This is a genomic window from Nostoc parmelioides FACHB-3921, assembly GCF_014696625.1.
GTDB lineage: Bacteria > Cyanobacteriota > Cyanobacteriia > Cyanobacteriales > Nostocaceae > Trichormus > Trichormus parmelioides.
The window spans coordinates 57,672-115,342 of the sequence record NZ_JACJQL010000015.1 but is presented as its reverse complement, the minus strand read 5'-3'; the positions used below and the strand labels follow the sequence as shown (position 1 = coordinate 115,342).

54 protein-coding genes, 1 tRNA gene and 1 pseudogene (1 of these 56 only partly in view) are annotated in these 57,671 nt (G+C 41.9%); 26 read left to right on the top strand and 30 right to left on the bottom strand.

Annotated features, from left to right (window positions below; translation table 11 throughout):
• Nucleotides 1-151 precede the first annotated feature (151 nt).
• The 8 genes from petC to H6G14_RS12945 all read left to right on the top strand — a co-directional run bounded on the left by petC (nt 152) and on the right by H6G14_RS12945 (nt 6,671).
• Entirely contained in the window at nt 152-688 is a 537-nt protein-coding gene (gene petC / locus H6G14_RS12980) for a cytochrome b6-f complex iron-sulfur subunit (protein WP_190567801.1), read from the top strand.
• Between the two features lie 44 nt (nt 689-732).
• Nucleotides 733-1,251: a rhodanese-like domain-containing protein gene (locus H6G14_RS12975; protein ID WP_190567800.1), complete on the top strand. Its 519-nt coding sequence runs from the start codon at nt 733-735 to the stop codon at nt 1,249-1,251.
• Between the two features lie 111 nt (nt 1,252-1,362).
• Entirely contained in the window at nt 1,363-1,989 is a 627-nt protein-coding gene (locus H6G14_RS12970) for a Uma2 family endonuclease (RefSeq protein ID WP_190567799.1), read from the top strand.
• 112 nt (nt 1,990-2,101) lie between these two features.
• Entirely contained in the window at nt 2,102-3,085 is a 984-nt protein-coding gene (locus H6G14_RS12965; RefSeq protein ID WP_011318312.1) for an alpha-ketoacid dehydrogenase subunit beta, read from the top strand.
• Between the two features lie 166 nt (nt 3,086-3,251).
• Nucleotides 3,252-4,676, top strand: coding sequence for a protein translocase subunit SecD (secD, locus tag H6G14_RS12960; protein WP_190567822.1), 1,425 nt, complete (start codon nt 3,252-3,254; stop codon nt 4,674-4,676).
• Entirely contained in the window at nt 4,673-5,650 is a 978-nt protein-coding gene (gene secF, locus H6G14_RS12955; protein ID WP_190567798.1) for a protein translocase subunit SecF, read from the top strand. The genes secD and secF overlap by 4 nt, the downstream gene beginning before the upstream one ends.
• Nucleotides 5,651-5,681: 31 nt before the next feature.
• Entirely contained in the window at nt 5,682-6,095 is a 414-nt protein-coding gene (locus tag H6G14_RS12950) for a hypothetical protein (RefSeq protein WP_190567797.1), read from the top strand.
• A gap of 105 nt (nt 6,096-6,200) precedes the next feature.
• A complete protein-coding gene (locus tag H6G14_RS12945) occupies nt 6,201-6,671 on the top strand; it encodes a GNAT family N-acetyltransferase (protein ID WP_190567796.1) in 471 nt (156 codons plus the stop codon).
• On the opposite strand, the gene H6G14_RS12940 is transcribed toward H6G14_RS12945, so the two are convergent.
• The 6 genes from H6G14_RS12940 to H6G14_RS12915 all read right to left on the bottom strand — a co-directional run bounded on the left by H6G14_RS12940 (nt 6,634) and on the right by H6G14_RS12915 (nt 11,899).
• Complete coding sequence (locus H6G14_RS12940; protein ID WP_190567795.1) at nt 6,634-7,551, bottom strand: sensor histidine kinase; 918 nt, start codon at nt 7,549-7,551, stop codon at nt 6,634-6,636. The genes H6G14_RS12945 and H6G14_RS12940 overlap by 38 nt on opposite strands.
• A gap of 268 nt (nt 7,552-7,819) precedes the next feature.
• Complete coding sequence (locus H6G14_RS12935; protein WP_190567794.1) at nt 7,820-8,404, bottom strand: L-threonylcarbamoyladenylate synthase; 585 nt, start codon at nt 8,402-8,404, stop codon at nt 7,820-7,822.
• Nucleotides 8,405-8,764: 360 nt separating this feature from the next.
• A complete protein-coding gene (gene prmC, locus H6G14_RS12930) occupies nt 8,765-9,712 on the bottom strand; it encodes a peptide chain release factor N(5)-glutamine methyltransferase (RefSeq protein ID WP_190567793.1) in 948 nt (315 codons plus the stop codon).
• 2 nt (nt 9,713-9,714) lie between these two features.
• A complete protein-coding gene (gene tic22 / locus H6G14_RS12925) occupies nt 9,715-10,545 on the bottom strand; it encodes an outer membrane biogenesis protein Tic22 (RefSeq protein ID WP_190567792.1) in 831 nt (276 codons plus the stop codon).
• Between the two features lie 650 nt (nt 10,546-11,195).
• Nucleotides 11,196-11,269 (bottom strand) — tRNA-Pro (locus H6G14_RS12920).
• Nucleotides 11,270-11,347: 78 nt separating this feature from the next.
• The gene (locus tag H6G14_RS12915; protein ID WP_010994290.1) at nt 11,348-11,899 is read right to left on the bottom strand and encodes a GNAT family N-acetyltransferase; all 552 of its coding nucleotides are present in this window, start codon (nt 11,897-11,899) and stop codon (nt 11,348-11,350) included.
• A gap of 389 nt (nt 11,900-12,288) precedes the next feature.
• On the opposite strand from H6G14_RS12915, the gene H6G14_RS12910 reads away from it, so the two are divergent.
• Nucleotides 12,289-13,008: a hypothetical protein gene (locus H6G14_RS12910; RefSeq protein ID WP_010994289.1), complete on the top strand. Its 720-nt coding sequence runs from the start codon at nt 12,289-12,291 to the stop codon at nt 13,006-13,008.
• 151 nt (nt 13,009-13,159) lie between these two features.
• Nucleotides 13,160-14,071 carry an alpha/beta fold hydrolase gene (locus tag H6G14_RS12905; RefSeq protein ID WP_190567791.1) on the top strand — a complete coding sequence of 304 codons (912 nt, stop codon included), beginning with the start codon at nt 13,160-13,162 and terminating at the stop codon, nt 14,069-14,071.
• 54 nt (nt 14,072-14,125) lie between these two features.
• On the opposite strand, the gene tsaD is transcribed toward H6G14_RS12905, so the two are convergent.
• A complete protein-coding gene (tsaD, locus tag H6G14_RS12900; protein WP_190567790.1) occupies nt 14,126-15,166 on the bottom strand; it encodes a tRNA (adenosine(37)-N6)-threonylcarbamoyltransferase complex transferase subunit TsaD in 1,041 nt (346 codons plus the stop codon).
• A 283-nt stretch (nt 15,167-15,449) separates the two neighbouring features.
• Here tsaD and H6G14_RS12895 point away from each other — a divergent pair, with 283 nt between their 5' ends.
• The 3 genes from H6G14_RS12895 to H6G14_RS12885 all read left to right on the top strand — a co-directional run bounded on the left by H6G14_RS12895 (nt 15,450) and on the right by H6G14_RS12885 (nt 16,920).
• Nucleotides 15,450-15,944, top strand: a complete 495-nt coding sequence (locus H6G14_RS12895; RefSeq protein ID WP_011318300.1) for a photosystem I reaction center subunit III — start codon at nt 15,450-15,452, stop codon at nt 15,942-15,944.
• A 37-nt stretch (nt 15,945-15,981) separates the two neighbouring features.
• Nucleotides 15,982-16,131 carry a photosystem I reaction center subunit IX gene (psaJ, locus tag H6G14_RS12890; RefSeq protein WP_010994285.1) on the top strand — a complete coding sequence of 50 codons (150 nt, stop codon included), beginning with the start codon at nt 15,982-15,984 and terminating at the stop codon, nt 16,129-16,131.
• 270 nt (nt 16,132-16,401) lie between these two features.
• Complete coding sequence (locus H6G14_RS12885) at nt 16,402-16,920, top strand: photosystem I reaction center protein subunit XI (RefSeq protein ID WP_190567789.1); 519 nt, start codon at nt 16,402-16,404, stop codon at nt 16,918-16,920.
• Between the two features lie 193 nt (nt 16,921-17,113).
• Here the strand turns inward: H6G14_RS12885 and gmk are convergent, their stop codons facing one another.
• The 5 genes from gmk to hetZ all read right to left on the bottom strand — a co-directional run bounded on the left by gmk (nt 17,114) and on the right by hetZ (nt 23,374).
• A complete protein-coding gene (gene gmk, locus H6G14_RS12880) occupies nt 17,114-17,713 on the bottom strand; it encodes a guanylate kinase (RefSeq protein WP_190567788.1) in 600 nt (199 codons plus the stop codon).
• A 186-nt stretch (nt 17,714-17,899) separates the two neighbouring features.
• Nucleotides 17,900-18,166: an extracellular matrix/biofilm regulator RemA gene (gene remA / locus H6G14_RS12875; RefSeq protein ID WP_010994282.1), complete on the bottom strand. Its 267-nt coding sequence runs from the start codon at nt 18,164-18,166 to the stop codon at nt 17,900-17,902.
• 372 nt (nt 18,167-18,538) lie between these two features.
• Complete coding sequence (locus tag H6G14_RS12870; RefSeq protein WP_190567787.1) at nt 18,539-20,878, bottom strand: transglutaminase TgpA family protein; 2,340 nt, start codon at nt 20,876-20,878, stop codon at nt 18,539-18,541.
• 326 nt (nt 20,879-21,204) lie between these two features.
• Nucleotides 21,205-21,981, bottom strand: a complete 777-nt coding sequence (patU3, locus tag H6G14_RS12865) for a heterocyst pattern formation protein PatU3 (RefSeq protein WP_190567786.1) — start codon at nt 21,979-21,981, stop codon at nt 21,205-21,207.
• A 187-nt stretch (nt 21,982-22,168) separates the two neighbouring features.
• Nucleotides 22,169-23,374: a heterocyst differentiation protein HetZ gene (gene hetZ / locus H6G14_RS12860; protein ID WP_011318294.1), complete on the bottom strand. Its 1,206-nt coding sequence runs from the start codon at nt 23,372-23,374 to the stop codon at nt 22,169-22,171.
• A 207-nt stretch (nt 23,375-23,581) separates the two neighbouring features.
• On the opposite strand from hetZ, the gene H6G14_RS12855 reads away from it, so the two are divergent.
• Complete coding sequence (locus H6G14_RS12855) at nt 23,582-24,055, top strand: hypothetical protein (protein ID WP_190567785.1); 474 nt, start codon at nt 23,582-23,584, stop codon at nt 24,053-24,055.
• 95 nt (nt 24,056-24,150) lie between these two features.
• Here H6G14_RS12855 and sds read toward each other — a convergent pair whose 3' ends face one another.
• Nucleotides 24,151-25,122, bottom strand: a complete 972-nt coding sequence (gene sds / locus H6G14_RS12850; RefSeq protein ID WP_190567784.1) for a solanesyl diphosphate synthase — start codon at nt 25,120-25,122, stop codon at nt 24,151-24,153.
• A 1,027-nt stretch (nt 25,123-26,149) separates the two neighbouring features.
• Here sds and H6G14_RS34330 point away from each other — a divergent pair.
• Entirely contained in the window at nt 26,150-26,347 is a 198-nt protein-coding gene (locus H6G14_RS34330) for a hypothetical protein (protein ID WP_242053423.1), read from the top strand.
• Between the two features lie 226 nt (nt 26,348-26,573).
• On the opposite strand, the gene murI is transcribed toward H6G14_RS34330, so the two are convergent.
• The 4 genes from murI to H6G14_RS12830 all read right to left on the bottom strand — a co-directional run bounded on the left by murI (nt 26,574) and on the right by H6G14_RS12830 (nt 33,742).
• Entirely contained in the window at nt 26,574-27,452 is an 879-nt protein-coding gene (murI, locus tag H6G14_RS12845) for a glutamate racemase (RefSeq protein WP_190567783.1), read from the bottom strand.
• A 150-nt stretch (nt 27,453-27,602) separates the two neighbouring features.
• The gene (locus H6G14_RS12840; RefSeq protein ID WP_190567782.1) at nt 27,603-29,486 is read right to left on the bottom strand and encodes an N-acetylmuramoyl-L-alanine amidase; all 1,884 of its coding nucleotides are present in this window, start codon (nt 29,484-29,486) and stop codon (nt 27,603-27,605) included.
• A 298-nt stretch (nt 29,487-29,784) separates the two neighbouring features.
• Nucleotides 29,785-31,668 carry an N-acetylmuramoyl-L-alanine amidase gene (locus H6G14_RS12835; RefSeq protein WP_190567781.1) on the bottom strand — a complete coding sequence of 628 codons (1,884 nt, stop codon included), beginning with the start codon at nt 31,666-31,668 and terminating at the stop codon, nt 29,785-29,787.
• 616 nt (nt 31,669-32,284) lie between these two features.
• On the bottom strand, nt 32,285-33,742 hold the full coding sequence (locus H6G14_RS12830) for a cation:proton antiporter (protein WP_190567780.1): 1,458 nt from the start codon (nt 33,740-33,742) through the stop codon (nt 32,285-32,287).
• Between the two features lie 563 nt (nt 33,743-34,305).
• Between H6G14_RS12830 and H6G14_RS12825 the strand changes: the two genes are divergently transcribed.
• Nucleotides 34,306-35,052 (top strand): SIMPL domain-containing protein, encoded by a 747-nt coding sequence (locus tag H6G14_RS12825; protein ID WP_190567779.1) that lies wholly within the window; start codon nt 34,306-34,308, stop codon nt 35,050-35,052.
• Nucleotides 35,053-35,144: 92 nt separating this feature from the next.
• Here H6G14_RS12825 and H6G14_RS12820 read toward each other — a convergent pair whose 3' ends face one another.
• Nucleotides 35,145-35,507, bottom strand: coding sequence for a single-stranded DNA-binding protein (locus H6G14_RS12820; protein ID WP_190567778.1), 363 nt, complete (start codon nt 35,505-35,507; stop codon nt 35,145-35,147).
• A gap of 370 nt (nt 35,508-35,877) precedes the next feature.
• Here H6G14_RS12820 and H6G14_RS12815 point away from each other — a divergent pair, with 370 nt between their 5' ends.
• The 4 genes from H6G14_RS12815 to ribD all read left to right on the top strand — a co-directional run bounded on the left by H6G14_RS12815 (nt 35,878) and on the right by ribD (nt 39,921).
• A complete protein-coding gene (locus H6G14_RS12815; RefSeq protein ID WP_190567777.1) occupies nt 35,878-36,891 on the top strand; it encodes a rod shape-determining protein in 1,014 nt (337 codons plus the stop codon).
• A gap of 95 nt (nt 36,892-36,986) precedes the next feature.
• Nucleotides 36,987-37,808 carry a rod shape-determining protein MreC gene (gene mreC / locus H6G14_RS12810; RefSeq protein WP_190567776.1) on the top strand — a complete coding sequence of 274 codons (822 nt, stop codon included), beginning with the start codon at nt 36,987-36,989 and terminating at the stop codon, nt 37,806-37,808.
• A 24-nt stretch (nt 37,809-37,832) separates the two neighbouring features.
• The gene (gene mreD / locus H6G14_RS12805; RefSeq protein ID WP_190567775.1) at nt 37,833-38,435 is read left to right on the top strand and encodes a rod shape-determining protein MreD; all 603 of its coding nucleotides are present in this window, start codon (nt 37,833-37,835) and stop codon (nt 38,433-38,435) included.
• Between the two features lie 295 nt (nt 38,436-38,730).
• Nucleotides 38,731-39,921: a bifunctional diaminohydroxyphosphoribosylaminopyrimidine deaminase/5-amino-6-(5-phosphoribosylamino)uracil reductase RibD gene (gene ribD, locus H6G14_RS12800; protein WP_190567774.1), complete on the top strand. Its 1,191-nt coding sequence runs from the start codon at nt 38,731-38,733 to the stop codon at nt 39,919-39,921.
• A gap of 63 nt (nt 39,922-39,984) precedes the next feature.
• On the opposite strand, the gene H6G14_RS12795 is transcribed toward ribD, so the two are convergent.
• From H6G14_RS12795 to hpsE, 8 genes are all read right to left on the bottom strand, one after another.
• Complete coding sequence (locus H6G14_RS12795) at nt 39,985-40,203, bottom strand: hypothetical protein (RefSeq protein WP_010994258.1); 219 nt, start codon at nt 40,201-40,203, stop codon at nt 39,985-39,987.
• Nucleotides 40,204-40,637: 434 nt separating this feature from the next.
• Nucleotides 40,638-41,024: a 6-pyruvoyl trahydropterin synthase family protein gene (locus tag H6G14_RS12790; RefSeq protein ID WP_190567773.1), complete on the bottom strand. Its 387-nt coding sequence runs from the start codon at nt 41,022-41,024 to the stop codon at nt 40,638-40,640.
• 207 nt (nt 41,025-41,231) lie between these two features.
• Complete coding sequence (locus H6G14_RS12785; RefSeq protein WP_190567821.1) at nt 41,232-42,443, bottom strand: alpha/beta hydrolase; 1,212 nt, start codon at nt 42,441-42,443, stop codon at nt 41,232-41,234.
• 128 nt (nt 42,444-42,571) lie between these two features.
• Nucleotides 42,572-43,132 carry a DUF6174 domain-containing protein gene (locus H6G14_RS12780; protein WP_190567772.1) on the bottom strand — a complete coding sequence of 187 codons (561 nt, stop codon included), beginning with the start codon at nt 43,130-43,132 and terminating at the stop codon, nt 42,572-42,574.
• A 72-nt stretch (nt 43,133-43,204) separates the two neighbouring features.
• Nucleotides 43,205-44,098 (bottom strand): ABC transporter ATP-binding protein, encoded by an 894-nt coding sequence (locus H6G14_RS12775; RefSeq protein ID WP_190567771.1) that lies wholly within the window; start codon nt 44,096-44,098, stop codon nt 43,205-43,207.
• A gap of 11 nt (nt 44,099-44,109) precedes the next feature.
• Nucleotides 44,110-44,883 (bottom strand): ABC transporter permease, encoded by a 774-nt coding sequence (locus tag H6G14_RS12770; protein ID WP_190567770.1) that lies wholly within the window; start codon nt 44,881-44,883, stop codon nt 44,110-44,112.
• A 133-nt stretch (nt 44,884-45,016) separates the two neighbouring features.
• Nucleotides 45,017-46,492 (bottom strand): BamA/TamA family outer membrane protein, encoded by a 1,476-nt coding sequence (locus H6G14_RS12765; protein WP_190567769.1) that lies wholly within the window; start codon nt 46,490-46,492, stop codon nt 45,017-45,019.
• Nucleotides 46,493-46,643: 151 nt separating this feature from the next.
• On the bottom strand, nt 46,644-47,660 hold the full coding sequence (gene hpsE / locus H6G14_RS12760; protein ID WP_190567768.1) for a hormogonium polysaccharide biosynthesis glycosyltransferase HpsE: 1,017 nt from the start codon (nt 47,658-47,660) through the stop codon (nt 46,644-46,646).
• 742 nt (nt 47,661-48,402) lie between these two features.
• Here hpsE and H6G14_RS12755 point away from each other — a divergent pair.
• The gene (locus H6G14_RS12755) at nt 48,403-49,086 is read left to right on the top strand and encodes a uracil-DNA glycosylase (protein ID WP_190567767.1); all 684 of its coding nucleotides are present in this window, start codon (nt 48,403-48,405) and stop codon (nt 49,084-49,086) included.
• A gap of 321 nt (nt 49,087-49,407) precedes the next feature.
• Here H6G14_RS12755 and H6G14_RS33570 read toward each other — a convergent pair.
• Nucleotides 49,408-50,297: pseudogene (locus H6G14_RS33570) on the bottom strand (DUF2382 domain-containing protein); the annotation flags it as partial.
• Between the two features lie 376 nt (nt 50,298-50,673).
• Here H6G14_RS33570 and H6G14_RS12740 point away from each other — a divergent pair.
• The 5 genes from H6G14_RS12740 (at nt 50,674) to H6G14_RS12720 (ending at nt 55,925) form a co-directional block, all read left to right on the top strand.
• Complete coding sequence (locus H6G14_RS12740; RefSeq protein ID WP_190567766.1) at nt 50,674-51,963, top strand: DUF389 domain-containing protein; 1,290 nt, start codon at nt 50,674-50,676, stop codon at nt 51,961-51,963.
• Between the two features lie 68 nt (nt 51,964-52,031).
• The gene (locus tag H6G14_RS12735) at nt 52,032-52,838 is read left to right on the top strand and encodes an ion transporter (RefSeq protein WP_190567765.1); all 807 of its coding nucleotides are present in this window, start codon (nt 52,032-52,034) and stop codon (nt 52,836-52,838) included.
• Between the two features lie 102 nt (nt 52,839-52,940).
• The gene (locus H6G14_RS12730; RefSeq protein WP_190567764.1) at nt 52,941-53,933 is read left to right on the top strand and encodes a mechanosensitive ion channel family protein; all 993 of its coding nucleotides are present in this window, start codon (nt 52,941-52,943) and stop codon (nt 53,931-53,933) included.
• A gap of 11 nt (nt 53,934-53,944) precedes the next feature.
• Nucleotides 53,945-55,294, top strand: a complete 1,350-nt coding sequence (locus H6G14_RS12725) for a DUF2254 domain-containing protein (protein ID WP_190567763.1) — start codon at nt 53,945-53,947, stop codon at nt 55,292-55,294.
• A gap of 22 nt (nt 55,295-55,316) precedes the next feature.
• Complete coding sequence (locus tag H6G14_RS12720; RefSeq protein ID WP_190567762.1) at nt 55,317-55,925, top strand: DUF2238 domain-containing protein; 609 nt, start codon at nt 55,317-55,319, stop codon at nt 55,923-55,925.
• Nucleotides 55,926-56,221: 296 nt separating this feature from the next.
• Here the strand turns inward: H6G14_RS12720 and H6G14_RS12715 are convergent, their stop codons facing one another.
• The 3 genes from H6G14_RS12715 to H6G14_RS12705 all read right to left on the bottom strand — a co-directional run.
• Nucleotides 56,222-56,671, bottom strand: coding sequence for a hypothetical protein (locus H6G14_RS12715; protein ID WP_190567761.1), 450 nt, complete (start codon nt 56,669-56,671; stop codon nt 56,222-56,224).
• A gap of 135 nt (nt 56,672-56,806) precedes the next feature.
• Nucleotides 56,807-57,301 carry an ureidoglycolate lyase gene (locus H6G14_RS12710; protein ID WP_190567760.1) on the bottom strand — a complete coding sequence of 165 codons (495 nt, stop codon included), beginning with the start codon at nt 57,299-57,301 and terminating at the stop codon, nt 56,807-56,809.
• Between the two features lie 130 nt (nt 57,302-57,431).
• Nucleotides 57,432-57,671, bottom strand: partial view of a GNAT family N-acetyltransferase gene (locus H6G14_RS12705; protein WP_190567759.1) — the 3' portion only. Its footprint extends 255 nt past the window's final position; 240 of the gene's 495 nt are visible here — the last part of the coding sequence; its start codon lies off the right edge, out of view; it ends in the stop codon at nt 57,432-57,434.

The window sequence follows — 57,671 nt, the reverse complement described above, 5'->3', positions numbered from 1 at the left end:
CAACAAAGTCTTGAGAATGTTGGGTTCCGTTCCTCCACCCAACCTACACTAGTCTAAGTTGTTGCCTTAACTGAACTGTATTGAGACATAACAGTCAGACCAACGAACAAGTTTAAAGAGATTCACTCATCGCCTCTTAAGGAGTTTAATTATGGACACCAGTCTTCCACTCGAAAGTCCATCCTTGTCACGGCGGCAATTTCTCAACTTTCTGACAGGAGCAACCGTTGCGGTTACTGCTGGTGCTGCGCTTTATCCTGCTGGCAAATTCTTCGTTGCTCCAGCAGAAAAAACGGGAGAGGGAGGTGCTATTCTCGCTAAAGATATTCTGGGGAATCAAATCCCTGCCTCGCAAATCCTGGCTGAAGCACCGGGAACCCGTGCCTTGGTCGCAGGTCTGGCAGGAGAACCCACTTACCTAATTGTTAAAGAAGATAACACCCTAGATCATATTGGGCTTGTCGATAACTGCACTCATCTCGGTTGTACCTTCCCCTGGAACCCTCTGGATCAGCAGTTTCAATGTCCTTGTCATGGTTCTCGCTATGCTCCAGATGGGTCTGTGGTAAGAGGCCCTGCTCCTCTACCGCTCAAAATTGTTCAAGTTGCAATGTTTAATAACAGTATTTTAATCTCGCCTTGGACGGAAACTGATCCCCGTACTGGAGAAAATCCCTGGTGGGTCTGAGCATTAACTGATTGATGTTGAAAAATCCATTTCCGGAAAAATCCATGATATTTAAGAAACCAATTCAGATGATATTGTTGGGATTTGCTATCTGGTTTTGCTTATTGGTTGGTGTTGGGCAAAACCAGACCATAGCAGCAACTCTCACAAATGCTGAATCGATATCTCAACAAAGAATACAAACTCTACCTGAACCACCCAATCTAGAATCGGGAGTCGATCGCTTTCTCACATCGATTCCAGCAGGCTACTACACGATCGCTAATGTCGAAAAGTTGAAAAGTGTATTAAAAAACCCTCAAACCCTGTTGGTGGATGTGCGGGAGCCTTCCGAGTATCAATCGGGACATATACCTAACGCAATTAATATTCCACTCCGAACCCTCGCTCATAATCTGGAACAAATTCCCCATGATCGTCCTGTGGTATTGTACTGTTCTTCAGGTTATCGCTCGGCGATGGGGGTAATGACCTTGCACCTCTTGGACTATGAGAATGTGCAGGGTTTTCCACCTAGTTTCGCTGGTTGGCAAGCCGCAGGAGAGGCGATCGCATTCAGGTAATATGCGATCAAAAAGCGAAAAATGCAGATGACCGACTTTTTGCATAAGTCGGGCATCTTCTCATGAATAATTTACGATCGCTATAGCCCCTAATTTCCAGATGCTCACACTATGACTCAAACTTTACGTAAAGTAATCACATTTGATGAGTTTGCGGCTTGGTATCCAGACAACCCAAGACGACGCTATGAATTACATGACGGAGTAATTATTGAAATGGCACCACCTACAGGCGACCATGAAGAAATTGTTGGTTTTTTAGCGACAAAACTCACATTAGAATACAGTCACTTAAATTTTCCCTATTTCATACCCAAGACAGCCTTTGTCAAACCCGTGGAGAGTGAATCAGCGTATTCTCCAGACATACTGATATTAAATCGCCCCAACTTAGTCAACAAACCACGTTGGAAAAAAGAATCAACAGTGAGTCAAGCAGCCTCAATTCCATTGGTAATTGAAGTAGTCAGTACAAACTGGCGTGATGATTATCACAAGAAATATGCTGACTATGAAATGATGGGAATCCCTGAATACTGGATTGTAGATTATGCTGCTTTAGGTGGGAGAGAGTTTATTGGCAAGCCGAAACAACCTACTATATTAGTTTGCTGTTTAGATGATGGCGAATATCAGATTCATAAATTTCGGGGAAATGACCGTATTCATTCCGCAACATTCCCAGAGTTGAATTTGACTGTAGAGCAGATTTTTCAAGCCGGAAATCCATCTACGTAAGTATAAACTCACGGAACTTATAAATGAACTTTCAACTAGTGCGATCGCTCACCATATTAGCTACGATGGCACGATAAGATTCTAAAATAATAGTCGTAATAAAAAAGTCTAAATGGCAGAAACATTATTCTTCAACGCTCTGCGGGAAGCCATTGATGAAGAAATGGCGCGTGATTCCAGTGTCTTCGTTCTGGGTGAAGACGTAGGACACTATGGCGGCTCTTACAAAGTCACCAAGGATTTATATAAAAAATACGGTGAACTCAGAATTTTAGATACTCCCATCGCCGAAAACAGTTTTACTGGTATGGCGGTAGGTGCTGCAATGACCGGATTGCGGCCGATAATTGAAGGTATGAACATGGGCTTTCTGCTCCTCGCCTTCAACCAAATCTCCAACAATGCGGGGATGCTACGCTATACATCCGGCGGTAACTTTAAAATTCCCTTGGTCATTCGTGGCCCTGGTGGTGTAGGTAGACAGTTGGGTGCAGAACACTCCCAACGCCTGGAAACCTACTTCCAAGCAGTTCCAGGGTTAAAAATCGTTACCTGCTCCACACCTTACAACGCTAAAGGATTGCTAAAATCAGCCATCCGCGACGATAACCCCGTTCTATTCTTTGAACACGTCCTGCTTTATAACTTGAAAGAGGACTTACCGGAAAAAGAATACTACCTACCTTTAGATAAGGCAGAAATCGTCCGTTCTGGTAAAGACGTGACAATCTTGACTTACTCGCGGATGCGTCATCACGTCACCCAAGCGGTAAAAGCTTTAGAAAAACAAGGTTACGACCCAGAAGTCATTGATTTAATATCCCTCAAACCACTAGATTTAGAAACAATTGGTGCATCAATTCGCAAAACCCACAAAGTCATCATTGTGGAAGAAGCGATGCGAACCGGGGGTATTGCAGCAGAACTAATCGCTTCCATTAACGATCGCTTTTTTGATGAATTAGATGCGCCAGTTCTCAGGCTATCATCTCAAGATATTCCTACACCATACAACGGTACTCTGGAGCGCCTAACCATCGTCCAACCAGAGCAAATCGTCGAAGCCGTGCAGAAAATGATTGCACTGCGCGTATAGAGACTAGGGACTAGGGACTGGGGACTGGGAAGGAAAAACTACTACCTCATACCCAATACCCAATACCCGATCCCTAATCACCAATCCCCAATCCCCAATCCCTAAAACCAACTCATAACTGATTCAAAGAGCGTTATTATAGCGTTTGTCAGTTGCGAGATATGGTATGCAGAAACAGCGATCGCTATTAGCGTTGATTGTAGTTTTATTAATCGCCGCCATTACGGTGATTTTCACAATTCCCATACCCTTGGGACTAGATTTGCGGGGAGGCTCACAGATCACAATTCTGGTGAAACCAACAGCCGAAATTAAGCAAATCACCGAACGTGAATTGAATGGGGTCAAAAGTGTCGTCGAAGGCCGAGTTAATGGTCTTGGTGTTTCTGAACCCGTGATTCAAACTGTGGGAACAGATAAGATCCTTGTACAGTTACCAGGGGTGAATGACCCAGAACAAGCGGAACGAGTGCTGGGAGGTACAGCACAACTAGAATTCCGTAAACAAAAACAAGGTACTGAAACCCAACTATTAGCATTTCAAGCATCAAGATTAGAACTGCAAGCAAAACAAGCAGAATTAAAAAAAAGTAACGATAAAGCCGCAGTTAATAAAAATTTAGAAGATTTACAAAAAAATAATCAAGCGATCGCCGAGTTATTTGAAAGCACCAATCCACCCCTTGATGGTCAACACTTGGAAGATGCCTATGGTGAACCAACTCAAGGTAGTAGCAATTGGAATGTTGCTATTCGTTTTGACCAAAAAGGCGGCGAACTATTTGCCGAACTAACAAAAAATCTTGCCGGTACTGGACGCAGCATTGGGATCTTCTTAGATAACGAACTCATAAGCGCGCCCAATGTAGGGATAGAATTTGCCTCTACCGGCATTACTGGCGGTTCGGCTGTGATTACAGGTAGATTTACAGCACAACAAGCCAATGACTTAGGTGTGCAGTTACGTGGTGGTGCTTTACCTGTACCAGTAGAAATTGCTGAAATTCGTACTGTTGGCGCAACCTTAGGTAAAGACAGTATCAACAGCAGTATCTACGCTGGACTTGGTGGTTTGATTTTAGTACTCATATTTATGGTGGTGTACTACAGGCTACCAGGATTAATTGCGGATATTTCCCTAATTATCTACGCTATCTTGACCTGGGCTAGCTTCGCTTTGTTAGGTATAACCTTGACCTTACCAGGCATCGCAGGTTTTATTCTCAGTATCGGCATGGCAGTAGATGCCAACGTGCTAATTTTTGAGCGCACACGAGAAGAACTACAAGCAGGTAAATCCTTATATCGTTCTGTAGAATCTGGCTTTTACCGCGCCTTCTCCAGCATCTTAGATGGTAACTTGACCACAGTGATTGCTTGTGCAGCCCTATTCTGGTTAGGGGCTGGTTTAGTCAAAGGTTTTGCTTTAACCTTGGCATTGGGTGTAGCCGTGAGTATGTTTAGCGCCATTACCTGTAGCCGCACCTTCATGTTTTTGGCAATTAGTATTCCTAGCTTGCGTAAACCAGAACTCTTCTGTCCCAACCTAGCAGGAACAAGTGCATCGAATAAGACTGAGGTGGCTCAATGAAACTAAGTATAAATAAATCGCGATCGCTTTGGTGGATTCTTTCCAGTGGCTTCATTCTGGTTGGTCTGATCTCAATGATCATCTCTTGGCAAAACCCCAATATTCGCGCCCCCTTACGCCCTAGTTTGGACTTTATTGGTGGTACAAGATTACAGTTTGAAAGGGACTGCACCAAACCAGGAAACTGCGACCAACCAATTGATATTAACGTTGTGCGGGAAGTAGCCAAAGCCCAAGGTTTAGGTGACAGCAGTATTCAAATTGTTACTGATAGAGAAACAGGAGCAGAAAACGGCATCTCCATCCGTACCAAAACCTTAGAGCGTGAGGAACGGACTAATTTACAAAATGCCTTAAGCGAAAAAATTGGGTCTTTTGACGAACAGAAAAATCAGTTTGATACAGTCGGGCCTACCTTAGGCAGAGAATTGTTTACCTCAGGGATGATCGCTCTGATTGTATCCTTCGCCGGCATCGTCGTTTACTTAAACTTCCGCTTCCAGTTAGACTATGCCGTATTTGCCATCATTGCTCTATTTCATGATGTCTTAATCACAGCAGGCATATTCTCAATTTTTGGTTTAGTTTTCGGTACTGAAGTTGATAGCTTATTTATCGTAGCTCTACTGACAATTACAGGTTTCTCTGTCAACGATACAGTAGTAATATACGATCGCATCCGAGAAACCCTAAAACTAGACCCCAATCGCCCCATCGCTGATATTGTCGATGATGCAGTAAACCAAACCCTGGGAAGGTCAATTAACACAACCTTGACTACCATGTTGCCACTGTTCGCAATCTATTTATTTGGTGGCGAAACCCTCAAAAACTTTGCTCTAGCTCTAATTTTTGGCTTCTTAGCAGGAGCTTATTCCAGTATCTTCATCGCCAGCACCCTACTGACACTGTGGCGTGAACGTACTAGTTCATCTACAGTATTACCAAACACAGAGGTAGCTGATACACAATAGTCATTACCCAATCCCCAATCCCCCGTAGCCTATGGATGAACCAGAACAACCACCAAGCTCTAGCAATGATACAGAAGGTAACGAGTCATCTTTAGTTGAACAAGTGCAGAGACTACACCAGTTGACCGTGTACGGTAGATGGTGTTTTGTTGGCTGTTTATGGCTAACCGTTGCACCTGTTTCTCTGTGGAGTCTACGGGCAGAAATTGCTTTGTGGCAACAATATTTTACTTGGGTAGCAGTACGCTATGGACTGTTCTACCATCCACTGTCTACCTTGGGTTTAGGTTTGTGTATAGGGATGACGGCTGCTATTTTAGTTTGGCAGAGTCGGAACATTTTGCTGGGTCTACCACAAGAGGAAAAGCAGCGCCTCGAAAAGCAAGTGTTTCATATCCGGCAGCAAGGGCCAACACACCCTTTATGGAAGTGGATTTTCCATTAAATACTCAACTGGGAAATAGTTGCATATACATACACATTTACGATAATTTCTTGCAAAATAGGACTAAAAGACAGTAAAAATACTGCCCTATCGGAGCAACTATACATGAGCTATCCTCAGATCCAGTTTCGTAATCGCCAGTCTGAAGTAGACCTTTATCAACTCCAACAGCTATTTAATGTTTCTGCTTTTTGGGCGAAAGGACGCAGTATTGAGGATTTAGGTATAGCTATTACCAACAGTGACCCAGTAATTTCTGTTTGGGATGCAGAGCGTCTAATAGGTTTTGCTAGAGCAACCTCCGATGGGATATATCGCGCCACAATTTGGGATGTTGTCATCCATCCAGACTACCAAGGTAATGGCTTAGGAAGCAAATTAGTCGAAACTGTCTTAGCTCATCCCCGCATAAGGTGGGTGGAGCGTGTATATTTAATGACTACCAATCGACAGGAATTTTACGAAAAAATCGGCTTCCAAGCTAATAACAGCACTACTATGGTGCTACATAATCAATCCCGAATTAGTTCTTTAGCTGCTACAGAAGTTCAGCTTCAGGAATCGTTAGGGGGATAGACAATTCTAGTCTAGTTAACTGTTCTGCTGCATAAAATTCAGGAGAGGGGAGGATTTCTAATTTTCCCCCCATCACCATTAGCAGTTTTTGATTAAGTAATAGCTTCATGCTGGGAGAAAGACGAGTGTTCTGTTTATCCGTCGGCGAAGATTCGTCAGTCCTTTGGAGTAAATCAATCGATTCACTTTTAACTACAGTATGACTAGGTAAATCTAACCAAATAGAAACATCTTTACTTTCAGGTGCAAGCTTTGCAGAAATAAAGATACTTCCTTCCTGCATTTGACCAATAGCGGTGTCTACTAAGTTTAACAAGACTTGTCTTAGCCATCTTGCATCTGCCAAAACATAAATCTCTGGGTCGGGAGGTGAAATCTGCAATTTTAAATTACGATCCACCGCCAGCATATAAGTTAATTTATATACTTCTTGTAAAATTTCAGCTAAAGAGTTTGGCTGAATATCTAACTTATTGTTACCGTGTTCTGTCTTGGCTACATTGAGGATTTCATCCATAAGATGCAGCAACTTTAAAGCTCTCTCATGAGCTTGGGCAATAAACTCCCGCTCTTCTGCTGGATCTTCACAAAGATCAGACAAAATTAACTGATGTAAACCAATGAGACCATTGAGAGGCGATCGCAATTCATGGGTAGTCCGTGCTAAGAAACCCCCTTTAAACTGGCTCATCTCTTGTGCCATTTCGTAGGCTAGCTGTGTTCGTTGGAGCTGTTGCTGGAGTTGTGATGTGTACTCTTGCTCCCCTGATGTGACTGTTGATTGGCTGGCAGTGGCGTTTGTAGACCGCGCAAATAAACCACGAAAACCAAGCCCCAATAATAATCCTGCTCCTAGATATACCCAGTTGCTCCAATTCATATTAGACAGTTATTAACTTGTTAAATTGACCGCAAAGTATAAAAATCAGTTTCCTTATTTTTTAGTTCATCAGTTCCGCTTGATCCAACAAGTTCTTAACTAATTCACTGCCTAAAAATCAGGAGACCAACATTATAACTGTCTAAAAAATGGAAGTGGGGATTGGGGGCTGGGGAGAGAGGCAGAGAGCAGGGAAAAAAAGGGAAATAGTTCTTTTCTCAGTTTTTCGTTTTGCCCCATATGCGCCTACTTTTCTCCTTTTTATGCCCTAAAAATCTAAACTTACTGCTCCTTGCCGCAAGATTTGCCAATTTTCACCTGTCCATTTGGCAACAGTAGAAGGTAAGCCAATTCCCTCCGCTTCCACTGCTGTTGATTCCAGTGTCAACACCGAGGGAAACTGAGCATCAATTTCTGACATTGTTAGTAAAGCTGGCTGTCCGGAGAAATTAGCACTAGTCGTGGCAAGAGGCCCAGTTTGTGACAAAATCTTTAGAGCGATCGCACTCTTAGGCACACGAATACCAATAGTTGTCGGATCAATTGGATTCATCACTTTGGGAACGCGATTACTCGCTGGTAATACTAATGTCAACGCTCCAGGCCAATATTGACTGACGACCTGTTTCCAAATTTGCTCATCTTGCTCACTACCTTCTACATAAGGCCACAAATCTTCTGCACTCGCAGCCATCAAAATTAGAGGTTTGTCCTGACTGCGCTGTTTAGCAGCAAAAATCAATTCTGCTTGCTCTGGTAGAGTCGCCAGCGCCGGTACTGTATCTGTAGGAAAACTAACTAAACTGCCAGCACGCACACCAGCTATTAATGCTGCTAATGAAACACTAGTCATGATTAACAATTCAAAATTCAAAATTCAAAATTCAAAACAGTTGGAGTTGGGGTAAAACATCACCAACTCAACTGATACTATGTGTAGACGTAGCGCAAAGTCTGAGCGTCGGCTTCCGGCGGTAGCGAGTCTGCGTTCGCTTTTAGCGTCTCGTAGAGAGTGTCACAGAACTTTGTAAGAGAGGGGTCTTAAACCCTTGAATTTACGATCAATTCAAAATTCAAAATACCCTACGGGTTCTCCGCAGGAGTAGGAAATTCAAAGCCCTCCTCCCTAATTTCGCTTACGCTCAAAATTGGTCAGAGGACTGTCGTCAACGATTCGGCTGACGCTCACTGCAAGCCTCGCGCATAATTCATCTCACGCTGTACTTGGGGTATCAGATGTGCGGCTACTTGCTATTTCAGCTACAGCGAAACGCTCAATACCAGCTAAATCAGAGTGGATTTGAATATTACTATAACTGCCCTGTTGGAGCAAAAGAGTTTGTACCGTGTCCGCTTGACCTGCCATCATTTCAATTAACCATATACCCCCAGGTCGTAAATAACTGGGGGCAACTTCTATCAGATGGCGGATGGCATCTAAGCCATCAACACCGCCATCTAAGGCTAAATGTGGTTCATGGTTTACTACTTCTGGTTGTAGCGTCGGCACGATGTCGCTGGGAATATAAGGAGGGTTAGATACCATGCCACTAACTTGACCTTTCAGCAAGGTTAAAGGCTCCCACCAGCGACCCTGATAAAATCGCATTCTATCAACCAGACCTGTGTTCTGGGCATTTTGCTGGGCGATCGCCAAAGCTTCTAAGCTGCAATCTACAGCATGAATAGTTGCTTCAGGGAAAGCATCAGCTAACCCCAAAGCGATCGCCCCACTACCAGTTCCCAAGTCTACCCAATGTCCTTGCTGTAACTGCCAAGCCAATTCACTGTTAGCAACAGCAGCTACAGCTAAATCAATCAAGCACTCAGTTTCCGGTCTAGGAATCAAAACAGCACTCGACACTGTAAGTCTGAAGTTGCGCCAAGGTGTAACTCCGGCGATGTACTGTACGGGTAAGCGATCGCCTAATCGCCTTTGCCAAAGTTGGTCTAACTTGTCCAGAGATAAACCCATCGGCACCTCAGACCAGTCTTTAAACGACTCTAAACGCAGCGCCAAGCGGTCTAAATCAGCTATTTCTTGCAACAGCCAATCCACTTCTGCTACGGGAATATTGTGAGCGATCGCTGCTTGATTTGCTCTAATACGCCACTGCCAAAGTTGTAAACCAGAAACTACATTTGCCTGTCGATTTGTCATGCCTAACGTGAATTCGGTCGGGAATTATTATTGTTACGATTAGGAGCAGCAGAAGTGTTAGGCGCTTTGTCTTTGGGTAGAGTCCTAATATATTCTCTCGATTCTGGAGATGGCACTAAGACAACTTGATTGAGCCAAGGATCATTCTTATTTTGTAATGTTTGTAGCACACCATCTATATCTAGAACTTGAATATCCGCCTTTGGATGTTTTGGCTTGACTTGCCCCAATAAGCCTTGTGCATCCTGTTTACTCAAAAATAGTGGGACAACTTGTTCGTTGCCAGTACCTACTTTGATTGGTACATAACCCTGATCTGGCGCAAATCTCACAGCAAACATCGGCACACTCTTAAACTGATTTACCTGTTGACCGCTTTGGCGCAATAAATCCATTGCCCCTTTAATTTCCTGGTCTACAGGTTTAAAAGCAAATAACAGGCGATTAGGGTCTTTTTTTGTTTGTTGCAACTGTTGATAAATCACTCCTAGCGGCACTGCGGTCACCTGTAGGCTTTTGACAATTTCCTGCATCTTGGGATCTTTATTTTTGGCATTCCGCAGTTCGTTAATAAAAGCCTGAGCTTCCTGCCGACTCATATAAGCCCCGGTGATTGAACCACCAGCCTTTTGTCCGTTTTGTGCGTTTGGTAAAGGACGGCTTAATGGTAAACCTTTTTCATTTGTAACTAAATAAATAGGTACACTATCCAACTTTTCTTTAATTTGCTGTTCTGATAATGCTATTGCTGGAAGGCTACCTAAAGATAATGTTCCCAGTAAAGTACTTCCAACTAAACCTAATGTTGCGCCCCAGCGAACCAATGCTTTCATGAGTATTCCTCGTCTTAATGTGTTCCAGTTGAGTTAGACAAATTGTTGGATTTACACGCCACCAACCCGTCTTAGTTATATATCAATCTCTTGGGAATGAGAAAAGTGGTGGTAGTTGTGAAATGCTCCTAATCTACTCTTAAAGCGCTAGATTTTCAAACTCTCAAGGATAGTTGTCCTATCTTTGCTGCCTGTTGACCGTACTCTTAGTTATACTTTTCTCAGTTTTGCTTAACTATTTACTACACATTCATGTAGATGCCTGTTAAATATAGCCGTCACCGGGCAGAAAACTTTCCCGCTTTTGTAAATACGGTCAATGTCATTTTATTGCCCTTATCCAAATATGAGGACGCTTTTAACAACTAATCGTTCCTCCTATTGCTAGTTACTTTGCTGCTTGATTTTATACATATATATTTAATTTTTAGAATTTAATTTTATAAAAAATTCTTTGTAATTCTTTCTTAATAGGCAATAGTTATAAGATAATTAATTTAACTTTTCCAGTGTAAATACAGGCATTGACAGTATTTTAAAAACATTAATTGAGTAGTGGCATAGTAAATTCTAATTGTTCTGATTTTATCCATAAGAAAAACCCATACCTTATTTTCAAAGGTACGGGCTTTTCTTATCAGTAATTTCAATCGGGATGACAGGATTTGAACCTGCGGCATCCTGCTCCCAAAGCAGGCGCGCTACCAAGCTGCGCTACATCCCGATTTCGCTTTATTCACACAAGCTTTATCCATGATAGCTGATTTTTTAGATATTGGCTATGTTTATTTCCCAAAAAAATTTAATGAGGATACCAAAACATACCTTTGATGCCTTCCGGATCTGGCATAAAACCCATAGTCCTGTAGAAATCTACAACATGAGGATCAGCAAAAAGAGTCACATTACTAATTTCTTCACTCCTGAGTTTTTTAAGTACATACTTCATCAAAGCTTTACCCAGTCCTTTACCTTGAAAATCTGGGTGGACTACCACATCCCAAATAGTGGCATTAAAAGCGTGGTCTGAGGTAGCACGGGCAAAACCAATCAGCCGCCTTTGGTTTCCTCGCACTTGCCACATTGTGGCTACGAGAAAACTATGCTCAATGGCTTTCTTTACTTTCCTTAAGGGACGACGTGACCAACCTACAGCATCACAAAGTTCTTCGAGTTCATACAGATCAATATCTCGCTCGGTGCTAAAAACGATACGTTCCGCATTTCTTGTAGCTGCCGAAGCGTCGCTTTTCGGATTAGAGTTGCCCGTAGCGTCTACTGTATGTTCTTCAAGCGGTTGTGTTCTACTTGTCGCAGATTCAGGAGTACTAAACCAAGTTTTCCAAAAACCCATGCCAACGCGGTTCGGGTAGTATAACTAAATTGGTGTTCACTATCGAGAGTGTTGATTCACACCTGACAAAGCAAGTACCATTGTTTAGCCCTTACGCTCAATTTTGTGAGAAGTCTTTGGGACTTTCAATGGTGACAGTCTGTTACGGAGTTTTTCACACCAATTATTTTCAACTTTAGCACTTTGTTGTAAAGGCTAGGACAAATTCCTCAAAACGAGAGTATCTAGAGAGTGAATTGTATATAAAAGAAATGAGGTATTGAGTATTGGGCAGTGTTGAGTACTGACTACTGAGTGCTTTGTTTACCCAGTAATTAGTACTCATTACCCAGCACTGATTTCCAGTCCCCAGTCTCCAGGCGATAAAAGCAAGCGAGTCTTACACTACGATGGCTTCGGGTTTAAAATCTTCGACACTGGAACTTCTCAAACGCTTTAATCGAGCGTTTCCCCAGTTCTATGAACAATTTGTCAGCAGTGAGATTCAACTGCAAAATTTGCGGCTAGCTTATCGTCTCTATAAAACCAGACGTGCCGTAATTGAGTTGAAGCCGGAAGGTAGTAAAAGTGCGCTGCATTTTGCCTACCGCAATCAGTCATTTCTTCTCAGTGATATTTTCGGTGTACTAGCTGCTTACGGACTAACTATTCATGGTCTGAGTCTATATGGACAAATTAGACCACCAATGTTAGTTTTTATCAAACTTTTGGTATCGCGTGGCAGTAAAGCCTTAACAGAAAAAACAGCAGAAAACGTTTGTCGCGCCATTCGTGAGGCTTTGGGAGGGCGGTTTGAAGTAGAAGAGATGCTAGCTGTGGAATTCAACCTAGATGTAGGTTTAGAACAAGTACAGACTGAATTCTATGTTGATCCGGTTTTTCATCTCCCCGCTTTGGTGATTGAAGCTGACAATCAACCGGGATTATTTTACAAAGTTATGTACGCCATTTGGCAAGAAGATTTACTAGTGGTTAATGCAAATTTACTAGTTTGGCGCGGACGGACTCGGCTAATTCTCTATTTGTTGGGACCAAATGAAAGCCTGATTCCGGAATATTTAGGACACAAAATTGCTGAAGGGGTACGCCAAAGGTTGTTGGGGAAATGATGGTAAGTACTAAGGACTAGGAATTAGGGACTAGAAAATGTAAATTAAACGCTATATGCGTACTGATCTCCTAAGTCCTAAACACTATTTTCATTGTGAATTTTGAATTGCTTATTTCAGTCGCGCCCACCCTTAGGGTTACGATATAAATATGGCAACTATTGAAATCTTAGGCTTTCCACACGCCTACGAGCTGACAGCTCCCACATCCTGCCCAGATGCTTTAGTATTTATTCACGGTTGGCTTAATAGCCGTGGATACTGGCAACCTGTGATTTCTCGCTTGTCTGTTGAGTTTCAGTGTCTGTCTTATGATTTACGAGGCTTTGGAGGGTCTCAGTCTCAGCTAGAAACTGATTTTCATCGCGGATCAAGTTCTGCCAGTTTATCTGCTCAGTCTCTTCAGGATATTAATTTATCTTTTGATTCTCTCTATACACCAGCAGCTTATGCTCAAGATTTGGCAACCCTGTTGGAACAACTAAATATTACCAGTGCTTGGCTTGTAGGTCATTCATTGGGAGGTACGATCGCTCTATGGGCAGCTGCTCAAATTCCTCAACGGATTAAGGGTGTCATTTGTATTAACGCAGGTGGCGGTATTTACCTGAAAGAAGCGTTTGAACAGTTCCGTGTGGCAGGGCAAAGATTTTTACAAGTCCGTCCTCGTTGGTTGTCCCAATTACCTCTAATTGACTTATTATTCACCAGAGCTAGTGTATCTCGTCCCTTAGATCGTCAATGGGCGCGTCAGCGTGTTGTAGATTTTGTGGTAGCTGACCCGGAAGCAGCTTTAGGGGCGTTGCTAGATTCCACAACAGAGGAAGAAGTTAACCGATTACCAAAGTTAGTATCTCAGTTAAAGCAGCCAGTTTATTTTCTGGCTGGCACTGATGATAAGGTGATGGAACCCAAGTATGTTCGCCATTTAGCGAGTTTTCATCCACTTTTCCAATACTGTGGTGATAACGTGATTGAAATTCCTGATTGTGGACATCTGGCAATGTTAGAACAGCCAGATGCGGTTGCTAGTCATATTAAGTCATTAGTCATTGGTCATTAGTCATTGGTCATTGGTCAACGATAAAGGTTGTGTCTATGGACAACTGACAACTAACTACTGATATAACTTCATCACTTGGCTAAGACTGAGGCGCGACTCTACGCCTAAAGTGATGGGGGATATATGATTCCGTGATAAGTGGTCTGCGGCTGCACAAGCTATCATGGCGGCGTTATCGGTACAGAATTTTAGGGGGGGGAAGAGGACGCGGAGATTATTTGCGGTGGCTGCTGCTTGTAAGTGCTGTCTCAAACCACTATTAGCGGCTACCCCTCCACCTACGGCAATAGTATCTAGACCATAGTCTAAAGCACAGGCGATCGCTCTCTTGGTTAATGCCTTGGCTACTGTCGCCTGAAAGCTGGCGGAAATGTCCTCTATAGGCAATGGATCTCCATCCCTCTCTAATTGCTGCACTAAACGCAGTACAGCCGTCTTTAAGCCGCTAAAACTGCCATCATAGGGATGATATCCCCCACCAGGTAAGGACACTTTTCCTTCCGGCAAAGCAAAGGCTTGAGGATTACCTGTTTGCGCTAGTTTATCAATGACTGGGCCACCAGGATAACCTAGCTTCAATAGCCTAGCTACCTTGTCAAAAGCTTCACCGGCAGCATCATCACGAGTTTCACCCAGGCTTTCGTACCTACCACATTCCTTAACGTAAATTAAGCTTGTATGTCCCCCAGAAACCAGTAAGCTAAGAAAAGGGGGATCTAAAGTTGGCTCACTCAAATAAGTCGCGTAGATGTGACCTTCAAGGTGATGAACTCCCAAAAATGGTTTATTGTGTAAGATTGCTAAAGTTTTTGCAGCAGTTAGCCCCACTAATAGCGCTCCTACAAGTCCAGGCGCACAAGTGGCAGCGATCCCATCGATTTTATCCCAACCTAGTTGAGCTTGATCCATCGCTTGAGCGATCGCGCCATTTATCGTTTCCAAGTGCGCTCGTGAGGCTACCTCCGGTACCACTCCACCATATTGCTGGTGGACTGGAATTTGTGAAGCTATGATACTGCTGCAAACTTGACGATTGTTAACAATTGCCACGGCAGTTTCATCACAGCTAGTTTCGATTGCTAAAACAGTTGTCATTGCTACGAAGAAGTAATGAGTGCTGAGTCCTGAGTCCTGAGTTTCCGGGTATGAGGTCTAAAATAATTTTCCCTAATCATGAGAAATTTTACTCAGCACTTACTACTCGGTACTCAGCACTCTCTAAAGATTTGTTTGAGAAGCTTTAACTTTTATTTACTTAAACTTTACTCGATTCCCGCGCAAGAGTATGATGACTTGCTAGTTAAGCAAATCAAGAATGTACAAGCCGCTTCGTTTTGTACAAAAAACTTTTTCTTGTGTAATAAAAGGAAACAAATCCATGCGTCGATTGTTTGCTTTGATTTTAGTGATTTGTCTGTCATTCAGTTTCGCTCCCCCAGCCAAAGCCCTGGGAGCTGATCTGACACCTTGTGCAGAAAATCCCGCATTTCAAGCACTGGCAAAAAATGCCCGCAATACTACAGCAGACCCCCAATCAGGACAAAAACGTTTTGAGCGTTATTCTCAAGCGCTTTGTGGTCCAGAAGGCTATCCTCACCTGATTGTTGATGGTCGTCTTGATCGTGCTGGTGATTTTCTAATTCCCAGCATTCTCTTCCTCTACATTGCCGGTTGGATTGGTTGGGTAGGTCGTGCTTACCTACAAGCAATCAAAAAGGACTCAGATACTGAACAAAAAGAGATCCAACTCGATTTGGGTCTTGCACTACCCATTATCGCTACCGGCTTTGCTTGGCCAGCAGCCGCAGTTAAAGAACTTCTTTCTGGAGAATTAACTGCTAAGGACTCTGAAATTACTGTTTCTCCCCGCTAATTCCACCTAATCAATTCTTTCGTTTGGAGAATAAATCATGGCAGACAAAGCTGACCAATCTAGCTACCTAATTAAATTCATTTCCACAGCACCAGTTGCGGCTACTATCTGGCTGACAATCACAGCTGGGATTTTGATTGAATTCAATCGCTTTTTTCCAGACCTACTTTTCCATCCCTTACCATAATTTGATACAGGGATTTTAAGACAGTTTAATCTGTTGTTTTTAGCCTATTTTGTGTGATTAATTTGCTTGATTAACTTAGTAAAATTATCACTCAAATAGGCAGTAAAAATCATTTCTGGAAACTCGTAAAGCTAGAATTAGCTTACGAGTTTTATAATTTTAAGTAATCTAAATTAATTTTTCTAAACTTATCGAATAAAAAACGTCTTTAGCTACAATTATTATTAATATAAAAATGCCACCATTGTATTTTTGAGGCAAACATAAAATATGGCGCAAGCAGTAGACGCATCAAAAAATCTCCCCAATGACCCCAGAAATCGGGAAGTGGTTTTTCCAGCAGGACGCGATCCTCAATGGGGCAACCTAGAAACCCCGGTTAACGCTTCTCCATTAGTCAAGTGGTTTATTAACAACCTACCCGCCTATCGCCCAGGTCTCACCCCTTTTAGACGTGGATTAGAAGTAGGTATGGCTCATGGTTACTTTCTTTTTGGCCCCTTTGCCAAATTAGGCCCACTGCGGGATGCAGCTAATGCTAACTTAGCAGGTTTGTTAGGTGCTATAGGTTTGGTGGTGCTTTTCACACTCTCTCTGTCTTTGTACGCTAATAGCAATCCACCCAAGGCTCTTGCCAGTGTTACTGTACCCAATCCTCCGGATGCTTTCCAATCCAAAGAAGGCTGGAATAACTTTGCCAGTGCTTTCTTAATTGGTGGTATTGGTGGCGCAGTAGTCGCTTACTTTTTGACTACTAATCTTGCTTTAATTCAAGGTCTAGTAGGCTAATTTAGTTTTTCATCATTGGGGAGCCACTGCATTGTAGGGGTTCCCCTGATATTAGCTGTTGAATTGATTTGTGTACCATTTTATGATGAAAATAAGATAAGGACACAAAAGAAAACCCTCATCTTCCCTGTGTGTCCTTAGTAATGATTATTTGGTTAAAGAAATGCTTGGCTTTGATTTTATAGGATATCGATTATCCAAATAAGGCTACTTCGATAGCCTGGAGTGCAGCTTCAAAATTGTCATTCACAATTTGAATATCAAATTCATCCGCAGCTTGAATCTCTTCTTTGGCACGCTGTAAGCGACGCGTAATCGCTTCCTCTGAGTCCTGTCCACGTCCCCGAATCCGTTTTTCCAACTCTTCAAAGGAAGGCGGCAGAATAAAAATACTCAAAGCCTCAGGAAAAGAAGCACGAACTTGTCTTGCTCCTGCTAATTCAATTTCCAGTACAACTAACTTACCAGATTGAACTTGGTTCAGTACAGCTTCACGAGGAGTGCCATAATAATTACCCGCAAATTCTGCGGATTCAAGAAATTCACCTTGAGCAATTAATTCTTCAAACTTACTGCGGCTAACAAAGTAATAGCTTTCGCCATTTACTTCCCCAGGACGGGGAGGACGAGTTGTTGCAGATACAGAGTAATAAAGTTCCGGATGACGCTGGAGGAGCGATCGCATTAAAGTACCTTTACCGACCCCACTAGGCCCGGTTAAAACAATCAGCTTGCCCGACGACGGATTTTTTTTGGTAGTAGCACAATTCTGGATGGATAAAACTTGCATCATCCGTTAAACCTGTGAATTAATCAAGAAACATCATTCATTAGATAAGTTAGTAATTTAATCTAATCTACGTTACCAGCGCAAACATTAACTAACGAATTTGTAGCACGAGTGACAGAAAACTTGTCTAATTCACATAGTACTGCTGATGTGGTGGAAATATGGGCGGGTTTTTACTCCTTCCCCCAACTAATTTTCTACACTCTGATGCTCGCGGGAAATGACGAACCGATTTGCTACCGTTTCCGGTTGAATCGCCGACAAAATTACGTGGCTGGAATCAGTGATAATTACAGCTCTGGTTCTGCGACCATAAGTCGCATCAATTAACTGATTTTTGTCCCTAGCATCGGTGATGATCCGCTTGATAGGTGCTGATTCCGGACTAACAATGGCAACTACTCGGTTAGCAGATACAATGTTGCCAAAACCGATATTAATTAACTGTATTTCCATAAAAAAACTGACACCTTATGTGGTGTACTAAACTAAAGAGGATTGTATTCTCATGTTATCCCGAAAAAATAAGAGTTACAACGCATTACATTTAGCCACGTTGAGTTTTTATCTGACCCAAGCTTTTTTTAGCTATTTATTAGTCAAATTTACTTAAAATATTCCCAAAGACACAGGCGCTAACCAATCAACAAGAGCTAGTGCCAAGTTGACAGTACAAATACTATCTAAAGGTAATTGATGACGACTTTCCTCTTCCCCAAGATTTGAATATCTTGGGGGAAATGTCTAAGGTAAGTGATATCTACGACAAAAATAAGCTGAACAAGATAGACGTTTACAGCAACTTGATAGAAGATTGGTCTCTAATAACTACTCTCGCTCCCTATCTTTTTGAATTTTGAATTTTGAATTTTGAATTGTTAACTCTTCCCATTTTTGTCGCAGTTGATTTAAGTTAGGCTTTTGACCACCATACCGCCAGCCAACATAGGCTTGACAAATCTCGTCGATAACTTGGGCGGTGGTACTTCCATGATGGTGATAGGATACTTGGGCATACTCTAAGGGTGTTTGGGCTGGATGTTTACCCAAACCTTTTTTAGCTGTCCATTGCAGCATTTGTTGATAAAGGCTTTCCATTGGTGGTAGTTGACGTAATCGGCGATGGTTACGCCATTCTCTCCACTGTGTCCAACCTAACCAACCAAAGAAAGCGGTTGTCGTTCCTACAAGTAAGCCAGTTAATACACCAAACCAACCTTGAGTAAACAGAGTAAAGAACCAAGCGATCGCCTTACCAATCCAACTAAATAATGTCCCAAATATAGTATTAAACAAACCTGTCACCGGAGTAGGCAACCATCCAGCCACCCATTGCCAAAATTGCCGCAATACACTAAAGGTCTGCACATCTTCAACTGAAGGCGGAATCAGGGGATGATTGGGAATTGGGTCGAAAGTAAACCAACCATATTTAGGAAAATACACTTCTGTCATTGCGTAAGCATCAGTGTTACGTACAACATACATCCCTGTAAATGGATTGAATTCCCCCGCACTGAACCCAGCCACTAACCGCGCGGGGATACCAATAGACCGTAGCATTACCGTCAGAACTGTGGAGAAGTGGTCTGGATAACCACCTTTATGTTTGAACAAAAACGCTTCTACTAAATCTTCCTTTTCTCCCAAATACGGCAATCCTAAAGGATTTTCGGGGATGGAATAGTTTTGTTTGAGGTATTGCGCTAAATAAAGCGCCTTCTCATAGTCGGAATCCAAAGTCTTTTGAGTTTGCGATTTCCAGACCAGTTGTTGATCGTAATCGGCTAAAATTTCTTCGGTACGTTGCTTAACTTTAGACGCAATTTCTGGAGGAATTTGTAGATAATAATTTTTGATGCTATCGGGATAATCGTTAGTAGCTTTTCCCAGTAAAGTGCGATCGCGGTAAGGTACGTCGGAAATAACTGTATAGGTCAAATCTTCAGATAAACCTACAGGTGCGCGTAACCCACCTTCTTTATCAACAGCAATCATCGGTGTGGGAAAGTAAACTTCCCTGGGATAAGACATAGCGGGAATCAGGTTAGGCAAATCCGACACTACAGTGTAAGTCTGCACTACTTCCCTAGTTTTGCCAGATATTGGCGGTGGTGATAAATATATTTGATAAGACCAAGGCGATCGCCTTAGGGTTGTCACATCATCATTACGGGAAATATCCCAACCCTTACCTGTATAACGGTCAAAAGCCAAAACTCGCCAAAATCCCTCAGCTTGCGATCGCACCCGCATCACTACCTTGGGTTTCATCTCTCCCCGCAGGTTTTGGTTAATTTGGTTATTGAACCCGTAATAGAAGCTATCATCTACCTTTCCTGGTTGACCATTTCCGCGTTGTTCATTTTCACCACGACCATTACCTTGATTGTCAGCATTACCTTGGCGAACATAACCAGGATTAATAATGCTGCGGCCAGTAAAACTTTGGTTGACCTCGATAGGTGAACTCACAGGAAAAGTCCGCAGTTGATAGCCAGGGAATCGGGGTAACAAGGCAAAGACTACCAAGCCTAACCCCACAACCACACCAAACAATAAAAAATAAGTAGGTAAACCAGAGGATAATTTAGTTTCTTTTGACTTTTGACTTTTGACTTTTGAATTCCCCAACCCCAATTGGGAACGGTAATTCATAACTAAAGTGGGGATGGCGATCGCTAAAAACAATAATAAAACAGGTGCGAATGCCAGGGTTTGGCTTAATGTTGCGGCCACACCCAACAAAATCAACCCAATCACAATTGAATAACCCAAGTCTTTGCGACGAGGTACATCAAAACTGTGGAGGACTTGTAATTGAATTAATAACTCAGCTAAAGCCAACCGCGTATCATTTAATTCGCCAAATAATCGCCCAAAGAAAGCTCCCAGCGCGATTAACATTCCCATAGCAATGCAAAACTTGATGGGAATATTGGGTTTGCGGCGATGATAATAACCCCAAACTGTTCCAACTACACTTATGGGTATTGCCCAGAAACTAAATGTAGTCCCTGCGGCAATATCCATAGCCACAATTCCAGTAATTACCAACGCTAGCACTAGTACCCGCAGCGAGATGGAATTTTCTACTTCCATCAAAGGCGAACCCTGGTGATTTTGTCCCCAATCAAGACTTACAGGTAAACGCCAAAATTGATTCATCCTGGTTAATTTAAACATTTCTATTGTCAGTCAAGAAATAAAGTAGATGCTTATAGATACAAACTTTCGGGAAGTTCCTCTAAGAAAGCAGGAACTCCCCGAAAGTAACTTTTGGGAGTATAGGTAAGTTGTAAATTTTCATTCTCGCTGCGGGTTATCGTAGAAGCCCTAATGACCCTTGATTGAGAAAAATATTGACCATGAAACCACCTATTGGCACTAATCAACCATCAGTTGAAAGAGGTACAAAAGCTAATGCTAGAAGATGTACTACCTCCAGCTTCTTTCTACCTTCATCTCTATTGTGCTAGCGGTGGTAATTTCAGCTATGTCGCGGGATTAATGACAAACAGCAATGGTTGCTGATCGAGTTCGGGGCAATCAACCTCTAATGTATAAGATGGTTGGAGTTGTTTACAGGTTAACTCTACACTCAAACATCCTGGGCTTGATGACTGGGCGATCGCAATACTGCCATTACCTTGGAGTGTCAAAATACCTTGAGTAGGTAAATCACTGTGGACAACTAACTGGGTAACATCACCTTTGGCGTAGTATTCTACCCGCAAAGTTAAAGCACCAAGGCTAGTCAGCCAAAGTCTTTCTACCACTGGTTGAGTGGCTGACACTGGCAAAGTTAAGTTAGCTAGCAACTGTTTAGCAGCCAACAAAGACAACGCCATTTGTTGACGAGAGTCTAAATCTGCATAATCACTCTGAATATTAGGCATTGTATCCAGACTTTCTGGCGATCGATAGTTGGTTCGCAGTACTAACCCAGCTAAGTCATTGATTGTTTGTGACTCGTTAGGGAAGAAACCTTCCACTACCTGAACTAATTTTGCGCCTAAGGGCAGTGAAGATGCCACCATTTGCTGACACTTTTCCAAGATTTCTTGGAAAACTCTTTCTGGTAGATTCACCGGTAGATTCAGTTTTGTTTGCTGGGCTAACCATCCCCAATTAGGAGCTAAAGCCAATGATGGCTCTTCTATATAATCTGGGTAATCAACTATTTGGCTTTCCCAGGGGAATAGAGGTGGGTGGTTTTCGATGTGAATCTGTAAACGACGCTTGATTACGGCTTGAAAACGTTCTTGCACAGTAGGAATTTCTCCTAATCAAAAGGTTTGGGGCTGCCTTTTCAAATTATGCTTACCTCATTTGTGAAGTAGCAAGTTGAAGAGGATTTCCCCGTCGATTCCTTGACAACTTTCCCTACTATTCTCGTGTTTGTTGACAGTGGATGCCAACAAACCGAGTAAGTACTGTTGCAAAGATTCTGAGTCACTATTCATGAGTAGATGCACTTGATCCGGACACTAGGGAATTACGAATTTCCCAAGCTTGTTCTAAAATCTTAAACCACCGTTTCTGTAGTTGTGCCATTGATAACCCTAAAGTTTTGGCAATTTTTTCATCTGGTTGACCTTGTTGTTTCAAATCTAATAGAGACCTTTGTTTGTCGTCTAGCTCTGCTGTGTAAGCTTCCCATTGTTGAGGAGTCAAACCCAAATTAGTATTTAAGGAAGCTTCTAACCATTCGTGGACTAATTCCCAGCGATGTAGCAAAGCGAACCGAATCAAATGATACTTGAAGCGTTGCTGTAAGTAATCTCGCTGACGTGGAGTTAAACCTAAAACGTTCTCAATTTCTTGAGCTGACATATCCTGAAGACGTAAAGAAAAGTAATCAGCACAGTCAGATTGTTGTTTCTGCTCCAGATAGTCCATTAATTCTGTAATCACTACAGAACGTAAGGTGTCTTCTTCTGGTTCTGGTTCTGGTTGGGTAGCCATTGCAGAGCGTAAGCGCTGTACTGCTGGTTCTTCCCATGTACCATCACCATCATTAGAGCTACCTTCGGCGGCTTGTTCAATATCGACGTTGGTTTCTGGTGGTTGCTGTTGGGAGAAAGTTTGCGCCCGCAGGATAATCAATTGTTGTTGTCTTCCGGGTAAAGGAATCCGGCGCTTACCATAGCGCTCGGTAAATGCCATATACTCTGCCAACTCTAGAAGAGTTTGGGGACGGTAGGTAGGGCCGAGTTGATTTTCGCGGCGAAAAGCGTTTAATGCTTCTAAATAAAAACTTTGTAAGAAATCTTCTATAATAGTCAGCCGCCCTTGGTAACTTAATTGGCGCTGAGGGGGATTAATGTAACGATAAATAATAGCGCTGAGTGTGCTGTGTAGCTCGACTCTGCCTCGGTTAGAACCTTGTTGATAATATCTCAAACATTGTTGTAGCCGATGCTTGGCTAGGGTCATGGCTGAACTTTCTACAGCACCAGAAGCTTGAATCCGTTTACTTTCGGTACAAATTCGGTATACTTCTGTAGTGATACGATTTGCTACATCATGACAATTCTGGTCGGAAGCTTTGGTAAACTGTTTTAGCTCTTTGTAAATCAGTTTGAAGATGACCTCTGTACCAAAAGAGTTTTCTTCCAGAAGATTTGCGGTTGGAATAGTTGCTGTTGCGGCTGAATTCATAGTCTCGACTTTCACTAGACCCTAACAATAAACTTACATACAACCTGTGACGACTGCGGGTACTGGCTTTATGGTTTTGCGGATAAACTAAACGCATACCAATTTGTAATGAGGATGTGGTTGATTTTATTATTCCCAACTGTAGTGGGAGAGATCACATTTTGATAAATGTTATTGCCATTACCCAGGAGCCGTTGACAAGTAATTATGGATTTAGAAGCACAAATACAATTGCTGATTAACAATGCACCCAATGATGGCGTTACACCACATCTTGTTGCAGCAATTGCTCCTTTGCTTGTGGCGATCGCTCAAAAGTTGCGTCACACCCAGTACTACATTCTTCAAGATTCAGAAGGTAGCTGGGTCTTGACTACATTGAGCAATCGAGCAAACCCAGGAATCGAAAAGCGTGTTGTTTACGCTTTCCCTACCATACAGGATGTTTCTCTAATCTCACCTGCTGGGCTAGACCCTCACATTAGTGGCATGATCACCCCAGTTACCCACATTTTGTTCCAATTGGTGGCTTTAGAACCCGTAGATAGTATCGTTTTTTTGGAAACACCGGGTAAGACCACTCACACCTTTGAGTTACGTCGTCGTGATTTCCAGAAACGCATACAGCAACAGTTAAAAAAACAGCGATCGCCTAAACCTATACCCCCAGATATTGCCTAAAAAAATTTTGGATGTGGGATTTTTTCAATACATCCCACATCCAAAATTGCAAATGTCAACAATCGCTAATTTAAAATCGAAAATTTTAAAATTGACTAATATAATCGGCTTAGTGTGTATTCAGCTATGTTGATTAGTGCTTGATGAGATTCCGAAGTTGGCAGAGTCGTTAGATGCTCAATTGCTAACTTGGTGTGGTGAGCAGCTAAATCTCTTGCTTTCTGTATGCCTTGACTATGTTGGATGAGTTCTAGTGCTTGTTCTAAATCTCCTTCTTGGGCAAACTCTCGTTCAATCAGCACTTCTAGGTATGGTTTTTCCGCTAGAGCAAATAAAACCGGTGCGGTGAGATTGCCACTTTTGAGATCAGACCCAGCCGGTTTACCAAGAGTGTCTGTGGTGCTGGTGAAATCTAAAATGTCATCGACAATCTGAAATGCTATGCCCAAGTGACGACCATAGGCGTAGAGATGTTCGGCAGTTTCTGGGGAAACTTCGCTCAATAAACCAGCAGCTTTAGAGCTGTTAGCAATTAAGGAAGCTGTCTTGTAGTAGCTCTTCTCGATATAGTTCTCGATGGAAATACTCGCGTCAAAGCGGTTCAGCCCTTGCTGAATTTCTCCAGTAGCCAAATCCATAATGACTTCTGAGAGAAGCTTCACCACCTGCAAATTGTCCAAGTTTGCTAAATACCAGGAAGATTGAGCAAATAAGAAATCTCCTGCTAGGATGGCAATTCGATTACCAAACAAACTGTGAACGGTGGGTACGCCTCGCCGTACTTCAGATTCATCTACCACGTCGTCGTGTACTAAGCTGGCCGTATGAATCATTTCTGTAATCTCGGCTAGCCGTCGGTGACGCGGCGTAATATCTTGCTCTAACATTGTTGCTCTTGATATCAGCAGCACGATTGCTGGTCTGATACGCTTTCCCCCAGCTCCGAATAAATGTTCGGCTGCCGCAAACAAAATGGGGTGGCGATTTCCAACTAGCTGTTTCAGGTTATCTGCTAGCATTCGCAGGTCTGCTTCCACAGGGGTAAACAGGGAGGTGGCTGGGGTCATGGATTGGCGGACTCTGACTTTGGTTACGAAAGTTTACATATCCTATACTCATTTTAAGATAAGCCTGTGCCTGTGCAAGGTTTTGCTTGGGATATTCTCATTTTCTCTGCTGGAATAAGGGATTAGGCACTGGAGATGGGGGATTGAGCAACAATTGTTGAATTTTGAATTGATTTTCCCCCTGTCCTGAATTTGTTAATCTCTACTGAACTTGACTGATGGCTACGTACTGACCATAAGAAAATTTATTTTGTAAAAAATTATACTTTTGCATGAATAGCAAAAAGTCCTTGTTGTCTTCAGATAATTCGTAGATCTTCAAAATCTGAGTTGCAGGATACATATCTTGAGTGGCCTGGAATACAACCCCAGATATACAGTCATTGTTTTCACTATTACTTCTTACACATTAGTTATTTTTAGGTTAAGACTAAGTTCTTCTAACCTCTGTGTAACCATCTAGAAATTTTGAAATTTAGCCTCAAAGTTGGCTTCAAAGTTTGAGTTGTTGTGTTACGCTAAAATGTAAGGATTTTAAATTTTTCAAGTATTCGCCGCACGAAATTAGATCACTTTTCAAGTGATATTAATTTTCTTGTGTGGTGAGTCGAAAATAGTGCATTGTCAAGATTAGAATCAAGAAAGTATTTTCTGGTCTCTTTTCTTGACGATCAGAACTCTTTATTTGGAGCTAGGCAACTCTCATGGGAGAAGTTGCTGCAAGTTTCGAGCTTGCGTTGAGCGTAAGCATGGCTCCCGATATAAGATGTCAGCAAAATTCACGCGGACTAGGTAGGCTGCTGAGACAAGATTTGTCAGTCACTATTTATTTTAGTGACCCAGATTTTGTCGGATGTATGGTCTGCAAAAATCAATTAAATAGTAAATCCGTTGGGCAAAGAGAATTAAAACTCTACGGAAAGGTTTGCCAATGCAAAATGTGGCCATCAAGAGTTAACTTGGTTGGTTAAAGTTTTGCTAATTTTATGCGATTTCATTATGTATTTGAAAAAGTGTGGGTGGCACAATGATTTACGGGAATATGCCTATGATGATTTTTATTTTAGCTTCTGGATACCTATTCACAGTTTATCTATTATTAGGATTAGCTAAACGAACTGGGAAAAAATCTAATATTAATAATCGATCTGTGGTGGCTACAAATAATAGTCAACAACAATTGTCTGTTTCACCTACGGTCACTGAGATAGCCAATAGTCAATAGTTATTAGTAATAATTTGAACTAGAGATTAGTGGTGCTAGAACTCTGATTATAAATTCGTAACACCCTACAGGAGCGCTGCGCCTAAACAATTCATTTAGGTAGTTATGCCATAAATAAATTTACGGACAAGTGCCTAAATACTCTACCGTGAAGCAAGAATTTCTAGTTAAACAGCAAGACGAGCTTCTATTTGTAGGGTAGTAATTACGAATTAGGAATGACGAATTATGCCAAATCCTGTTGAAGTTGGGAAACTGGTATGCCAGCAAAGTCCACGGCTTCAACTAAGGGGGTATAACCTAACCAATTTACTCCTGATTGAGAAAACTGTTGGGGACAACCACTAACGGCAAAGCGAGTTGGTAATGGTGGGTGAGTGTTGCTTAGTCCAAGTAAGTCTAATTCTTGGGTACAAGCTGTGACGACGTGAACAGCAGGGTCAATGATTTTGACTTGGGGAGGGAGGAGCGATCGCAGTACTGGCGCAAGCAAAGGATAATGGGTACAGCCATAAACTAAAGTATCAATATCTTGCTGAATTAGGGGTTCTAAATAAGCCCTAGCTACTTCTGTGGTGTAAGGGTCTTGAATACGGTTTTGTTCTATTAGGGGAACAAATTCCGGACAACCAACTTGCCAGACCTCGACATTGGGGTCTATTTCCCAAATTGCTTGACGATAGGCATTACTTTTGGCTGTAGCTGGAGTAGAAATTACGCCAATACGCTTACCTTGCTGTACTGCGGCTTTAGCCCCAGGGAGGATGACACCAAGAATGGGAAAGTCATATTCCTCACGAACGATATCTAAAGCGAGGGCAGAACTGGTATTACAAGCCATGACTACCATTTTGACGTGCTGCTGCCGCATCCAGTCAAGGATGTCACGCACAAACGTTAAAATCTCCGCTTGCGAGCGGATACCGTAAGGTAGTCTAGCTGTGTCACCAAAGTATATTACCGATTCATTGGGTAGTTGGCGATAGATTTGCCGCAGTACCGTTAACCCGCCTACACCACTATCAAATACGCCGATGGGGGCGCGTTGAGGTTCTTGTTCTGAGAAACCGTAAAGATTACCTTCAATGCTGGAAGATGAATACACAGGCAGATATTGTTAGAGATTTTGGAATATTAAAATACAGAATTTAACAGACAATTTACCAATTGACTACTAAATTCTGCATCTACACGCAGTTTACATACCACCTCTAGAGTGAGTAATTGAGACTAAATTTTGAACTTAATGAAAATTTTACTGTCTCTTTAAATATTGCAGGATACCACGAGCGATCGCATCTGCCATACGATTTTGGTATTCTGGTGAGCCTAGTCTGGGATTATCTTCCCTACCACTCATATAACCTGTTTCTACTAGAATCGATGGCATAGAACTCTTTCTCAGGACGTAGAACCGAGCTTTGCGTGTGCCACGGTCTTTGAGTGTGCCAATACTCTGGAGAATAGTCTTGCGGACTGTTTCGGCTAAAGCATAACCACTATCGTAGTAATATACTTCCAAGCCATTAACATCGGGGCGGCCATCTACAGAGTTGGCGTGAATACTGACAAACAAAGTCGCGTTGGCTCGTTCGGCAATATCTACCCGTCCCTGTAACTCTACGAAAAAGTCAGAATTTCTCGTCAAGACTGCTTGGACACCATTCTGTTCTAAAATAGCGGCTACTCTTAAACCAATGGGCAGGACTACATCTTTTTCTAGTAATCCACCCAAACCAGGAGCGCCAGAATCTTTACCACCATGTCCAGGGTCAATGACGACTAGAAGTCTTCCCCTGGGAACTGACCTGGGTATTGGTTGTGGGATATTTATGGGATTATCGATATTTGGATTGGGCAATTGACTGCGATTTGTTGATGGTAGGGGTGGTAAACCTACTGGTGGTATCAATTGCCGAGAAGATTGTAATTCTAGAGCTAAAATTTGGTTACTTACTTGATTAAGTTCTCCTATTTGCACTCCGGCTGCTGGTTGTACCAAAACAACTACCGTATCGGCTGCTTGGGGTTGCAGACGGACACGGAGGATAGGACTGTTAGCATTAAAAGCTGGGCCTGTAACTCTAGGAGATAGCTTGGCGTTATTGATAATGATGCGGTAGAGTCCAGAGGTTCTGTCCCAGCCACCTTTAGCTGTGACTGCTTGGTCAGAGCGAATTAAAAGTTGTGTACCATTATCACCTAGTTCCACCGCTTGAATAGTAGCTGGTGAGTTGGTATTTGCTGAAATGGTGTTGGGAGTATTATTTTGGGGTAAGTTGGCAATGCCTTTACTAGGGAGAAGCACAAATCCACCCACACTGCTAGTACTCACTCGCCAGTCAGGACTGTTTCTGTCCACCTGCATGGAGATACGTACAGTTTGCGTTGACAATTGCGTCAATTGGATACTGTTGACACCATAACGATTAATTGATATTTCTCTCTCGATGTTTGGCGATAAAGATGCGCCGGCAATGTTGATATTAATTACCCGATTATCATCTGTACGATTAACTTGAATTTGGGGAGTAGCACCACGGGTACGGATAAAAAATCCGTCGCCTGTAACTCGTAAGTTATCAATTTGAGTTACAGATGCAAGATTACCAATCGGTGCTTCTTTGGTAGTTGGGGTGACAGAGTAAACATTTCTGGGCGATAAAACCGAGGGTGTCTCCACTACGGTTTCCGAGGGAATGGTCGGTACTGGCTGCTGTGCAGTTTCTCTTGGCGATGCGACTCTTTCAACTGTTGGGGTAGGTAGCTGGACAGTCCAACGACTAGGACTGATACCGACAAATTTGACTTGTTGGGGGTCGAGAGTGTAACCAGGATTGAGTTCTACGACAATACGCGTAGTCTGTGGATCAAATTGTCCTACACGTATAGCCCGAACTGCACCACCTATTTGCTGTGTTGATGGGGGCTGACCAAATGTGGTTTCGGGTAAATCAATAACTAAACGTGTAGGGTTGAAAATCAGCTGCGCCTTGGGTTGTACAGCGCCATTAGTATTAATCTCTAAACGATTTTGGCTAGGGTCAAATCGCCAGGAGTCTAGCCTTGCTGCTAAAGCTGGTGACGATAATAAGAAGATGGTTCCAACCGTACCGGATAGTAACCAATGTAATTTCACAATCTTTTCTCCTGATGTGCGTTCATGAGAGCCGTTGAGACTCCAAAATGTTGGCTAATCCTCACACCATCACCGTTAAAACTTCAGCTTGACTGCAATAAAAATTTTGCGCTGGTATAAAAATACAACTAATGGCGACACATCTTAACACGCCCCTTTGATTTTGCCATGTCGTGAAGGCATAAGATCCAGGTTCAAAATATAAGGATGTGGTTAGTATTCACACAAAAGCTTGAGGAATAACAGGGATAGTGTGGCAATCAGGATGATGATAAGTTTGTGAATACTGACTGATTAACTATCGTCTGAGGTACTGAAGAATACCGCGAGCGATCGCATCTGCCATTTGTCTTTGGTAAGCTGGACTTTGCAGTTTACCATTATCATCTCTACCAGTTAAATACCCTGTTTCTACCAGGATAGAGGGCATAGAGCTTTTTCTGAGGACATAAAATCTGGCTCGACGTACTCCTCTATCTCGGACATTGACGTTTTGAAGAATGCTCCTATGAACTGCACGAGCTAAACCTAATCCACTATCGTAATAGTAAGTTTCCAAACCATTGACATCTGAACGATTCCCACCGATGGCGTTAGCGTGAATACTGACAAAGACATCAGCCCTAGCTCGTTCTGCCATTTGTACTCGTCCTGGTAGGCTGACAAAAAAGTCAGAATTTCTTGCCATCACCACTTGCACCCCATTTTGCTGTAAGACTTCGGCTATTCTTTGACTGATGGGCAAGATGATGTCTTTTTCCCGCACTCCACCAATACCAATGGCTCCTGGGTCTTTACCGCCGTGTCCGGGGTCGATGAATACAGATAATCTACCTTTGGGTACTGGTCGTGTCCCTGGTTGGGGTAAAGGGCGGGGATTGCTGGGATCTGGTAATTGCCCTTGGATGGGGGGTAAGGGGGGTGTGGTAGCGAGCCGACGTGAGCCTTGTAATTGCAGAGCTAAAAGTTGGTTGCCGACTTTGTTGAGTTGTCCAACTTGTACCCCAGCAGCTGGCTGGACGAGAACAACTACGGTGTTGGGTTCTTGTCTTTGCAGACGTATTCTGAGGATAGGACTATTAGCATTTAAACTTGGCCCGGTGACTTGGGGAGCTAACTGGGCGTTAGGAATAGTGATGCGGAATAGACCAGTATTTCTATCCCATCCACTGTTACCAGATACTGCTTGATCGGCTCTAATCAGTAGTTGTGTGCCATTACTGGAGAGATCAACTGACTCAATTGTAGCAATGGCACTGGTTGTAGGTATTCTGTCAGGTAAAGTCGAGGTGTTACCTTCGCCATAGTCATTATTGGGTAATCTAACTACACGACTAGGTAGAACTACTAAACCACCGGCATTACTGTTAGTTGCTCGCCAGTCTGGGCTATTTTTGTCTACCCGCAAGGTCATACGGACGCTTGGGGTTCTAGTTTGTAATGGCGTGAGTTCAACCCGGTTGACACCGTGTTTATTAACGGGGATATTTCTTGGGGTGCGTGGTGATAAAGTTGCCCCAGCAATATCCATAAAAATAGTAGCGCGATCGCGGCTGCGAATAACTTGAACTTGAGGATTGCCACCACTGGTGCGGACAAAAAAACCATCTCCAGTCACCTGCAAGCCTTCAATTTGTGTCGTTCCGGGTGCGGCGCTAATTGCATTATCAGAAAACTCTGGTCTTGTATTATTCGGTAACTCTGGCCTGGTGTTGTTGGGTAAATTTGGCCTGGTGTTGGAGTCAATAGTCACCACATTATAGGAGTTGTCTGGTGAAGACTCGGCTTGCTCTGATGTGGGTGTTGGTAACTGGACTGTCCAACGGCTAGCGGTCAGCCCGACAAATTTGATTTGCTGAGGGTCGAGAGTGTAACCAGGAGCCACTTCCACAACTATACGCGTGGTTTGCGGGTCAAATTGCCCTACGCGGACAGAGCGGATTCTACCACCGATTGGTTGTGTTAACTGCGATCGCCCAAATGTGACGTTTGGCAAATCTATTACTAACCGTGTGGGATTAAAAATTAGTTGCGCCCTTGGTTGGACTGCACCTGTAGTATTAATTTCTAAGCGGTTTTGATTGGCATCAAAGCGCCAAGAATTTAACCTCGTTGCTAATGCCGGCGACGATAGTAATAAAACAGTTCCAACAGTACCAGATAGTAACCAGTGTAATTTCACAATCCATTCTCCTGATTTGCATTCATGAGAGCCGTCAATGTCTCAACATATCGGCAATTTGTCACATTTTTGCCACCTGATCTTGAGCTTTGATCCGCTCTATCTTCCTGGGAATTTGGTATAAAAAGACAATATAATGGCTTTGAATATCAGTATTCCCTTAATTATTGCCGTACTATCAGAACACAACATTTTGGCTTTGAAGCATTAAATACAACATTAATAGCTCCATAATTTACGACATTCATTCAAAAGTTTTGGTGAGCGATCTTCGAGCTTACCAAAAAGTGGGAATTGAGTTATTTTATGACCAATAAATCAAATTTTTAAATAAACACTCCAACGATTTTGTAAACGGCTGTGGGGATAAAAAAGTTTCAAGGTGTAAGAGAAAAATATTATCATTCTTTGGCGGTTGACCTAATCACAAAAGTGTTTGGTTTTTTTATTGCTGCAACAGATAACATTCCGAATACTAATAGTTATGAGATAAAAAATAAAATTGATAATTCCTCAGGACGAAGATGGGAAGATAGAAGTTTCCATGTGTGGGGATTGGGAATGGGTGCTGGGGATTGGGGAGTAATAAATCGAATATCTCCCCTAAACCCCTACTTTAAGAACTTACATCCCCACTATCTTGGGCAGTAGATACAACAGATGATGATGTTTCTATCGCTAATTGTTTCCCTGGGAAAGCATCTAAAATCAATGGTGCTGAATCGTTTATCCCATCGTCTGAGTCTGGAAAAACGAACCTTAATAAAGGGGGGGCGAGAAAGGTTGTCAGGATAACCATCATGATGATTGCTGCCCCTAACGGTTTAGAGAGTGCGCCACTGGCTGCACCGACACCAGCAAATACTAACCCTACCTCACCTCTGGGAATCATCCCCACGCCAATTGCTAGGCGGTTGATGGGGGATTGACCAAAGACGCTAAAGCCTGTGATTACTTTACCGAAGATAGCGACCATGATCAGGAAACTTGCCATAATTAACCCTTCCCGATTGCTGGGGATGGCTGGGTTGAGTACACCTAAATCGGTTTTCGCGCCTACGGTCACAAAGAAAATCGGCACTAACATATCAGCTATGGGGCAAACTTGCCGTTGTAGCTCTTTGCGCTTGTCTGTTTCTTCTAGAACTAGACCTGCGGCAAAAGCGCCAAGAATGGCTTCTAAATGGATGATGGCAGCAAGATATGCCATGACAAAAGCGAAGATGAAAGCTGGGATTACTAGTTCACCTCGTGTTTTGAGCATATCAGCGATCGCCACAAAGGTTTTATTGAAAATATTCCCCAATGCGATCGCACCCAAAAGAAAGCCACTAGCACTAATAATCAGATAGATGACTTGACCTACATCTACTGTGCCTTCTTTAGCAAGGCTGGCAACCACAGCTAAAACAATAATCCCCAGTACATCATCAATTACAGCCGCACCTAAAATGATCTGTCCTTCTTTGGAGTTGAGCTTTCCTAATTCTGAGAGTACCTTAGATGTAATCCCGATGCTGGTAGCCGTTAAAGCTGCCCCAGCAAAGATTGCAGGTACAGCATCGATGCCAAACAAGGTCATCAAGCCTATAGTCCCGGCGGCAAATGGGACTGTAACCCCCACCACTGCGACTACTAGAGCTTGAATACCAACCGCCATTAAGTCTTTTAAGTTTGACTCTAAGCCAATTTCAAATAGTAGAATGATCACACCCAGTTCTGCTAATACAGAAATCACCTCTGACTGCGCTGTAAATACGGCTGGTGTGGCTTCTGGACTTAAACCAGCCGTAGTTTGGAGGAAGGCCATAATCATAGAACTGGAACCGTCTGCACCACCTCCAGGGAACACCAACAGGTGCAGAACAGAAACACCGACTACTACACCACCTACAAGTTCGCCTAAGACAGGTGGTAAACCCACTCGGTTGGATAATTCGCCACCAACTTTGCTAGCTAGGTAAACTACCACTAAACTCAGCAAGACTGCGGCGACAACCATCGAACTGTCTGCGGCTTCAGTTGTGCTGGCCAGCAGAGGAAAAGCGAAGTTGATTGCATTGAAAAACTGCATTTGTTACGCGCTGTTACGTGAACATCCTTCTATTCCATTTTTACTCTTTTAGGGAAAATACACTTCGTGCAGGCGCAATAAATGCTGTTTGGAGGATGAATTTGCGTAAAATCGTAGTAAATTGGGGAAAATTTTTAACGCAGAGGATGTGGAGGTAAGCGCTGAGGTACGCGGAGAAATTTGTGCGAAATTAATCGGATTTTTTATTGGATACCTATCTATGAGGACAATTGAATAAGTTTGGTCTAAGTTTTTAGTTTCAAAAAATGTAACCGTTTTAACTTTTGACTGTGGCAGTGTCAAAGTAGGAACATACAAATCGTATCGACTAACTGCATAAGGTAAGCTCATGCGGGTCTAAATTGCATAACTACTAATAAGGGCTGTTGACTGTTAACAGTTAACGGTCAACTGTCAACAGCCTTGACGATGAATTATGCAGCTTAAAAGCAGAATAGCTTATAACAGTACAAAGTTCTAAGTGGAGAGACTTTTACTGGGAACTTAGTGCTAAATTGATCCGGTTTAAAGATATCTGCATATATTTATGAGGAGTGTAAATCATGGTTAGAGCCGCTTTATTTGGTTCTCAGTTGCGTGCTGGAAAATTTTGGCAAAGTTTACCGTTAGTGTTGTTAGTTTTTGTCAGCTTTGTGCAGCCTGGATTAGCACAAGAAAAAGAAAGAATGTGGCGTACTTTGACTGTCAGTGGTCGTGGTGTGGAATCCATTCCTACCACTTTGTCGGAAGTTAGTTTAGGGGTGGAAATTCAAGGTAAAACCGCTCAGGAAGTGCAGCAGGAAGCAGCACGGAGGTCATCGGCTGTGGTTGCTTTACTGAAAAGCCGAAATGTGGAGAAGTTACAAACAACTGGTATTCGTCTCAACCCGGTTTATAGCTATAACAATAATGTGCAGAGAATTACTGGATATGCTGCTAGTAATACTGTGAGTTTTCGTATTAATACTGAGAAAGCCGGGACAATATTAGATGAAGCTGTCAAAGCTGGTGCGACTCAAATCAATGGTATCAGTTTTGTGGCTACTGATGAGGCGATCGCAGCTGCTAGGCAACAAGCCTTAAAGGAAGCGACCCAAGACGCACAACAGCAAGCCAGTGCGGTGTTTAGTAGCCTCGGTTTTCAAGCTAAAGAAGTAGTAAGTATTCAAGTTGGTGGTGCAACTGCGCCTCCACCACCCATATTGTACCGAGCCGAGGCTGCCAAACTTAGTAGTGCAGATGCTTCGACTCCTGTAATTGGTGGCGAACAACAGGTTGAAGCCTCAGTCACGTTGCAAATTAGTTATTAGTTATTAGTCATTAGTCCATAGTCCGAAAACCTTATTTTTAGCTTTCAAATATTGACTGTGGACTTTTGACCATTGACTGTTGACTATTGACCTTAAAAATTCTCTGGTGCGAAGTCGCCACCACCACCGTCTCTATCTTGTTTGGAACCTAGCAATTCTAGTTGATCTACTCTAATTACTGGTGTAGATCGATTAACTCCAGTTTGGCGATCGCTCCATGTGTCAAACTTTAAGGAACCTTTGACTCCTATTAAACTACCTTTGCGGACATAATTACCCGCGACTTCTGCTGTTTTATCCCACAATTCCAAGGTGAACCAGTCGGGTTTATCATTGTTTCGAGTTCTGCGATTGACGGCTAGAGTTAATCGACACTTCACACTCCCAGACTCAAAATATTTAATGTCTGGGTCAGTGCCTACGCGACCTACTAGGGTGACAATGTTAATGCTCATCTGCTTTACCCTTTAGTACATAAGTACTTATTTATTTTGACTTTAATCATAACTAATTGTGACCCGATTGAAAATGTGTTAGAAACTTAGCAATAAATTTACAGTATAAAAATATGCAAAATTACTTGACAAAATTGAAAAACTATACGGGTATACTGAATTAGTCAGAGAATATCAATACCGTGGATGTTTGAGACTGAGGAAAAATGGCCGAAAGTTATCGACATATAGCCTATTTGGCTAGACTCAGGCTCAAAATCGTAATAAAATCCAGCACGATTTGCATTAACAGTTGTAGTCTATAAAATGTCAGAAATAGGGGGCGTAGAGACGCGTGGGGCTTTTTAGGAACTTTCGCTCATCGTGGGATATGGGTATCGACCTCGGTACAGCAAATACCCTCGTTTATGTGTCTGGTAAAGGTATTGTACTGCAAGAACCTTCTGTAGTAGCTATTGATCAAAATGAAAAGGTAGCTTTGGCAGTTGGAGAAGAAGCTAAAAAAATGCTCGGTCGGACACCGGGAAATGTGATTGCCCTGCGACCTTTGCGCGATGGGGTGATTGCTGACTTTGATACGGCTGAACTCATGCTGAAAAGCTTTATTCAAAGGGTCAATGATGGTAGGTCATTAATAAAACCTCGGATTGTCATTGGTATTCCCAGTGGTGTCACGGGGGTGGAAAGACGAGCTGTGATGGATGCGGCGGTTCAAGCCGGCGCTAGGCCAGATGAAGTATATCTAATTGATGAGCCAGTAGCAGCTGCGATCGGTGCGGGATTACCCGTTGCGGAACCCACTGGTAACATGATTATCGATATTGGTGGGGGAACTACTGAAGTTGCTGTGTTGAGTCTGCAAGGTACTGTAATTAGCGAATCAGTACGTATTGCTGGGGATGAATTAACAGAGTCCATCATCATGTATATGAAGAAAGTTCATAACCTAGTGATTGGAGAACGTACTGCCGAGGATATTAAAATTCGTATGGGTTCCGCCTATCCTACCCATGATGATGACGATGTGATGATGGAAGTCCGAGGTTTACACCTGCTATCAGGTTTACCAAGAACTGTCACTATTAAAAGGCCAGAAATTCGTGAGAGTATGCTGGAACCATTATCTGTGATCGTGGAAGCGGTGAAGCGGACATTAGAACGTACACCTCCTGAGCTGGCTGCCGACATTATTGATCGAGGTATCATGCTGGCTGGTGGTGGTGCTTTACTCAAAGGTATTGATACCCTAATTAGCCACGAAACAGGAATTGTCACTCACATCGCGGCTGATCCTCTCAGCTGTGTTGTACTGGGAACAGGTCGTGTGTTAGAAAACTTCAAACAGCTAGAAAGAGTTTTTAGTGGACGTTCTCGAAATATGTAGCGAAAAAAATATTTAGATATTGGGTTCTATTTGGCTGTGATTTGGGTTTTATATAAATAGAATCCAGTATCTTCTCAATCAAAGAATAGGTATAAATGGTTACTGTACGTCGTTGGTGGGATCGCAAAGCCTTACAAGTTGGTTTATTAGGGTTAGCAGTTGGCAGTGCTTGGGTGTTGCGTCAGACTCAAGGCGGGTTTTTAGTGGAAGCATACCAAGTAATCACCCGTCCTTTGCAAATGTTGCAGACAGGCCCAAGCCTAGAGGAACGTCAGGAAGAACGTCTCAAGAAAGCTCAATTCTTGGAGATGCAAACACGCATTACCGAATTAGAAAGTCAAAACAAAAAACTCACAGATTTGTTAGGTTACGTTCAAAACGAACCACTAACATCACGTCCAGTACCGGCAAGGGTGATAGGACGCAGTGCCGACCATTGGTGGCAACAAGTAACTATTAATCGCGGTGCTAATGCTGGGATTAAAGCAGGTTATATTGTCAAAGCTGAGGGGGGATTAGTTGGTCTCGTGGACAGTGTTACACCTAACACCAGCCGTATATTGTTAATTAGTGACCTCAAAAGTCAAGTAGGTGTGACTATCAGCCGGACTTCAGCCAAAGGTGTTCTGCGGGGGGATTCTTCTTCGGAGGCTGTGTTGGAATTTTACGAAAAAGTGCCAAATGTGAAAGTGGGAGATTTAGTTTCTACGTCCACCTATAGCCAAAGATTCCCTTCTGGTTTGGCAGTGGGCAGAATTAAATCACTGGACTTAAAGAAATTACCAGCATCAATCGCCAAAATTGAACTTTTTCCAGCGCTCAGTTCATTAGATTGGGTGGCTGTATATCCCAAGGTGACAAGCCCAGATTTGGAAAATCAACAATCCAATAACTCACAGCAACAAAAGTCCAACTAGATTTTCTGGAAATCTCTCAAAACAATGAAGACACCTTCATTTAATGGTAAATCAAAATCGCCGGCGCGAAGATTCAGCGTCCGGCGTATGCCTTTGTCGCGTTGGCATCCGGGTTTACTTCACCTATTTGATTGGGGAGTAACGATTGGTTCGGTATTGTTATGTTTGTTATTATTGCCAACCCGCTTACCAGGTATGGAATTATTGGGGATTGGCCCTAATTGGCTGTTAATTTGGGTGGTAGCTTGGAGTGTCAAGCGTTCAGTATGGGCGGGAACTTTTGCTGGTATTGTGTTAGGGCTGCTGCAAGATGCTATTACATCCCCTCATCCGTCCCATGCCATCACTTTAGGGTTAGTAGGCTTTTTGACTGGATTATTACAAAAGCAGCGTTTTATCCAAGAAGATTTTATTTCTATTGCCTTAATTGTCTTTGGGATGGCAATTTTGGCAGAAACGTTTTTTGCACTGTTGTTGACTTTAGCAGGCGATCGCCAAACAGAATACATTTGGGCATATTATCAACGTGTCACCTTAGCTTCTGCTATTCTCAGCAGTCTTTGGGCCCCTGTGCTGTATTATCCACTCAATAGTTGGTGGCAAAGAATGAAGATGTTGGAAAGTTAGTAGTTAAGCTAATGGGCGGGTAAATTGTATAACTACTAATCAGGGCTGTTAACTATTGACAGTCAACGGTCAACAGTTAACAGTTAACAGCCCCTAAAGCAGGCTTAATTTATCCATTGCACGATTTGCTCCTGTTCAGTATCTACAAAAATGAATTTTTTACTGCATCCTGATACAGGTCTTTGGTAGGCATAGGAGAAGGCGCAGATAAACAACCCGCGAAGGGATATTACTGTTTAAATATCACCATAAAAGCATTATAAAGTGCAGAATATTTACAGTAATTCCCAAAGTTATGGATAAATTTCCAGTGATCGCTCAAGCAGGTGCATCCCAACCCAACAACATTCAGCAACACGAATCCTCAATACAGCCATCAGCGCCACAGAGGGTAGGAAATGATTTTGATGTCCGTATGATGCAACGGTGTTTAGAACTGGCGCGTCGAGCTTTAGGACGTACTTCGCCTAACCCGTTAGTAGGGGCAGTTGTTGTGAAAGACGGGGAAATTGTGGGTGAAGGGTTTCATCCCCGTGCAGGTGAGCCTCATGCAGAAGTTTTTGCTCTCAGGGCAGCAGGAGAACTGGCTCGTGGTGCTACTGTATACGTTAATTTGGAACCTTGTAATCATTACGGACGTACCCCCCCTTGTTCGGAAGCATTGATTGCTGCTGGTGTAGCGAAGGTGGTGGTGGGTATGGTTGACCCGAATCCACTGGTAGGTGGTGGTGGGATTGAACGGTTACGCGGGGCTGGGGTGGAGGTGTTGGTGGGTGTGGAAATGGCAGCCTGTCAGCAATTGAATGAAGGCTTTGTGCATCGGATTGTTCACAAAAAACCTTTGGGTATTTTGAAATATGCCATGACATTGGATGGCAAGATAGCCACTACCTCTGGTCACAGTGCTTGGGTGACAAATCCATCAGCTCGTGGCGAAGTTCATCAATTGCGGGCTGCTTGTGATGCGGTAATTGTTGGTGGGAATACGGTACGACGAGATAATCCTTACTTAACGAGTCACCAAGAAGGGGTACATAATCCTTTGCGGGTGGTGATGAGTCGTCAGCTAGATTTGCCAGTGGATGCTCATCTTTGGGAAACAGCCGAGGCTCCAACTTTAGTATTGACTCAAGTAGGTGCTAACCCAGATTTCCAAAAACTTTTGCAGCAAAAGGGAGTGGAGATAGTAGAATTAGCATCGCTGACACCAAAAACTGTTATGTCTCACTTATACGATCGCGGTTTTTGTAGCGTGTTGTGGGAGTGTGGTGGGACTTTGGCTGCTAGTGCGATCGCTCAAGGTGCTGTACAGAAAATTCTGGCCTTTATCGCTCCTAAAATCATTGGTGGTAGCCATGCACCTACGCCTGTGGGTGACTTGGGCTTTGATACCATGACAGAGGCTCTAATTCTAGAACGAGTGCGTTGGCGTGTGGTGGGTTCTGATTGCTTAGTAGAAGGTTATTTGCCCTCACTAAACCCATAAATGGTAGTTCATAGCCAATAGCGATCGCCATTGACTATGGACTAATTTATCGTGGAATTAGAACTATGAATATTGGCGCTCATAAGCAAGATCGCGTATTAGTGCTAGCCGAGATTGAATATAGTCAACCAAGAAATCAGTTTCGTTGGGTTCTAACAACGCTTGTGTTGTTGTCTGGTGTACCAACCATTGCACCAAGCTAGCATCGTCCATCTGCAAGAGGGTCTTCGTTTGCGAGTTTTCAACTACAGACCAAAGCTGACGCAGAATTTTAGGAGTCATCAGACCTCAATTTAATCATGAGCTTAGTTACTTTCACATTACACAATTACAGCAGTAGATCACGACATTAACCTACAAGCTGAGACAAGTATTATTAAAAACTTCACATAGCGATTTATAACTTGATTAAGTTTAAGAATTGACTTGCTATATGTCAGGCTTTACATAAGTTAATTTTTTCTAAATATTTTAGTCTAGTAATTAATACTCACAATTAACCGATGAGTGCCTAGAAAATACTAATTATAAAATTTTGTTAAATCATTTAATAGTTAATCAATGAATTTTAACGAATTAGATATTAATGTATATGGTATTTTGCATCTGAAGAGATATTATCATAATTAGGGATATTATCTACTATTAAAAATAACTCGCAAATAAATAATAGAGTGCATTACGAGTCATAATGCACTTTCATAAACAATTTAATTTTAGTCTTCGTATTCTACCCAACTATTAGGTGTTTCCGAAACGTGAACTTTTAGTTGTACATCTGGTGGTACTCGTTTTTTCGTTTCATCATAGATATACTTAGCAATCATCTCAGCAGTTGTTTCATACTCAGGAGGCATCGCTTCATTTAAAATACCGTGATCAAGCCCTCCTTTTGTCACATCTTGTTTAGCCCAACGTAAGGTGCGGAAATCAGCTACCATTACAGGATGCGGACAATATTGAGAAGAATGTAGTTGTGTTGATGTTGCTTCAATGCGGACTTGATAATTATGTCCGTGCATCCGCCCACAAGGGCCATTGTAATCTTTAATGTAGTGAGCGCTATTAAATGAAAATTCTGTTACTACCTTCCATTTTGGCATTTTAAGATTACCTCGTAGCCAATTTTGATATAAATGCTCATGTCACCCGATTTAATTAGTGACTACAAGCAGGTATTTACAAGTATTGCTTATATATAGATTAAACAACCAACTGAGCAATTGGGCTGTTTATGATTACAAAGTCTTCAAGAAATTATGGATACTTCAAATTACTACCTAGACAAACCAGATGGTAAGCAATTAACTTCATACTTTTTCTTGCAATGCCCAAGCTAAAAAACGCTCGGTGTGGTAGAGGGCTAACTGATTACTTGCTCCATTGAATATATAGTCAAAAGCGTGTTCTGCCCAAGGAATTTCTAATAAAATCGCCTTATTACCACTATTTTGCAAAGACTGAAACAAAGTTCTAGGGAAAATGATTTGGATGATGTGATCACGACCACCATGAATTAACAAAGTCGGTGGCAGTGGACGGTTAACATAATTAATTGGGGAAGCTTTAATATACTGGTCTGGGACTTGGTCTGGTGTACCACCTAAAAAAGCTTCAAGTACTGATCTTACATTTAAGGGGTCTGGTGTAGGTGGTTCTCGATAACCTTTTGCTAGGTTAGATGGAGCATAATAACTAACGACTGCACGAATGGGTAAAGCGTTTTGCTGATAAGCAGTTAACATTGCTAACTGTCCACCGGCGGAACGTCCAAGTATGGCGATACGGTTAATATCTGTTTCATACTCGGTGGCGCGTTGCTGGATAAAAGTTAAGGCGCTGCGGACATCATTAAGTTGGGCTGGAAATTTGTAAGCGGGTGCATAGCGGTAAGTAATGGCAAAGACTGTATAGCCTCTAGCGGCTATATATCGACTGAAATCGGCGTTACTTTCCGGACTCCCACTTTGCCAACCTCCGCCGTGAATGACGACGATTCCGGGGTATTTGCCAACTTGGGGAGGACGGTAGATGTTGAGACGCAACGATATTCCATCGGGTGATGCAAATTCGATGTTAGGTGTGTAACGTACATCATCTATGTGAATACCTTTAAACACATCTATGATATTAAAAGGATGCGATCGCCCAAAATATTTTTGTTCTAGAATTGGTTTGAGGTAGTCTTTACCTAATTGTTTCTCCATTGCTAACTGCATCTGCTGTTGCGTAGTTGGTATTTGCAGTAGTGGCGTTATACTGAGAATAATTCCAACTACACTAATACTTAAAGCAACGTATTGTAGTAGGTTACCAGGTAATCTAAACAGTAAGAAGGCAAAAGCCGTAGCATTGAACAACAGTAACCAATGACAGACTTCTGGCGCTCCCACCCCTAGAGGCAGTAAAGGGTAAATGGGTGCTGGAATTATAATCCAGATGCTCAAGAAAAGACCAATAAAACTCAAAAGTATCCCCACAATGGAGAAGACTTCTTTGATAGACGGGAGCAGATTTGGCATTATTTTCTCATTGTGTAATACCGTTGCTTGATGTAGCTTGTCTGGCGTAGCCATAGATACAATTTATTCTGTACTGTAGAAACGTTCCATGCAACGTCTCTACATCATTTATTTGGCGTAGCTTCATATTAATTTGGTATAAATGTTTCATTGTCAAGGGGAGTAAAATCACGAACAATAATTCTTTTATTGATATAGCCAACTAATGTGCAGTTTCTTCCAGGATATATATCACTCAAAGAATTGAAGTGTAACCAACGTTTTTCTGGTTGTAATTTAATTGCAACTCGGCGCGGGTATCCAAATTGATCATCATAGGTAGCATCTACTCCTATCGTTCCATCACAAGCACATCCATTCGGCCCACATTCTTTTCCTGTTGCCAGAAGTTCAATTTCCTTGAACATCTCTGTAATAGTTAATGGAGGTATAGTCGTACAAGTGTTTTTCTTGATAGCAACTACTGTTTCATTCTTAATCTCCACTTCTTGCTGACATTTATTGGGAGATAAATAATTAATAGTAATTTTGTAATGTAAAATTCCCTGTTTAAGCCAGTTTTTTTGTGCTACTGCTAATTGCTTTTTTGCAGCATTTTTGAAAATGAATTGATTGCTTAGATAGGCAATACTACTGATTGTTAATATAGAAATTATAATTATTCCTTCTAAGGATGAGCGCTTATTCATAGATATTTTGACTTATATTGATTGTTTATTACATCAATCTATACAAAAGCAGAGAAGGTGTTTTCGGATATTTTAAACTTGTTGAGTTAATTCTAAATAAATATGTTCTAGTCGCACTGGCTGGCGAGAAATTGCATCAATATTTATGCCTTCAAAACGAGAAATTATTTCTTTTAATTCCAATGATTCAGGTAGCCAAAAAGCTAATTCTCTATCATAGTACCTATGGGTAAAACCATAGATTTGAGCGCGAGCGATCGCCTCTTTTTCTTGTGGAGTTTTCAATAATAAAACCTCTTGTGCTGGAATTAAATTACGTAACTCAGTTAAGCTACCTTCTACTAAAATTCGTCCGTTTTTAAGGATGCCAATTTTTGCACATAAGCGTTCTGCTTCATCTAATAAATGAGTGGTGAGTAAAACTGTAATTCCCTGAGATTTCAGTTGTCGAATCAATTCCCAAATTTCGTAACGTGCTTCGATATCTAAACCTGTAGTTGGTTCATCAAGAATTACCAGTTTTGGCTGGTGTACCAATGCTACAGCAATATTTAATCGCCGTTGCATCCCACCACTCAAAGTTTCTACCGGACTTTTTGCTCTATCTGATAAGTTAACAGCAGCTAAAATTTCTTTAATTTGTTTCTGAATATTTTTTTTACTTAAGCCATAAATTTCTGCAAAGAATTGGAGATTTTCTTCGCAAGTCAAAGTTTTATATAAAAGATTTTCTTGAGGGGCAATACCAATTAATTTTTTGGTTGATTCAGAAATAACCTGATTATTGAGTTGAATATTGCCGCTATCAGCTTTCAGTAAATTACAAATAATATTAATTGTTGTGGTTTTACCAGAGCCATTTGCACCTAGTAAACCATAAATTTCACCGTTAATAACATTGAGAGTTAAATCTTGAAGAACGTGACGATCGCCATAGGATTTATTTAAATTATGAATTTTTAACATCTTTCACTCAATTACAATCTTCTCTCTACAATTAACATTCGTTGATAAGATAACCAGCCACCAATAATCATTACTATAGCGAATGCTAATAAAAAAACAATGTGTGAGGTTATTTTATCAACTGATTCTCCTTTTGAAGATACAGAAACCAAAGCTTCATTCATGTGATAAATGGGATTATATTTAGCTATATTGATCAAGGTTTTAGGAAACAATGCAGTCGGTAAAAATGCTCCACCGAGAATTAATAGAGGAACGCCAAAAGCTGCTACCAAAGAATTGACATCTTCAATCCGCCTAGCTAATTGTGTACCGAGAATAAAACCTAAACCAACGTAAGCAGCAATACTCAGAAAAATAATGGTCAATCCTAATAAAATTGAACCTTTAAAAGTTGCGCCCCAAAAAGCAGCGACCGCATAAATTAATAAAGCCTGACCAATACCAATGCAACTATGCGCCAGAAAAATCCCCAAAAAATAAGATAAACCACTCAAGGGAGACAGAAAAAGACGTTTGAGGGTTTGTTGTTCTCTTTCCGCTACTACAGTAGAAACAGTACCGCCCAAGCAACTAAAGAACAGTGCAGCACCGACTAAAGTTGAAGGTGCAGCATAAGAAAAAGCATCAGCTAGCGGCAGTTCCGCTCGTTCTGCTAATATAAAACCGCTCAAAGTTAGTACCGAAATCGGGAAGATACTCCAAAAAATCAAACTGCGTCTACGGCGTAACAGTTCAATTAAAATACGTTTGGTAACTGCGATGGTTTCACGCCAATATTTCATCGTTGGGGACAAGAAAGTAAAAAGTAAAAAGTAAAAAGGTAAAAGATTTTTTCTTTTGCCTTAGATTGGGGATTGGAGGAAGTAGTAAGAAAAATAATGATATTTGACCAATCGCTTATTGACTATTGACTATTTAAAATTTTTGTCCAGTTGTGATTTCAAATCTGACTTCTCCTTGGTCACTAACTCCCAAATCACCACGAAATAAGCCAAAAGGAGAGTTCAAGCGGACTCCTAAGCCATAGCCAAAGCCGCTTCCGGGTTTGTTTCTGACTACACCTGGTTCCCCGATGACTGTTTTACCAGAACCAAAATCTGAGGCGAAATCGGTAAATACAACTCCACCAATTGACTCCACAATGGGAAAACGATATTCCACAGAAGCTAAACCATAACTGCGACCACTGGCGAGTTTTCCTGAACCATAACCACGTACCGAATTTAACCCGCCTAGATTAAACGCATCAGCCGGGGGAAATTCTCCAAAAATTGTGCCAAGTTGCAAATTTACAGCCACCATCTCCGGATTATCTGTCAGATTCTGATTTCCTATCCAGGTGACTGGTAGATATTGAATATAGTTTCCTTGGAGACGGTTACTAAAAATATTCCCTAGTCCCAAGGGGATTGCTTGTTCAGTGCTAAGGGTGAGAATTGAACCTTGAGTAGGATTGAGGCGATGATCTCGTAAATCTCTCGTTACAGCCAAGGATAATGTAAATAGGTCATCAATGCCCTTACCACTCGCCGAAAGCGGATTACCTAAGCCATCAGTCCGAACAACGTTGTAATCTTTATCACGAAGACTAATCCTGGTGTAGTTAAGACCTAACGCCGCATCCCATTCATCAAAAGAACGGAGTAAAGCCACAGAACCACCAAATCTACCTTCTCTGGTTCTGTTACCATTGGCTAGCCTTATCTGATCATCAAAGGTACGGGATATTTGGCGATCGCGGAAAGCTGTTACACTATAACCCAGCCGTTCTGGTTCTCCTGGACGATAAGGACTCGTAAATCGGCTATGAAATTGGATATCTTTACCGCTAACTTGCACAGTTGTTGCCAGTTGGTCATTTAAACCGCTAATGTTGGCATCTTTATAAGTTACCCGACCAGACAAGCCAATATCATCGTTATTGCCTATACCATAATTCCAACTAGGAAAGCGGCGTTCTTTAACATCATAAATAATGTTTACCCCAAAGGGATTTTCTTCTCGGTAAGCCCTAACATAAGTGAATGACTCTAGTTTTCGCAATCTTCGTAAATCTGCTTGTAGAGCTTCTTCACGGAATATTTGACCAGGCTTGAGTTTTAAAAGACCCAAAATAAAATCTTTTTGGGTGCGTCCTATAATCGGTTTTCCCTGCTCATCTACAGACTGATTATTGTCGTCGATAAAGCGAATTTGCACATCCTGAACAATTGTTTGGGAAAATCCACCCGTTTCCGGAACACCTATATAATCGCCATATTTGGCGTATCCATCAATAACCGTTCCGTCAGACAAATCTTTCGTCTCGACTGGAAAATTCGCCAGTACTGGCTGATGTTCCCGACTCACGAATAGCCCCACCACCAAAATCACAACTATTGGAACACGCATATTGGCAACCAATTAGTGTTATCAATTTTGCCTTATTTAGTGAGTGTAAGCAACTCTTGGATGATGTAGAGGGCAGTTACGCGATCGCCTATTGTGTGGCGTAAATTAACCTGAGTCTCCAACGGAAGCGAAGTTGGAGACTCAGATTAACTTAATTTTGCGTGTAATCAGCGCATCTGACCGAATCAGAAAAGGATACTGGACGCTGTTTACGAAAATATTTCTTGATGTGTGCTTTCCAAATATAGGCAGGACTTAGCAAGCTACCAATAAATAGTTCCAGTTCACAGGCTGCAATCAAATCACTTTTGACCCTACTGCGATATTTGTATAGGTGCAGAAAAAGTTTACGTAGGTCATTAAAAATATATAACCAAAATAAAACAGGAGCTTGCCAAGGTTTAACACTCAACATCCGCGTGTGATAACGGCTCAATCCAATACCACGACATAAATCAACAAGATAATCTTTTTTTAACCGCCAATAAGGTATTTGGTGAGTTATTTGCATTTCTGGGTTATACCAAATGTCCCATCCAGCTTGTTGAATGTGTAACAGTGCTTCTAAATCTTCCCCTGGTAAATAGGGTTCACAAACTCTACCTTGTAGAAAACATCTTTCTGGCACATTTTCTAACCAAGCTTGTTTTCGCACAACTAACCCGGCTCCAGGGGGAAGTACCTTTTTTTTCGGTTCATAGAGAAGCTTTTTCGAGCCTCGTTCTGTTAATGCGAGTAGAGCTGCGATGCGTTGGAAATTAGCTGGAGGAGGAACTTCAAACTCACCTTGAATACGGCTACCATAAGCACCTGCATGAGGATGATTTTGAGCAAATAAATAGGCACTAGCAACCCATGTGGGAGAGGGAATATTATCGTCATCTAAAAAGCCAATTAACTCCCCTCTGGCTGCTGTAACAGCGTGTTGACGAGCGATCGCCAATCCTTGTTCTGGCTCAAAACTATATCGCAATTGTCCTGATTGAAAGCAAGTATTTTGATACTGCTGGACTACTTGTTTGGTATTGTCTGTACTGTTGTTATCAACTACAAGTATTTCCCACGGAATCGCCTCTGTATCTATTTGATTTTGCAGTTGATCGAGTACATTAGGCAATCTTGTTGCACCGTTATAAGTGCATATCACCACGGTGAATTTGATAATCATATTTCTTTAAAATTGTATGAGATAAAGAGAATCAATTAATGCTTGGGTCAGATGCACCTAAAGTTTTTAGTGTTTTTAGCTTTTCTATGTAGCGATGCGATTTGATTAGTGAAAAAATCTCAGTATCTGTAGTGTGGGCATAACCCAACGCCACTCAGTACGGCTCGGTTAAGGGATTTCTTGGTTAAGGCAGGCAGGGGAAGAGAAAAATTATGAAAATAACCTCCTTTCCTTCCCTGCCTCCTCTGCTTCAAGAGCTTATCCGAACCGTATTGCAACGCCACTTGCGTGAATGTTGGGAAACCTGTCCAACACAATGCCTCCCCTACGTATATTTCAGCAATCAAATATCGAACCTATATACAGTATAAGTAAGTACACTTATTTAAATATAAAAAATCGATGTATTTTCCGTGAAAAAACGTAAATATAGTATTTTCTGCGGAATATTAGAACTACGCATTTACTTGATTGATCCAGCAGATATGTATTTATTTATGACCGTATCCAGAGATATTAGGATATCAAGCTGAGAAAAAACAAAGCTTTTAAGTCTGTCAACAGTCAACAGTCAACAGCTACACTTAAGTATTTTTGGTTAATAAGTAATCTGACTTTTCGCGGTATGTGAAAAAGTCAGATACAATAAGGTTCTAGTCAATATTCAGTGTTTAATAACAAAAGTTACAGCCCATTAAACTCAGACAAATTAGCTGTCACTAGGCCAATTATCCAAATTTTCATGAGTAGCGAAATCCAACTCAGCCTCTTTAACGAAGAATCAAACCTTAATCAACAAGATTTGATTCCCACGGATGGCAAAATTCCCATTCCACCCGGAACATATAACAATATGGCCGAGTTGGCACAACATTGTAATCAGTGCCAGCGTTGTGAATTGGGTAGCACCCGTACTCATGCTGTGGTCGGCAGAGGCAACCTCAAAGCACCTATTATGGTCGTAGGAGAAGCACCTGGTCAAAATGAAGACGAAACAGGTCTGCCTTTTGTGGGTAGATCAGGGCAGTTGTTAGATAAAATCTTAGCATCAGTGGATTTAACTACTGAGCATGATGTTTATATTGCTAACATTAATAAGTGCCGACCGCCTGAGAATCGAGTTCCCACACCTAATGAAATGGCGGCTTGTTTACCATATTTATTAGAACAAATACGCCTTGTTAACCCCAAAATCATTTTGCTTACAGGTGCAACCGCCGTCAAAGGCCTGACTGGTGATAAACGCGGCATTACCAAGATTCGTGGCCAGTGGCTAGAGTGGGAAGGGCATTTATGTATGCCCATTTTCCACCCCTCTTATTTATTGCGTAACCCTTCTAAGGAGCAAGGTAGTCCTAAATGGTTAATGTGGCAAGATATACGAGCAGTCCGCGCTAAGTACGATGAAATACGGGAAAGCAATTGAATTAAAAAGCTTTCTTCGTGTTCGGCTAATTACTGACGATATGATTGCTTTGCTTGGTAGTAGGTAATTGTTTTTTACTATTATTTATTACCAATCCCTACATACACTATTTGAGCGATCGCCCTTGTTCACATAATTTGCTGTTACGGTCAGCTTCCACACTGGGATTGGATACTGGGGATTAGGGAATTTTAAAGTCCTCTAAGGTGAGATAAAGTCTCCTCAATCCCTCTTTGACAGGAAGAGGATCTGAAATATCTTTGAATCGCAATGAAAAATCAAACTTATACTTATTCAGCTTCTTCTACCACGCAATTGCTCATTGTCTTGATCAATGTCTAATTCCTCACGACGAAGAGTTTCTTCGGCTTCAACTGTATCCTGCTCTGTTACTTTCTTAACTTTCACTTCCTCACGCAAAACCGCTTCCTTGTGAATATCAGGAGTTTCTTCATAAATACCCATCCGAGTTACTTCTCCTTCACGGAAGTCAGCCTCAGCAGGAGACACAGTTCTAGCACCCGCTTCTGGAGTAGTGCGTTCAATCACTACACGTTCTTTTTCCACTGGGACAGAAACTCTTGCTGTTTCACTTTCTACGTGCTTACCAATAGCTACTTCTCCAGTCTTCACACGAGATTTATTGGCAACTAAACGTTCTTCATATAGTCTGAGGTTTTGGTGATCCCTCTCGTTCATCTGGTAACTGAACTCGGTGTGGTATTTGGTTTAGTTGCTGCTGCATCAGTAGTTAAATTTAAACCTCTATTTAAAGCAACAATAGCTTCAACTTTAGAAACAGGTTGATTCGGGCGAAAATAACCATCAGGATAACCCGTCATAAATCCTTGTTGATAGGCATCTTCAATGGGACGAACAGCCCAATGGTTAGCAGGAATATCTTGATATACAGCACCACTTTCTATTTGACGAATTGGTGCCTGATCAAAAGCTTGGCGAATAATAGCTGCAAACTCATCTCGATTTACTGGCTGTTTTGGTCGAAATGTCCCATCAGGATATCCAGCAACAATATTTCTTGCAGTTAAACCCTGAATAAATGGTTGCGCCCAGTAACTAGATGGAACGTCACTAAAGGTAGTTTCAGGGGAAGATTGGGCATAGCTTTCTAATGCTCCAACTGCAATAACTGTCAAATTTAAAGTTAGTAAAGATATCCCTGCTGATGCTAACTGCATTAACCAAGTCATTGTATATACCTCCTATTATTTTTCATTCTATTTCTCTACTAATTCAATAGTAATCAATCAAAAATAGACTTTTTATGAACTCATACTTATCACAAACTATATTCCTGCTTGAGTGTGAAAATAATTTATTTCTTTAGGCATATTCTTTATTCATAAATAATGAATTATTGAAATAACGAATTGTAGTGAATTTCCATTAAGGATCAAAATATTTAAATATTTATAAATATCTCTGTAAATTCCTATTTTTAATCTAATTATCTTAAATTTCTCTTTCATCTTCTGGCGATAACCAAATGTTTTTATCAGAAAATATTTCTTTGGGTAGTAGAGTTATTACCTGAAAAAGCAAGATGGTTAGCTGTAGGAGGTGAAAATGCGTCAACTTATTATCCAAGTACCACAAGGCAACGGACAAGCGGTTATCGACATTGCTAAATTTCATAACGGCACAAATCTGGCACAATTTACAGCGAACGCTGACGAACCAATTGATGTGGTAATTGCTCACATTTCTAATCGAGAAGTTGGGAAAGTTATAGAAGAATTGCAAGACTTACCCAAAGTACATATCACACTCATCCCAACTGGTGTGATGGCTCTACAACCACCTGCATCGGAAGCACCCCAACAAGTTGTGGATGTCGAGGAACGTAGTCCCATTGAGATTTTGCTTTCCGGTTTGCAAAGTGTTGGCTCTTGGCAAGGCTTTCTTGGTTATGCTGCACTCGCAGGCTTTGTAGTTTGGATTGGATTATATACAAATACAACTTACTTGCTAGTAGCGGCGATGCTGATTGCGCCATTTGCAGGCCCGGCAATGAATACAGCGATCGCTACTGCTTGGGGCGATCGCTCACTCTTAGGGCGGAGTATTTTACGATATTTTGCAGCTTTAACCGTCACGATTTTTACTACTTGGTTACTTAGCCTAATATTACGGCAAGAAATTCCCACGAGTTTAATGCTAGACAATAACCAAGTTTCAGCCGTGGCAGTAATTTTACCACTTGCAGCCGGAGCAGCAGGGGCGCTTAACTTGGTACAGTCAGAACGCAGTAGTTTAGTATCTGGTGCGGCTACAGGAATGTTAGTTGCGGCTTCCTTAGCCCCACCTGCGGGAATTATCGGTATGGCCAGTGCAATTGGCAGGTGGGATATGGTAATTTCTGCGGTGTTTTTGCTGTTCTTGCAACTATGCGGCATCAATTTATCGGCTGCTCTCTTGTTCCGTATGTTTGGGCTGTCTGCTCAAGGAACTCGCTATCAGCGCGGTAAAAAACAAGTATTCTTTTTTGCATTGGTGATTACTGTTGTCGCCTTGGCAGGGTTGCTGACTTGGCAGTTTATCAATTCTCCCAATCTCCAACGTTCTAGCCTTGCCCAAAGAGCCAATGCTGAACTTCAACAGACTATAGAACAAGTGGGTTTAGCAAAATTGGTCGAGTCGAATGTGCGCTTTACACGCGCCAACATTACGGGACAGGATACCCTGCTATGTGTGATTTATGTCCAGCGTCAACCTGAAGTTACAGCATCTAATGCAGAAATTAGCGATCGCCTTACCCAAGCAATTCAAACTCATTTATTAAAACAAGATTTTAAAGTCACACCTTTAGTTGATGTCAACGTGCTGGAAACCCCTCTGAGAAATACAGGGGTATAGGGGAAGAAGGTTACAGGTTACAGGTGACAGAGAAAAGCAGGGGAGCAGAGGAGGATAGCTAACAACTAATGACTATGTTTTCAGAAAGACAAGCCCTAGACAAAGAACGCAGCGAAGTTTTGCAACAGTTGGAGGATTGGCTAGAAACGCCAATGTTGGTGCTGGGCTTTGCGTGGCTAGCACTATTCATTATTGAGATTATCTGGGGGTTAAATCCTTTACTGCAAGCCGTTAGTATTACTATTTGGGTTATTTTTATTTTAGATTTTTTACTGAAATTAGCGATCGCTCCTCATAGACCTTCCTATATCAAAAGCAATTGGCTAACAGTTATTTCTCTGTTTTTGCCAGCGCTGCGGACTTTTCGGATTGTACGAGTTATCAAAATATTACGCACAGCACGGGCTGTAAGAGGACTACAACTATTGCGAGTTATGACCCGTGCTAACCGAGGAATGCGGGTTTTGGCAGCCAGTGTGAGCCGTCGAGGCTTTGGTTATGTTGTGGCGTTAACCATGATTGTTACTTTATTAGGAGCAGCAGGGATGTATGCGTTTGAGAACGAAGTGCCTGTGAAATCAGGGTTACACAATTATGGCACTGCTTTATGGTGGACAGCAATGCTCATGACTACAATGGGTTCCGAATATTGGCCGAAAACCCCTGAAGGTCGGGTGCTGTGTTTTTTCTTAGCGTTGTATGCCTTTGCTGTGTTTGGCTATGTGACTGCAACTCTAGCGACATTCTTTATTGACCGTGATGCTGATGATGATGAAGCCGAATTAGCCGGAGCAAAATCTATCCAACTGCTTCAAAGCGAAATCGCAGCATTAAGAGAGGAAATTCAACAATTATTGCATCGAAGTTCAAATTAATAGACCAAAACCCTTATACCCCTACACCCCTATACCCTTACACCCTCTCACAGCAAAAAGTCTCTTTGTATAAATCCTGATCTAATTGAGTGAGGAAAGTTCATGAATGCAGAAATTTCGACAGCGTGGGACAAGGTTCAAAGCATGATCAACGGTTTCATTGCTTTGTTACCCAACATTGTCTTAGCGTTGATTGTCTTTCTAATATTTTTGTTTATTGCTAGCAGAATTAAGGCACTAGTCAAGCGATTAACTCGCAATCGTCGTTCTGCACGGAATCTGGGATTAGTGTTAGGAAGGTTAGCGCAAGGTGTAACAATTTTGATTGGGTTGTTTATCGCTCTTTCCATTGTGATTCCTACATTTAGAGCAGGTGATTTGGTGCAACTGTTGGGAATTAGCGGTGTTGCCATTGGTTTTGCCTTCCGCGATATTCTGCAAAACTTCCTCTCTGGGATTTTAATTCTGCTAACTGAACCTTTTCAAATTGATGACCAAATTGTATTTAAAGGTTTTGAGGGAACTGTAGAGAATATCGAGACACGGGCAACGACAATTAGAACTTATGACGGTCGGCGGATTGTTATTCCTAACTCTGAGTTATTTACTAATTCGGTAACTGTCAACACTGCTTTTGATAACCGCCGCTTAGAATACGATGTTGGTATTGGCTATGGCGATGACATTGACCTAGCCAAACAATTGATGTTAGATGCACTGTATAGCATAGATGAAGTTTTAAAAGATCCGGCTCCTGATGTACTGGCGATGGAACTTGCTGAAAGTACCGTCAACATTCGTGTGCGTTGGTGGATCAAACCACCACGTAGGGCAGATGATTTATCTTCGCGGGATAAGGTAATCTCTGCAATTAAGAAAACGCTTGTTGCTAATGGCATTGATTTACCCTTCCCAACACAACAAATTTTATTTCACGACCAAACCGAAGAGACAGATGGCGATCGCTCCCGTCAACGTGAAGGCTGGCCAGGCGGTAAAACTGAAGTACCAAAGCCTCGTCGTGTCAGTGATTCGCTCAGGTTACTTGCTCAAGCGCGCTCCTCACAAGATGGCAACGGCAAAGTAGATTCTTAACCCAACGAACAATGAAAAACGTCAAGATTAGCAAACTGTGGGATCAACTCCACTCTAGTTATTGGTTCATACCAGCAGTTATGGCGGTATTAGCTACTGCTTTAGCTTTCACCATGCTGAATCTTGACCGTACAGACAATGTAGAAATTAATTATTGGTGGGTTTACACTGGTGGAGCTGATGGAGCGCGATCGCTCCTAGAAGCTGTAGCAGGTTCAATGGTGAGTGTTGCTGCTACAGCCTTTTCAATTACTATCGTGGCACTGCAATTGGCTGCTTCTAACTTTGGCCCACGAATTCTGCGTAATTTTATGCAGGATACAGGAAATCAAGTTGTACTTGGCACATTTATTAGTACTTTCATCTACTGCTTATTTGTACTCAGAACAATTCGAGGCGAAGGAGATGGATACAGCCAATTTGTGCCACAACTGGCGGTAACAGTCGGTATTCTGCTGGCAATAATTAGTATTGGTATTTTGATTTATTTTATTCATCACGCTTCTACAATCATTCAAGCATCTCATGTAATTCAAAATGTGAGTGCAGATTTACATTCAGCAATTAAGCGACTATTTCCCGAAAAAATAGGGCGTGGTGAACCAGAAGATAGCCTTGGAGTTGCAGAAATTCCTCCGCCTTTTGGGAAAGAAGCTATACCGATTCGAGCTAATAAAACTGGTTATTTACAAGCAATCGATAACGAAGAATTAATGAAAATTGCTTGTCAATATAATTTGCTCATACATTTGCAAATTCGTCCAGGAAAGTTTGTAGTTCAAGGTAGTGATTTAGTTTTGATTTTCCCTGGACAAAAACCGCATTTAAAATTTACTAAAAAAATCAATAATGCCTTTATTTTCGGTAAAGAACGTACAGAGCAACAGGACGTAGAATTTCCCATCAATCAGTTAGTAGAGATTGCCCTACGCGCACTCTCTCCTGGGGTGAATGATCCATTTACCGCCATTCGCTGCATTGAACAATTAGGTGCAGGTTTCTGTCATCTTGTGCAAAGAAAGTTTCCTTTACCTTATCGCTACGATCATAATCAACTACGCGTCATTGCTGAAGGTGTAGAGTTTCCCGAATTAATGGACACAGCTTTTAACCAAATTCGCCATTATGGACGGTCTGATGTTGCAGTCACTATGAAGTTGTTGGAAGCTATAGCTGCAATTGCTACCTACACCAACAATTCCCAATATCAAGCAATTCTGCAACATCATGCTGACATGATTTTACAAGATAGCCGTGAGGGTCTATCGCAAGAACAAGACCACAAAGATGTAGCAGAAAGATATCTCCAAGTTATTAGAAAGTTAGAAAATGATAGTGATATTAAAAATTGGAAATCGTAAAGTTATTTTTGGGTAAGTATATATGCAAAGTTTAAATTGGAAAGGTTATCGAGTTATCGCCTGGATAGGACAAGCTCTCCTCGCAATATTTGTGATAGTCGCAGCAGTTCAAGGTAAGTGGTTAAATGCTTTGGGTCTAGGATTTTTCCTAGTAGCATCTTTTGTGTTTGTGGTGCAGGATGATAAATTACCCACCTTGTTTGATTTTTTATTTGTCTTGGCTGCATTGCTAAATGCTACTGGTTGGGTATGGGGTTTATTTGGTAAACCAGGGCCTTATGACGAGATTGTCCATGCTTATACAACTTTTGCAATTACTTTAGCTCTCAGTTTTTTCGTTTACAGTTCAATGTTGAATCTATTTCGGAATCATACACTTTTGTATCTGGTAACAATTACCAGTTTTGGCATTGCTATTGGTGCTTTATGGGAAATTGCAGAATGGTCTGCGGGGAAAGTTCTTAGCACTCAAGTAATTGAAAGTTTAGATGACACAATTATTGATTTAGTGATGGACTCTCTTGGGGCTGCATTAGCTGCTTTAACTAGCCTTTGGGCATTGAGACAGTGGACAAATCGTAATATAGAGGTAAATAATTTACTGCCCCTTCGGGGCGGGAGTAGGGAGTAGGGAGTAGGGAGTAGGGGAAGAAATTAGCCTCGAAAAAGGTTTAAAGCCGGACTTGCGTCCCGCTACGCTAACGCCCCTTGTGGGCGATAAAATCCTTGTATTGCAAGGTAGGTTGAAACCCCGCCCCTCTCTGCGAGACGCTACGCGAACGTGGGCGGCTTAGTTTCCCTACTCCCCAATCCCTACTCCCTACTCCCTTTCATAACATGAGGCACACATTTAAACTCCCTAATCTTCAAGCAATTTAAAATAAACCTGTTCAAGCAAGATATCAGAAATGTTGAAAGCTGATCGGTTCAAAATACGTTTATCCGTCCATCATTCAGTATATAGAGAGAGCGATGACCTTCGGTCGGTCGGAGACCATTGCCTGGGAAACGCCAAGTAGGGTGAAATTCTACACGTAGAGTGCCAAAGTTTGGTTTAGAAACAACAGCTTGTAATGGCGCTCCTGTTTCATCCCAAAAAACCAGAGAAAGATTTGGTTGGGAATCTTCCTGTTGGGGGAATTGCAGTTTTTGTTGAGGTTGTAGGCGAATGGGAGGCGCGCCCTGGACTCTTTCCAGTTCGACTAAATTTGATGTCTGATTGATAATTTCTAAGCGAATCCGTTGCCCTGGTATAAACTGTAAGGGTCGTGAGCCACATTTAGAAGCACAAGTTCCGGCTAATGTGGTGCTGGGATGGTCTATCGATAGCACTAAAATAGTAGCTGCAACCAAGGCACAAGGCAGTTTATTAAACATACTATCCAGCATAAAGAATTTTGGGAGGCGATCGCCGAGTCAATTTAAGAAACTTTCGGCATTCAGCGACAATACTTATGCAAAATAGTAACCTGGCGGAGTGCTATCTAACCTCAGCAAATATCCAGAATTTACTTAAATCATCTCAAACTCTAATTGATGACTTTTGAGAAAATTATGGGTGAAATGATCCACCACATTAGTATCAGCAAGTTCTAAATTATAAAAATCTACAACCTCATGGTCAAAATATGGCCCGGCGTGCCAAGTCCCCTGATTTAATTTAATAAAACAATTTCCTGGAATGCGGAAAGCCGCAATCTCTTCTAACCTCGGTATATCTACATCATTATCAGGAGGACAAACCGCAATTAACCAGTCCTTACCTTCTAGAGAACCTAAACATTGAGTGCATTGGAGATGGCGAGTAATTTTATGAAACCTCCGACCCCGTTTTTGCAGTTGCATAATATAAAAGCGGGGTGTACCATTCTGCAAATTTAATTGTGCGTCTTCGGCATCAAAAGCTTTACCATCTGAACTAGGAAAAATTACTTGTCCATAACGCCGGAAATTTTCTGATGTTATCCACTCTGCTGTTAATTTTTGGACTGTTTGTGATGTATTCATAGAATATTCGTGGTAATTGGTAATGGTGGGAATATGAGTTAAGTCTTCTGATGTAGCCTGCACTAACGAAGAAAAAATTCAGCTAGGCATTGTCCACTACAATCATGGTAAGGGAGATTGAACGACTAATTTATGTAGGCTTAATTAATTCTTTACTCATTTTGACAACAGGAACTATTACTCCTTTATTCAATTGATGAGGGGCTTTTTGTATAGTGTTAAATCCTAGACGTAAATAAAATCCTTCAGCATAAAGACTAGCAGTTGTGATAACTTTATCAACTTTTTGCTGAGTAGCTTGATGGAAAAAATGCTCGACTAAGGCTCTGCCATTTCCTCTACCTTGATAATGAGGATGTACATATAAGGC

What these genes read in the sequence shown, in the direction of transcription:
- H6G14_RS12950 (WP_190567797.1), top strand. Translation starts at nt 5,682, where the DNA reads ATGGATGAACCAGAACAACCACCAAGCTCTAGCAATGATACAGAAGGT.
- H6G14_RS12710 (WP_190567760.1), bottom strand. Translation starts at nt 57,301, where the DNA reads ATGAATACATCACAAACAGTCCAAAAATTAACAGCAGAGTGGATAACA.
- H6G14_RS12910 (WP_010994289.1), top strand. Translation starts at nt 12,289, where the DNA reads ATGGCTTCGGGTTTAAAATCTTCGACACTGGAACTTCTCAAACGCTTT.
- hpsE (WP_190567768.1), bottom strand. Translation starts at nt 47,660, where the DNA reads ATGATTATCAAATTCACCGTGGTGATATGCACTTATAACGGTGCAACA.
- prmC (WP_190567793.1), bottom strand. Translation starts at nt 9,712, where the DNA reads ATGACAAATCGACAGGCAAATGTAGTTTCTGGTTTACAACTTTGGCAG.
- H6G14_RS12940 (WP_190567795.1), bottom strand. Translation starts at nt 7,551, where the DNA reads ATGAATTGGAGCAACTGGGTATATCTAGGAGCAGGATTATTATTGGGG.
- H6G14_RS12735 (WP_190567765.1), top strand. Translation starts at nt 52,032, where the DNA reads ATGACTATGTTTTCAGAAAGACAAGCCCTAGACAAAGAACGCAGCGAA.
- tsaD (WP_190567790.1), bottom strand. Translation starts at nt 15,166, where the DNA reads ATGACAACTGTTTTAGCAATCGAAACTAGCTGTGATGAAACTGCCGTG.
- H6G14_RS12775 (WP_190567771.1), bottom strand. Translation starts at nt 44,098, where the DNA reads ATGTTAAAAATTCATAATTTAAATAAATCCTATGGCGATCGTCACGTT.
- mreC (WP_190567776.1), top strand. Translation starts at nt 36,987, where the DNA reads ATGGTTACTGTACGTCGTTGGTGGGATCGCAAAGCCTTACAAGTTGGT.
- psaJ (WP_010994285.1), top strand. Translation starts at nt 15,982, where the DNA reads ATGGCAGACAAAGCTGACCAATCTAGCTACCTAATTAAATTCATTTCC.
- ribD (WP_190567774.1), top strand. Translation starts at nt 38,731, where the DNA reads ATGGATAAATTTCCAGTGATCGCTCAAGCAGGTGCATCCCAACCCAAC.
- H6G14_RS12975 (WP_190567800.1), top strand. Translation starts at nt 733, where the DNA reads ATGATATTTAAGAAACCAATTCAGATGATATTGTTGGGATTTGCTATC.
- secF (WP_190567798.1), top strand. Translation starts at nt 4,673, where the DNA reads ATGAAACTAAGTATAAATAAATCGCGATCGCTTTGGTGGATTCTTTCC.
- H6G14_RS12965 (WP_011318312.1), top strand. Translation starts at nt 2,102, where the DNA reads ATGGCAGAAACATTATTCTTCAACGCTCTGCGGGAAGCCATTGATGAA.
- H6G14_RS12830 (WP_190567780.1), bottom strand. Translation starts at nt 33,742, where the DNA reads ATGCAGTTTTTCAATGCAATCAACTTCGCTTTTCCTCTGCTGGCCAGC.
- H6G14_RS12970 (WP_190567799.1), top strand. Translation starts at nt 1,363, where the DNA reads ATGACTCAAACTTTACGTAAAGTAATCACATTTGATGAGTTTGCGGCT.
- H6G14_RS12905 (WP_190567791.1), top strand. Translation starts at nt 13,160, where the DNA reads ATGGCAACTATTGAAATCTTAGGCTTTCCACACGCCTACGAGCTGACA.
- secD (WP_190567822.1), top strand. Translation starts at nt 3,252, where the DNA reads ATGCAGAAACAGCGATCGCTATTAGCGTTGATTGTAGTTTTATTAATC.
- H6G14_RS12765 (WP_190567769.1), bottom strand. Translation starts at nt 46,492, where the DNA reads ATGCGTGTTCCAATAGTTGTGATTTTGGTGGTGGGGCTATTCGTGAGT.
- H6G14_RS12825 (WP_190567779.1), top strand. Translation starts at nt 34,306, where the DNA reads ATGGTTAGAGCCGCTTTATTTGGTTCTCAGTTGCGTGCTGGAAAATTT.
- H6G14_RS12790 (WP_190567773.1), bottom strand. Translation starts at nt 41,024, where the DNA reads ATGCCAAAATGGAAGGTAGTAACAGAATTTTCATTTAATAGCGCTCAC.
- H6G14_RS12720 (WP_190567762.1), top strand. Translation starts at nt 55,317, where the DNA reads ATGCAAAGTTTAAATTGGAAAGGTTATCGAGTTATCGCCTGGATAGGA.
- H6G14_RS12895 (WP_011318300.1), top strand. Translation starts at nt 15,450, where the DNA reads ATGCGTCGATTGTTTGCTTTGATTTTAGTGATTTGTCTGTCATTCAGT.
- H6G14_RS12885 (WP_190567789.1), top strand. Translation starts at nt 16,402, where the DNA reads ATGGCGCAAGCAGTAGACGCATCAAAAAATCTCCCCAATGACCCCAGA.
- H6G14_RS34330 (WP_242053423.1), top strand. Translation starts at nt 26,150, where the DNA reads ATGATTTACGGGAATATGCCTATGATGATTTTTATTTTAGCTTCTGGA.
- H6G14_RS12935 (WP_190567794.1), bottom strand. Translation starts at nt 8,404, where the DNA reads ATGACTAGTGTTTCATTAGCAGCATTAATAGCTGGTGTGCGTGCTGGC.
- mreD (WP_190567775.1), top strand. Translation starts at nt 37,833, where the DNA reads ATGAAGACACCTTCATTTAATGGTAAATCAAAATCGCCGGCGCGAAGA.
- sds (WP_190567784.1), bottom strand. Translation starts at nt 25,122, where the DNA reads ATGACCCCAGCCACCTCCCTGTTTACCCCTGTGGAAGCAGACCTGCGA.
- H6G14_RS12780 (WP_190567772.1), bottom strand. Translation starts at nt 43,132, where the DNA reads ATGAATAAGCGCTCATCCTTAGAAGGAATAATTATAATTTCTATATTA.
- H6G14_RS12725 (WP_190567763.1), top strand. Translation starts at nt 53,945, where the DNA reads ATGAAAAACGTCAAGATTAGCAAACTGTGGGATCAACTCCACTCTAGT.
- tic22 (WP_190567792.1), bottom strand. Translation starts at nt 10,545, where the DNA reads ATGAAAGCATTGGTTCGCTGGGGCGCAACATTAGGTTTAGTTGGAAGT.
- H6G14_RS12870 (WP_190567787.1), bottom strand. Translation starts at nt 20,878, where the DNA reads ATGAATCAATTTTGGCGTTTACCTGTAAGTCTTGATTGGGGACAAAAT.
- H6G14_RS12755 (WP_190567767.1), top strand. Translation starts at nt 48,403, where the DNA reads ATGAGTAGCGAAATCCAACTCAGCCTCTTTAACGAAGAATCAAACCTT.
- H6G14_RS12715 (WP_190567761.1), bottom strand. Translation starts at nt 56,671, where the DNA reads ATGTTTAATAAACTGCCTTGTGCCTTGGTTGCAGCTACTATTTTAGTG.
- H6G14_RS12915 (WP_010994290.1), bottom strand. Translation starts at nt 11,899, where the DNA reads ATGGGTTTTTGGAAAACTTGGTTTAGTACTCCTGAATCTGCGACAAGT.
- petC (WP_190567801.1), top strand. Translation starts at nt 152, where the DNA reads ATGGACACCAGTCTTCCACTCGAAAGTCCATCCTTGTCACGGCGGCAA.
- H6G14_RS12740 (WP_190567766.1), top strand. Translation starts at nt 50,674, where the DNA reads ATGCGTCAACTTATTATCCAAGTACCACAAGGCAACGGACAAGCGGTT.
- remA (WP_010994282.1), bottom strand. Translation starts at nt 18,166, where the DNA reads ATGGAAATACAGTTAATTAATATCGGTTTTGGCAACATTGTATCTGCT.
- H6G14_RS12785 (WP_190567821.1), bottom strand. Translation starts at nt 42,443, where the DNA reads ATGCCAAATCTGCTCCCGTCTATCAAAGAAGTCTTCTCCATTGTGGGG.
- hetZ (WP_011318294.1), bottom strand. Translation starts at nt 23,374, where the DNA reads ATGAATTCAGCCGCAACAGCAACTATTCCAACCGCAAATCTTCTGGAA.
- H6G14_RS12945 (WP_190567796.1), top strand. Translation starts at nt 6,201, where the DNA reads ATGAGCTATCCTCAGATCCAGTTTCGTAATCGCCAGTCTGAAGTAGAC.
- H6G14_RS12855 (WP_190567785.1), top strand. Translation starts at nt 23,582, where the DNA reads ATGGATTTAGAAGCACAAATACAATTGCTGATTAACAATGCACCCAAT.
- gmk (WP_190567788.1), bottom strand. Translation starts at nt 17,713, where the DNA reads ATGATGCAAGTTTTATCCATCCAGAATTGTGCTACTACCAAAAAAAAT.
- H6G14_RS12795 (WP_010994258.1), bottom strand. Translation starts at nt 40,203, where the DNA reads ATGACTCCTAAAATTCTGCGTCAGCTTTGGTCTGTAGTTGAAAACTCG.
- H6G14_RS12820 (WP_190567778.1), bottom strand. Translation starts at nt 35,507, where the DNA reads ATGAGCATTAACATTGTCACCCTAGTAGGTCGCGTAGGCACTGACCCA.
- H6G14_RS12730 (WP_190567764.1), top strand. Translation starts at nt 52,941, where the DNA reads ATGAATGCAGAAATTTCGACAGCGTGGGACAAGGTTCAAAGCATGATC.
- H6G14_RS12770 (WP_190567770.1), bottom strand. Translation starts at nt 44,883, where the DNA reads ATGAAATATTGGCGTGAAACCATCGCAGTTACCAAACGTATTTTAATT.
- H6G14_RS12815 (WP_190567777.1), top strand. Translation starts at nt 35,878, where the DNA reads ATGGGTATCGACCTCGGTACAGCAAATACCCTCGTTTATGTGTCTGGT.